The organism is Rhodococcus sp. NPDC060090, assembly GCF_042729855.1.
Taxonomy (GTDB): Bacteria; Actinomycetota; Actinomycetes; order Mycobacteriales; family Mycobacteriaceae; genus Rhodococcus.
This window is the reverse complement of record NZ_JBHWXB010000014.1, coordinates 57,672-113,598: the sequence shown is the minus strand read 5'-3', so window position 1 is coordinate 113,598 and position 55,927 is coordinate 57,672. Positions and strand designations below refer to the sequence as shown.

Sequence of the window (55,927 nt, the reverse complement as noted above, 5' to 3'; positions counted from 1 at the left end):
CCGAAAGTGCCGCGACCGCCGGGTACGGGCCGCGCGCGGCCGCGCGGCCGACCTCCCGGAGTAGCACGGCGACCTCAGCGAAAGTTCCATCGGCACCGTCGAATTCGCTCGCGACTTCGAGTCCGAGCCATCCGGACGTGCTGATCGACTCCCAGTCGACCGACCTGTCGTGTCCTGACCGGCCCAGGAGCCCCCTTGCGACGGTCCGCAATTCGTCGTGGAACTCGGACAGGTCTGTCAGTGGATCGGTCATCGCTGTCCTGTCGACTCGCGGGGCAGACCGAGGCCACGTTCCCCGATGATGGTGCGTTGGATTTCGCTGGTTCCGCCCGGAATCGTCCACTCCCACGAGCCGATGAAATCGAGCATCCATGCCCCTGATTCCCACCCGCTGGACTGAGGCTTCCGCAGATCTGTGTGTGCGGCGAGACCCGCGATCTCTGTGCCGAAATCGGTCATGCGCTGGAGCAGCTCGCTGTAGTAGAGCTTGACGATCGACGCGTCGGCCGGCCCCGGCCGGTCGGCGGCGACGAAATCCGTCACCAATGCGCGCAGCCCCGTGAGTTCGATCTCGAGTGTGGCGAGCCCGTCTGCGACACGAGTGTCGTCGAGTGGGGTCGTCCCGTCGGCGCCCGGCCGGGTGCACAGATCGACGAGCCAACGGAACCCGCCGTGACTCAGTCGCTCGGTGAGTTCGAGCATGGTCATGCCGCGCTCGGCGCCGAGTGTTTCCTGCGCGACCCGCCATCCTTCGTTCTCGGGTCCGACGAGGTTCGTCGCAGGTATGGCGACATCGTTGAGGAATATCTCGCAGAAGTGCGCTTCGCCGGTCGCTTGCTTGATCGGACGCACTTCGACTCCGGAGGTACGCATGTCCATCAGGAAGTACGAGATGCCCTTGCGCTTCGGGGCGTCGGGATCGGTGCGGGCCAGCAGCAGGCACCGATCGGCGTACAGCGCGCCGCTCGCCCACAATTTCTGGCCGTTGACGATGTAGACGTCACCGTCCTTACGAGCGCTCGTCGCGAGTGCCGCCATGTCGGAGCCGGCGCCTGGCTCGGAGAAGCCCTGACACCAGATCTCGCCGTCGAGGATCGCGGGGAGATGCCGGTTCCGCTGTTCCTCGGTGCCCGCGGCGAGAAGCGTCGATGCCGCGTGGTGGATGGAAACGAAGGGCAGGACCAGTCGGGGTGCGTCGTGTGCGGCCAGTTCCTGGTAGAGCACGACCTGTTCGGCGACGGACATCCCGCCGCCCCATTCTTGCGGCCAGTGCGGCACGGCGAACCCCGCGCCGCGCAATTTCTGGAACCAGCTCTTCTGGAAGCGGACGAATTCGTCGTCGGACACACCGGTTTGGGTCTCGCGCCACGCGGAAGGAATGTTCCCGCGGCACCACGTGCGGACCGCGGTACGGAAGTCCTCGAGTGCGGACGTTCCGGAACTCGTCGCCCCAACCTTCATCGAGCTGTTTCCTTCTTCCTCACCGCATTCTTCCGGCCCACCGCATGTTCCCGGAGAGCAAGCAATCGCTCTCGATGCTCAGCGGACTGCATGGTCGCGATCTCCGCCGCGAAGCCGGCCTGCATCGGGCCGCCCAGCGCCTGGGTCAAGTACATGTTGACCACACGTTTCGTGCTGCGCAATGCTTGTGCAGGTTGCGCAGCGAGACGTTCGGCGAGACGCCGTGCTTCCGGCATGAGGTCGTCGGGCGCTGTGATGCGTGAGGCCAGGCCGAGTTCGACCGCCGTTCTCGCTGGGATCTTGTCGCCGGTGTAGAGGTATTCGCGCGAGCGCAGGATCGGCGTGAGCAGTGGCCAGAAAGCCGCTCCCCCGTCGCCCGCGACGAGGCCCACTGCGACGTGCGGATCGGCAAGGTGCGCCTTCTCCGACATGAGGACCACATCGGAGAGCACCGCGACGCTGCAGCCGAGCCCCACCGCAGGTCCGTTCACCGCTGCGATCACCGGCAGGGGGAAGCGGAGCATCTCGTCGATGATCTCGGCGCCTTCCCGGACGCTTTCGTCGCGCGCGACCGGATCGTCGAGGAACGAGGTGATCCAGTCGAGGTCGCCTCCCGCGCTGAATGCGCGGCCCGCGCCGGTGAGGATCACCACGGCGGCATCGGTATCGGCAGCGAGTTGCCGCCATACGTGTGCGAGCGCCCAGTGCAGATCTTTGTCGACGGCGTTGAGCTCGTCGGGACGATTGATCGTCACGATGCGGACCGGGCCGTCGCACTCGACGGTGAGAGCATCCGGGAGTTCGTATTTCACAGCATCGCCTCCGCGGGAGCTTCGGAGAACAGCCCGGTGAGTCCGCGCCGATCGATCCGCTTGGTCAGGGCGTCCACGGTTCCGGACGGTCCCCACGGGATTCGTCGCAGTGGAATGCTGTATCGGGAGATCCAGGACACCGTGGTCTCGTCGCAGAATCCGCTGGCTCCGTGCAGTTGGTGCGCAACCCGGAACACGATCTGCGCCGCCTCGACGGCGGCCAGACGGAGCGCGAGTGCGTCGTCGACGGCCTCGTCGTTGCCGGCTTGGATGCTCCACAGCGTGTACTTGGCGAGGGCGTCCAGTCCGGTGCGTTCGACTTCCGCCTCGGTGAGCTGGAATTGGACTCCCTGCAGTTTCGCCAGGGGGGCACCGAACTGTTCACGCAGGAGCACGTGTGAGCGGGTGAGGTCCATTGCTCGATCGAGCATTCCGAGCAGGGTCCAGCACGGCAGCGTCAGGGCGAGGGCGAGATCCTTCGCTCCGTCGTCGTCGATCGGCCGGAGGTCGAGCTGGGAAGTGAATGCCGACATGCGCGGCGGAGTGCTCGGCGGTCGGGCATCCACGAAACTGCGCCGACCGTCGATGCCGACCGCGGCCCACCGCAGATCGAGGCATGCGATGGGCGCCTTCGGGTCGGCATCGTCGACGACGACCAAGCCGTCGACGTCGAGGTCGGTGGGCCGTGCGAGTCTTTCCGCAACGGGGTAGGGCACAGCCCAGTACCCCACGCTGCGGCACAGAGCCGCTGCGGCTTCGAGTTCGTCCTCATCTGCGCGTGGATCGAGTTCCCAGGCACCGAGCTCGCCGAGAGTGGGCTCGATGATGCTTCGGCGGCGCTCGGGGTCGCCTTCGATCAGAGGGGCGAGATCATCGCCCCCTGCGGCTTCCAATGCACGGAGTGCTTCGCGGCCGTACTCGGTCGCTTCCTTGCTCAGTTCAGTGTTCATGATGCCGCCAGAAGGGCTCGGGCCAAGAGGATCCGCTGCATCTCGATGCTCCCGGAGGCCACGGTCGCGGCCTGCGAATACCGCCAGTGGTCTTCGACCGCGCGGCGGAACCACTTGGCGGTGTCGGTGTCGAATTCATCGGTGTCGAATTCGTCGGTGTCGGCACTCGGTGGCGTCGCATACGTGGCGATCTCGGTGAGTACCTCGGCGCTGTCCTGATCGAGGGTGGTCACCGCGATCCGGTAGGCCGCGGCGTCGCCGGGTTGAACAGCGCCTCCGCTCTGCATCGATACCACCCGGTACGCGAGCAGCCGCGCGCGACGGCAGTGCGTGAGCATCCGCGCCCAGCGCGCTTTCAGCTCGCCCGGCATGTCGTCCCATCGTGCACCGAGGACCGACGGCGCAGCCTGCAACAGACGCTCGCAGCGGGCGTAGCGGGCGATACCGACGCGTTCGTACGCGAGAACCTCCTGCACGACCTTCCACCCCTCGTCGACGGTGCCGAGCACATCGGCATCGGTGACGCGAAGGTCGTTGAAGAAAACTTCGTTGAGGTGGTGCGGGCCCAGCATTGCGCGGATCGGGCGGACCTCGATGGCCGGATCGGACATCGGGACGAGAAAAACAGTGAGCCCCTGTTGCTTACGACCGTTGGTGGAGGTGCGGGCCAACAGGAAGCACCACTGTGCCATCGTGGCGTAGGACGTCCAGATCTTCTGTCCGGAGATGACCCAGCTGTCGCCGTCCCGGCGCGCTGTGGTGCGTAACGACGCGAGATCGGAGCCGGCTTCGGGTTCGCTGAATCCCTGACACCAGATGACTTCGCCACGTGCGATAGGCGGAAGGTGTGCGTCCTGTTGTTCGGCGGTTCCGTGACGCATGATCGTGGGACCGACCCAGTTGACGCCCATGTACTGCGCGCCGCGAGGCTCATGGTGCGCCCACATTTCCTCTCGCACCACGGTCTGTTCCCAGATCGATGCACCACGTCCGCCGAATTCCTCGGGCCAGGTCATGCACAGCAGTCCGCTCTCGGCGAGGAGGCGGCAGAATGCCTGCGCCGCGTCGAGATCACTCGGGTCGTCGGTGAAGGCTCCGAGGAAGTGTGCGGGGACGTGCTCGTGCACCAGCCGGCGCAGCTCGCTCCGGAGCTCCGGGGCGGCACCACCCATCGTGAAGTCCATGCCCGGACATTACGTCAATCCTCACAAGGATAGCAATGCTTGCCACTTTGAAACCTCACAATACTTGGAAGTAAAGACGCCCAGTCGCTAGACTGCGCTCATGCGTGAAAGGCGAGATTCTTGACAACCCCGCGGCGTGGCCGAGTTCCACAACGCCGTATCGCCGAAACCGTCGCCGACGAATTACGCGACCGCATTCTTTCCGATGACAACTACCGACTTCCGACCCAGGACCAATTGGTCAAGGACTTCGGCGTCAGCTACCCCTCCGTGCGAGAAGCCCTCCGCATTCTGGAAACCGAAGGACTGGTCACCGTACGCCGGGGCAATGTCGGCGGCGCCGACGTACATCGCCCCGACGAATTCTCTGCCGCATATCACCTCGGACTCTCCCTCCAGGCAGGCAGAGTCACACTCGAAGACCTCGCCGCCGGTCTACAACTACTCGAGCCGATGTGCGTTACCGAGTGCGCGAAGCGCCCGGACCGTGCCGAGATCGTCGTCCCAGCCCTCAACGCATCCATCGACGCCTCCGCCGAACTCGTCGGCGACGGAGTCGCATTCACCCAGGCTGCCCGCGAGTTCCACGATCTGATCGTCTCGTTCACACCGAACGCCACGATCCGCTATGCGGTGCGCAGTTACGTCGCCCTGTGGTCCGCCCAAGAAGAGGCATGGGCCGAAGCCCTCACCCGACGCGGCGAGTACCCGTCCGAAGGCAAGGCCGAAGACGCCGTCCACGCACACCGCCGCATCGTCAAAGAAATCGCCGACGGACGCGTCGCCGAGGCCGAACGCCTCGCGCGGTCCCACCTCGCAGCAACCCAGGCACTCGTCCTCGACCGATTCGGCGACACCATCGTCAATGCGTCAGCGGCGATGACACGCAACACGTTCCCCGCACGCCAACGCCCACGTAACTGACCCCGCGTAACCGACTCTGCGTAACAGACTCCGAGGTACCCCCGGATCACGAGCCCCAGAACGGCCGGGCTCGGTCTCCACGACCGAGCCCGGCCGTTCTGCTGTGCGCTGACCCTTGCACACCCCGATCCACAAGCACACACTCACGAGAACGTGATTCTCTTCACATCAGATCAGCCTAGCTCAATCCTTACAAGGATAACAATACTTGTAGCGGTGGCCGGTTCATGATTAACTGCCAAACACCACTCGGGAGTGGCTTGCATCACTAGATTTCCATGAGAACCGGACATAGACCCCGCAAGCCGGAGTCGCTCCCGCTCAAACACTGCGGAACAACGTTCTCGCTGAGTGCGGATCGGCGTTCTCACACAGGAGGAGACCTACCTTGACGCAAGGGTCGCGCTACACAGGTCCAACCACACACCTCGCCGAAGGGTGGAGTCTCACACGGCTCACTTCCCCGAGCCGCCTGTTCGGTGCAAACGGCATCCGGGCAGGCGCAGACGGTCGCATCTACGTCGCGCAGGTGGCCGGTAGCCAGATCAGCGCGTTCGATCCCGACAACGGCGCAGTTGAGACCATCAGCCCCAAGGGCAGCGCCATCGTCGCCCCCGACGACCTGGCCTTCCATCCCGACGGGGAGCTCTACATCACCGAGTACTACGACGGAAGAGTCAGCATCCGCTCCGAGGACGGAAGCACGCGCCTGCTGCGCGACGACCTCCCCGGCGTCAACGGCATCACCTTCCACCAGGGCCGGCTCTTCGTCGACGAGTGCCGCCCCGACGGACGCCTGATGGAAATCGACCTCAACGGCGGCGCACCGAAGGTGCTGGCCGAGGGCCTGCAGCTTCCCAATGCCCTGGAGGTCGGGCCGGACGGCAAGCTGTACTACCCCGCTCTCGGCACCAACGACATCTGGCGCATCGATCCCGACGGCGGCGAACCCGAGCGCGTGGCAGGCGATCTCGGGGTCCCCGTCGCATTGAAGTTCGACTCCGAGGGTTACATCATCTCCCCGCAGGTGGGCTCCGGACAGGTACTCCGAATAGACCCGCGCACCGGCGACAGCACCGTACTCGCCGATATCGGCTCGGGCCTCGACAACCTCACCTTCATCGGCGATCGACTGTTCGTCTCGAGCTTCACCGGCCAGATCACCGAAGTCCTCGGTGGCGGCGAGACGCGCACCGCACTGGCGGACGGCCTCACCTGGCCGCTCGACCTGACCGTGGGAACGGACGGCACACTCTACGTCGCCGACGGAACCTTCTTGCTCGCACTAGAGCCGAACGGTGAGCTCCGCACCGTCGCAATGCTTTTCCATCCGGGGTGGCCCGGCTACATCCGCGGCGTGACCTCCGTCGGCGACGGCGAGTTCATCGTCGCCGGCGACACCACGGTGTCGCGCTACCGCCCCGGGTCCGCAGAGAGCGAGCTGCTGTTCGGAGGGCTCGAGCAGGCGTACGGCGTAGCGGTGTCCGCCACCGGAACCGTCGCGGTGGCAGACGTCGGTACGGGCAAGATCCACTCCGTCGGATCCGGGCAATCGGAGGTGCTGGCATCCGGTTTGAACGACCCGACGGGGCTTGCATTCACCTCGGACGGCACTCTCCTCGCCTCCGAAGCCGGAGCAGGACGGATCATCTCGGTGACGAGTTCCGGAGTCGACACCCTCGTCGACGGCCTCGAGCGGCCGCAGGGAATTCTGGTGCGCGACGGGAAACTCTACATCGTCGATGTCGACGCCAAGACACTGATCAGCGTCGATCTCGAGACCAAGGCCCAGCAGGTCATCGCACGCCACCTGCCGGTAGGCGCACCCGAGGGAATCACTCCGAAGCCGCTGAAGGGCCTCATCCCGTTCGCCGGCCCGCAGGGCCCGTTCGCCGGAATCGCCGCCGGCCCCGACGGCACCCTCTACATCTCCGCAGACGCCGAAGGCAGCGTCCTCGCGATCCGCGAAGGGAAGTGAGCATCCGATGAGCAAAGATTTCCTCGACCTCACCGGTCGCATCGTCATCGTCTCGGGTGCCGCAGGCGGCGGCATCGGCACCTCGGTGACCCGCATGGTCGCGCAGGCCGGAGCCACCGTCATCGCTGTGAGTCGCTCCGAGGAGAACCTCGACAAACACATCGAACCACTTGCTGCCGAGGGTCTTTCGGTCATCCCGGTGGCTGCGGATGCCGCCACCGACGACGGTATCGCCACGGTTCTCGACACCGTCCGACGGACCGACGGCAACCTGTACGGGCTCGTGAACGTCGCCGGTGGTGCAGCACCTGCCACGTGGATGCCTGCCACCCGCGTAACGCGGGAGGACTGGCGGGCACTGATGACGCAGAACCTCGAAACGATGTTCTTCATGAGCCAGGCGGTTGCGGCGGAACTGAAGGACAAGTCACTGCCGGGCTCGATCGTCTCGATCTCGTCGATCAGCGGTATGAACACCGCGCCGTTCCACATCGCGTACGGAACTGCCAAAGCGGCACTCGTCGCCGCGACACGGACCATGGCCGTCGAACTCGCAACCGACAACATTCGGGTCAATGCCATCGCACCCGGCGTCACCGCGACGCCGTCCTCCGGCACATACGTCGACCCCGACCCCGAGCGCGACCGTCGAGCAATCGCCATGGGTCGGCGGGGTCGGCCCGAGGAGCAGGCGGGGGCCATCCTCTTCCTGCTGTCCGACCTGTCGGGCTACATCACGGGACAGACAGTGCTCGTCGACGGGGGCCTGAACCTCAAATGGACCCATATGGGGGCCGACCACACGTCTCTGTTCCTCAAGGACGACACCTTCCGCACCGCCATCACTCGCTGAATCAGCCCCAGTTTCACGAGGAGGATCTCTCATGACCGACACCGTCGACAACATCCAGGCAACCGACTCCGAGACAACCGAACCGTTCTCCGAACCCTTGACGATCGGCGTCGAGGCGTACCTCTCGCAGGACTACGCCCGCGCCGAAGGCGACAAGCTGTGGTCCAAAGTGTGGCAACAGGTCGGCCGTGTCGAGGAGATCCCCAAGGTCGGCGATTACCTCACGTACGAAATCATGGACGATTCGCTGATCATCACGCGGACGTCACCCGACACGATCCGTGCCTACCACAATGTCTGCTCGCATCGGGGTCGCCGACTCGTCGACACTCCCGACGGCCAGCGTCAGGCGCGCGGCTGTGCCAAACAGTTCGTATGCGGCTTCCACGGATGGCGATACGACCTCGAGGGCAACAACACGTTCGCGGCGGAAGAGCCTGATTGGAAGAACGGGCTCACTCCCGACAAGACAAAGCTCGAGCACGTCCAGGTCGACACCTGGGGTGGATGGATCTGGATCAACATGGATCCGGACTGCGAGCCCTTGCGGGACTACCTCGAGCCCGCGGCAACTCTCCTCGATCACTTCCAGCTCGAGAACATGCGCTACCGCTGGCGCAAGTGGCTCGTGTTCGACTGCAACTGGAAGGTCGCCCTCGAGGCGTTCATGGAGACCTACCACGTGCCCTACACGCATCCCGAGTTCATGAACTTCGGCAAGTTCCTCGGCTGGTCGAGGGCCCAGGGCAAACACAGCAACATCGGCTATGACGCGCCGAAGGGCATGGAGGAGAACCAGGCGAAGCTGCGGATCGGCAGCGGGCCCGACGCTCGCAAGGCGACAATCGAGATGCAGAACTTCACCTGGGAGAACGCGAACACCAACACCACACGGACTCTCGTCGACGCCGCGCAGCGACTCGTCGACGAACTTCCCGAAGGCACCCCTCCCGACCAAGTGTTGCGACACTGGCTGGATTCCGCGCGGCGCGACGACGCGGAGCGGGGCGTCGTCTGGCCGACCGTCCCACCGGAGGTCGTCGCCAAGAGCGGCACCGCGTGGCAGATCTTCCCGAACTTCCAGATCGGGCATGCCCTGAACAACATGCTCTGCTACAGCGCTCGCCCCTACGGCGACGACCCCGACAAGTGCATCTTCGAAGCCGCCGTGTACGAGCTCTTCCCCGCCGGCGAGGAGCCGGAGACCGAATGGGAGTTCGCGCCGCCGGAAGATCCGGGCTGGCGCACCGTGCTGCCACAGGACTTCCACAACATGGCGGCAGTTCAGAAGGGTATGAAGACCCGCGGATTCTCGGGTCCGAAGCCGAACCCGTACCGCGAGCGCAGCGTCGTCAATCTGCACCACAACCTGGCCACCTACATGGGCACCGGCGCTCCTCGCGATCTCGCCTGACTCCCGAAACCCCACTAACCGAGGACATTCACATGCAACCCTGCGCCCCATCGCAGACACCCGAGGTCGATCAGGAAGCCCTGCACCGGAAGTATCTCCTCGAGCGCGACAAGCGTCTTCGTACCGACGGCCAGCAGCAGTACCTCGAGGCCGACGACGAGTTCGAAGAGTTCTACACGGGCGATCCGCACCTGCCGGTGGAGCCACGTGAACCGGTCATCGGCGAGATCGAGGTGGTGATCCTCGGTGGCGGCTTCAGCGGCCTGATCACTGCGCATCGGCTCCAGCAGCAAGGTGTCGAGGACTACCGGATAATCGAACTCGGCGGCGACTTCGGCGGCGTCTGGTACTGGAACCGCTACCCGGGTATCCAGATCGACTCGGATGCGTATTGCTACCTTCCGTTGCTCGAGGAGACGGGCTACATGCCCAAGGAGAAGTTCTCCAAGGGTGACGAGTGCTTCGAGCATGCCCAGCGCATCGGACAGCACTTCGGGCTGTACGACAAGGCCGTCTTCCACACCCTGATCCAGTCTCTGGAGTGGGACGAAGAGATCAAGCGCTGGCGTATCAGCACCAACCGCGGCGACGAGATCCTCGCCCGCTTCGTCGTGATGTGCCAGGGCCCGTACAACCGGCCGAAGCTTCCGGGCATCCCTGGCATCAAGGACTTCAAGGGCCATACCTTCCACACTGCCCGGTGGGACTACGACTACACCGGCGGTGACCTGCACGGTGGGCTCGACAAGATCGGCGACAAGCGGATCGCTGTCATCGGCACGGGCTCGAGTGGAATCCAGGCGATCCCGCATCTCGCGCGCGGGGCGAAGCACCTGACCGTTTTCCAGCGGACACCGTCCTACGTCTTCGAACGCGCCAACTATCCGACCGACCCGGAATGGGTGGAGAGCCTGAAGCCGGGTTGGCGGGCGGAACGACAGCGCAACTTCCACAACGCCGCATTCGCGTTCTACAACCCGGGCGAGCCCGACCTCATCTGCGACGGCTGGACCGAGGTCGCGCGTAACCTGGCCGCGAAGCTCAACGAGACCAACGGCTGGGCCGCCCTCGCCGATCCGGTGAAGTTCCTCGAACTCAAGGAGATCGAGGACTACAAGGCGATGGAACGGCTTCGTCAGCGGGTCGAGGCGATCGTCGAAGACCCGGAGACCGCGGAGACGCTGAAGCCGTACTACCGCAACATGTGCAAACGCCCGGTCTTCAACGACGAGTACCTGCCCACCTTCAACCGCGACAACGTCACCCTCATCGACGTGTCCGACACGAAGGGCGTCGAACGCATCACGGAGAAGGGCATCATCGCGGACGGCGTCGAGCACGAATTCGATTGCATCGTCTTCGCCAGCGGGTTCGAGATCACCACGGCGCTCGAGCGTCAGTTCGATATCGCGCCGTTCACCGGCCGCGAAGGTACCTCGCTCTACGACCACTGGGGCAAAGGCTTCCGCACTCTGCATGGAATCATGGCGCACGGATTCCCGAACCACTTCGCGACCGGGTTCGTCCAGGGCGGCGTCACCGCGGCCACCACGCTGATGTTCGAGCAGCAGGCCGACCACATCGCGTACATCATCAAAGAAGCGCAGACCCGTGGCGTCACGCACGTCGAGCCGACGTCGGAAGCCGAAGAGGGCTGGGTCCAGACCGTTCGTCAGTATTCGGTCGACAACAGCACCTTCACGACGGAGTGCACGCCCGGCTACTACAACAGTGAGGGCGAACCGAACGGACGGTCCTTCCTCGGTGATCCGTTCTGGGGCGGATTCTACGAACTCACCGAGCTGTTCGAGAACTGGCGCAGCACCGGGAAGCTGGAAGGTCTGGTGCTCGAGAAATGACATTCCGATTCGACGGTCGCGTCGCCGTCATCACCGGTGCCGGACGGGGGCTGGGACGCGACTACGCCCTGTTGCTCGCCTCACTCGGAGCGAAGGTCGTGGTCAACGACCCCGGCGCCGCGATCAGCGGCGAGAATGTCGACGCCGGACCGGCGCACGAGGTGGTCCAGGAGATCCGGGTCGCCGGCGGTGAGGCTGTTGCGTGTGTCGAGTCCGTCGCGACCGCTGAGGGCGGTCAGGCGATCATCGCGGCTGCCCTCGACAACTACGGCCGTATCGACATCCTCATCCACAACGCGGGCAACAATCGCTACGCGTCGTTGTCGGAGATGTCGTACGACGATTTCGATGCGGTACTCGACGTGCACTTGAGGGGGGCGTTCCACGTTGTCCGCCCGGCATTCCCGCTGATGTGTGAAGCGGGATACGGACGGATCGTCCTGACCTCCTCGATCGGGGGCATCTACGGCAACGCGAACGTCGCCAATTACGCGGCATCGAAGGCCGGAATGATCGGGCTGTCCAACGTCGCGGCAATCGAAGGGGCCGATCACGGGGTCAGATCCAACGTGATCATTCCCGCTGCGCTGACCAGACTGGCCGAGGGACTCGACACGTCCGCTTACCCACCGATGGGCCCGGAACTCACTGCGCCGCTCGTCGGGTGGCTCGCACACGAATCATGCTCGGCCACCGGCGAAATGTATGCCGGCATCGCCGGAAGAATGGCGAAAGTGTTCATCGCCGAGACGCCCGGCGTGTACCGGCCGTCCTGGTCGATCGACGACGTCGCCGACAACATCGATGTCATCCGCGATACGAGCGACCCGTGGATTCTGCCCGCAGTGTCGGGCCACGTCGACCACATCACGAAAAGCTTTGCGATAGCCACGGAGGGAAATACGCATGTCGGTTAAGGTCTACGAACGAATTCTGGATCTCTTCGAGGCCGAAGGTATCAACACGATCTTCGGCATTCCGGACCCGAACTTCGTTCATTTGTTCCGCCTCGCGGAGGAACGCGGCTGGAATGTCGTTGCCCCCCACCACGAGGAGTCCGCCGGGTTCATGGCGGAGGCCGTCTCACGCATGACCGGCAAGGCCGCGGTGTGCATCGGCACACTCGGACCCGGCCTGGCGAATCTCGCCGGCGCCATCATGTGCGCCAAGGTCGAGAACTCACCCGTCATCTTCCTCGGTGGCCAGCGCGCCCGCATCACCGAGCAGCGCGTTCGGCGCGGCCGGATCCAGTTCGTTCAGCAGATGGCGCTCGTCGAGAATTCGGTGAAGTACCACGCGAGCATCGAGTACCCCGAACAGACCGACGAGATCATCCGTGAGGGACTCCGCAAGGCGCTCTCGGGAACCCCCGGCCCGGTCTACATCGAGTACCCGCAGAACGTCATCCTGGAAGAAATCGATGCGCCTCCGGTACTGCCGCCCGAGAGGTACCGCCTCGTGGGGCAGACGGCCGGAGCCGACCTCGTCGCCAAGGCAGTCGAATTGATCGGGGCCGCAAAGCAGCCCGTTCTGCTCGTCGGCCACGGAGTGCACACTTCCAGGGCCGGAGCCTCCGTGAAGGCCCTCGCCGACCTCATGGCATGTCCGGTCATCCAGACATCCGGTGGCACCTCCTTCATCGAGGGCCTCGAGGACCGCACGTTTCCGTACGGATTCTCGGCAGCATCGATCGATGCCGTCGTGAAATCCGACCTGTGCCTCGCGATCGGAACCGAACTCGGCGAGCCCGTCCACTTCGGACGCTGGCGGCACTGGGTCGCGAACGAAGCGAACCGCAACTGGATTCTCGTCGAACAGGATCCCACATCCATCGGCGTGAACCGCCCGATCGATGTTCCGCTGGTCGGCGATCTTCGGGCAATCGTTCCGCAGCTCGTCGAAGCGCTGAAGGACTCCCCACGCACACCTACTCCCGAGCTGGAGGGCTGGATCAAGCAGGAGGCCGAGCAGCTCGCCGAACTGGCCGAGACCGCACCGTCCGGGATGTCCCCCGTGCATCCGGCTCGCCTCATCGTCGAGGCCACGAAAGCGTTCCCCGCCGACGGGATCATGGTCCGCGACGGTGGCGCCACCACCATCTTCGGCTGGACGTACTCGCAGGCCAAGCCGCACGACGTGATGTGGAACCAGAACTTCGGGCACCTCGGCACGGGTCTCCCCTACGCTGTCGGCGCCGGTGTCGCCGCCGGCGGTAAGCGCCCGATGATGCTGATCACCGGCGACTCGTCGTTCCAGTTCCACATCGCCGAACTGGAAACGGCTGCGCGAGTGGGTCTGCCGCTCGTCTGCGTCGTGGGCGTCGACTACGCCTGGGGACTCGAAGTGGGCGTCTACAAGCGCACCTTCGGACACGACTCGCTCGAGACCGGCGTCCACTGGAGCAAGGAAACCCGCCTCGACAAGGTCGCGGAAGGCTTCGGATGCTACGGCGAGTACGTCGAGCGCGACGAGGACATCGCACCCGCGATCAAGCGGGCCTACGCCAGCGGTAGGCCGGGCGTCATCCACGTCGCCGTGGATCCCAAGGCCAACTCGGAGGAAATGCCGAGCTACGACGAGTTCCGCACGTGGTACGCCGAAGGCCAGCAGTGACTTTCGCAGGCCGAAGGCCAGCAGTGACTTTCGCAGGCCGAAGGCCAGCAGTGACATCCGTACAGGACCAGACGAGAGAACCGGGTAGCCATGCGTGAATATCTGAAGTTCTACATCGACGGACAGTGGATCGATCCTGCCCAGTCGGACACCTTCGAGGTCATCAACCCTGCGACCGAAGAGGTCGCCGGCACGGTGTCGCTCGGGTCGTCGGCAGACGTCGACAAGGCCGTGTCCGCTGCACGACGTGCTTTCCCCTCCTGGTCGGCGACAAGCCGCGAGGAACGACTCGCACTGCTCGAGAAGATCCTCGACGTGTACCAGCGGCGCATGGGCGACATCGGCGCCTCGTTGACCGAGGAGATGGGCGCCCCCACCGCGCTGGCGAACGGGTTCCAGGTGAACCTCGGCCTCGGACATCTCACCACGGCGATCGAGGTCCTCCGGAACTTCGTCTTCGAGGAGCAGCGCGGCGGCAGCCTCGTTGTCAAGGAGCCCATCGGGGTGTGCGGCCTGATCACCCCCTGGAACTGGCCGATCAACCAGATCGGCGTCAAGGTGTTCCCTGCTCTGGCCACCGGCTGCACCATGGTGCTCAAGCCGTCGGAGCAGTCACCGTTCAGCGGTCAGGTCTTCACCGAGATCCTCGAGGAGGCCGGTGTTCCCTCCGGTGTGTTCAACCTCGTTCAGGGCGACGGCCCCGGTGTCGGCCGCGCGCTCTCCGGCCACCCCGATGTCGACATGGTGTCGTTCACCGGGTCGACGCGCGCCGGCGTCGACATCGCCGTCAATGCGGCCCCCGGAGTCAAGCGGGTCACGCAGGAACTCGGCGGCAAGGGACCGAACATCATTCTCGACGACGCAGATCTCGCCGCGAATGTCGGTGCGGGCGTAGCCACGATGATGGTGAACTCGGGCCAGACCTGCAGTGCCGGCTCGCGCATGCTGGTCCCGGGTGAGCGCATGGAGGAAGTCATCTCCGTCGCACGTGAGGCTGCGTCGCAGGTAACCGTAGGTGACCCGACCGGGGATGCAGCGATGGGTCCTGTGGTATCGAAGGCCCAGTTCGACAAGGTTCAGAGCCTGATCCAGACGGGGATAGACGAGGGAGCCACCCTCGTCGCCGGCGGCGTCGGGCGACCCGACGGGCTGACGATCGGCTACTTCGTGCAGCCCACCGTCTTCGCCGACGTCAAGAACGACATGACGATCGCCCGCGAGGAAATCTTCGGCCCGGTCCTCACGATTTTGGGCTACGACAGCATCGACCACGCTATCGAGATCGCGAACGACACCGAGTACGGCCTCGCCGGATTCGTGGCCGGCGCCGATCTCGATCAGGCGCGCGCCGTGGCACGTCGTATCCGAGCGGGGTCGGTCGCGATCAACGGCGGTTTCGACTTCGGGGCGCCGTTCGGCGGTTACCGGAAGAGCGGAAACGGACGTGAGTGGGGCGAGTTCGGCTTCCACGACTACCTCGAAACCAAGGGTATTCTCGGGTATACGCCCGCGGACGGCAGCTAGCCATGGGTGACTCCGATCTGAAAGTCCTTCTCGCGCATCACGAGGTCCGCGCATGCATAGTCCGACTCGCGCGCGGTGAGGACCGCCGTGACGGCAAGGCGGTCAGCAGATCGTTCTGGCCCGACGCCACCGTGGATTTCGGAATCTTCGCCGGCTCGTTCGACGATTACCTCGCGTGGGTCGTTCCGGGCTCACCCGCCGTTCTTCTGACACAGCATCTGCTCGGGCAGACGCACATCGAACTGGACGGCAACACCGCACTGGCCGAAACCCATGTCACCGCGTACCACCGCGTCGATATGGGATCCGAAGAGCGCGACACGGTGCTCGGTGGCCGCTACCTCGACCGTCTGGAAGAGCGCGACGGTCAGTGGCGGATCGCGGAGCGCACCATGCTCTACGACTGGTCTCGCGACGACGGTGTGTCCGTGGATTGGTCGCAGGGCCTCATGGGCACCCCATTCAGCGGCGAACACTTCACAGGCAAGGCCACCGGTGATCACAGCGAAGTCTTCTTCGACGCCGGATCCCTCGCTGCGCAGCAATAGACGTCCACACAGAAGGAGTTCGGAAATGGGTGCGTTGTCGGGCAGAGTCGCTGTCGTCACGGGTGCCAGCCGCGGTATCGGCAAGGGCATCGCCCTGGCTCTCGCGGAGCAGGGCGCCACGGTGTACGTCACCGGACGCACGGTGACGCCCGGATCGCACCCACTTCCGGGCACCGTCGGCGACACCGCGGCGGAGTGCGATCGACGCGGAGGCACAGGTGTTGCAGTCCAGGTCGATCACGCGAACGACGAACAGGTTGCCGCGCTCTTCGACCGCGTCGAACGCGAACAAGGGCGCCTCGACATCCTGGTCAACAATGCGTTCGCCCTTCCCGACGATCTGACGGATCCCGAGCCGTTCTGGGAGAAGCCACTGTCGAATTGGGAGATGGTGGATGTCGGTGTGCGATCGAACTTCGTGGCGGCGCGGCACGCCGCCACGATCATGGCGCCCCAGAAGTCGGGACTCATCGTGGCCGTCTCCGGATACACCGGCGTCGCCTACACCTACGGTGTCCTCTTCGGGACGGCCAAGTCCGCAGTGGATCGAATGGCACGCGACATGGCCGTCGAGTTGCAGCCGCACGACGTCGCATCCCTGTCCATATGGCAGGGCCTGACCTTCACGGAGCGCGCCGAGCGGAACCTGGCGGCCATCCCCGGACTCACGGAAGGCGCTGCCACCCGCCCCGAGAACGGCTGCTCACCGGAGTTCGCCGGTCGTGTCATCGCCGCTCTCGCACAGGATCCCGCAATCATGAGCCGCTCGGGCGGCACCTTCATCACCGCCGAATTGGCGCAGGAGTACGGCGTCACAGATATCGACGGCCGCGAGATCCCCTCACTTCGATCGACCCGCGGCGAACCCATCTGGTCTCCGATCGCGGAAGCAGATAGTTCAGGACTCAGTGTCGGGCAGACCCCCTCCCCTTCCTCCTCACTGCAACGGAGCACATCATGAGCACGCCGGTGACATCTCTCTCGTCCGACAGGATCGCCAAACTCGAGGCCCTTCTCGATCGCCAGGAGATCCTCGATACGCTGACCCGCTTCAGCCGGGCAATGGACCGATTCGATCGAGATCTGTTCCTCTCTGCCTTCCACACCGATGCGACGATCGCCGCAGGTAGTTTCGTCGGTGGGCCTGTCGACCTCTACGACTGGTCTACCGCGATGCACGCGCAGGGACAGAAGGCCACTCACCACAATCTGTTGAACCACACCTGCGATCTCGACGGCGACACAGCCCACGCCGAGACGTACTACCTGTTCGCAGGCCGAAACATCGACGACAGCAATTGGATTGCCGGCGGACGCTACATCGACAGGTTGGAACGTCGCGACGGCGAGTGGCGGATCGCACTCCGCACCAACGTGATCGAGTGGTCGGGAATGGTTCCGTCGATGGACATTCCCTTCGCAGACGTCCCCGATGTCTACGCCAACGGCACTCCGGCCCGCGATACGAGCGACCCCTCCTATACCCGCCCGCTGACCAATATCCGACAGCCGAACATCCCGAGTTGACGCGGGCGCATCAAGGAGAGACCACATGCATACGCTTGTCACCAAGAAGCTCGGAGACCTCGTCGGCGTGGAGGTGACGGGAGTCGACGTCGATCGCCTCCTCAACGATGACGGGCTCCCCGCGGCGCTTCTCGATCTGCTAGAGGAGCACAGCGTCATTCTGTTCCGAGAACTACACATCGATGATCCGGCACAGGTCGAGTTCTGCCGAAGACTGGGTGAGCTCGCACTGTTCCCCAAATACCGGATCCCCGAAATCATGGAGATCAGTTTCGAGCCTGACAACCCGAACAAAGAATACTTCGCCAGCAACGATTACTGGCACATAGACGGAGCTCTGGATGCGATCCCGGCGAAGGCGTCGGTGTTGACCGCGCACGTCACGGCCGAACAGGGCGGCGAGACCGAGTTCGCAAGCACCTACGCCGCCTACGATGCACTGTCCGACGAGGAGAAGGAATACTTCGGCACGCTCCGGGTCGTGCACACCTTCGAGGCCATTCAGCGCCTCACGTATCCGGACCCGACCGAAGATCAGGTGAAGGAATGGGCGTCCCGCGCGGTGCGTGAGCTCCCACTCGTGTGGGAGCACGAATCCGGTAGGCGCTCAATGGTGTTCGGCGCGACGGCCTCCCACATCGTCGGAATGGACATCGACGAAGGGCGGGCGTTGCTGCGCGATCTCGAACGGCGTGCCACCGCACCGGATCTGGTGTACCGGCACAGCTGGTCGGTGGGCGACACCGTGATCTGGGACAACACCGGACTCGCGCACCGAGCCTGCCCGTTCGACCGCGAGAAGCCGCGCAGGATGCACCGTTCGACCCTCATCGGCACCGAGGCGATCCAGTGACCGGACACACCGCCTGATCTGTCTGTCGCTCCCGCTCGAATCGAAAGGAACCCACCCCAATGTCCCGGATACCACCTCTCCCCCAGGACGACTGGACCGAGGAGATCGCGACCTACATCGCCGGTTTCCGATCGGCGGTTGCAAGCAGTGCACCGGAAGAGAACCGGCAGCCGGGAACGAACCTGCTCGGCACACTGGCCCAGCACCCTTCGCTGGCGATGGCGTTCCTGAGCTTCAACCGCCACCTGCTGTCGCAGTCCACATTGTCGGTCCGGCAACGGGAGCTTCTCGTTCTCCGCGTTGCTTCGCTCCGCCGTTCGGACTACGAGTGGGCACAGCACGTCATCCTTGCCGATCGAGCAGGTATCACCGCCGACGAGATCGCCCGCATCGGCGAGGGGCCCGACGCTGAGGGCTGGTCACCCATCGAGCGGGCGCTGGTCACCGCCGCCGACGAGCTTGTCGTCGACGGCGCGATCAGTGACGGAACGTGGGCTGCGCTCTCAGGCGAGCTCGACGATCGACAACTCATGGACGTCGTGTTCACAGTGGGTTGCTACGCCATGATGGCGACCGCGCTGCGGTCTTTCGGCGTGGAACCCGAGGCCGGTCTCCTTCCGTATCTGCCCAACCATCCGGTCTCCTCCCGCGACTGAGTCGAGAAAGTGAGATCCACAGGTGAAGAAGCATCACATCGGCGTCATCGCTGCGGTTGCTGCACTTGCTCTTTCGTCATGCAGTTCGGACGGCGGGGACGACAGCACCGGAGCCACCCCGACCGGTGATCCGATCGTCATCGGCGCGTTGGCTCCGATCAAGGGCGCGTCTGCATATCCGCAGACCGCGTACGGCCTCGAAGCCGGCGCGCACTACGTCAACGAAGTGCTCGGCGGTATCGACGGGCGTCCCCTCGAAGTCGACGTGTGCGGTGGCGACGGCAGCCCCGAGACCGCGATCAGTTGCGCCAACGGCTTCGTCTCGAAGGGTCTTCCTCTCGTGATCGACGCGGTCGACCAGAGCATGGGGGCGGCGGTGCCGATTCTGGCGTCGGCGGAGATCCCCATCGTCGGTACGCTCGCAGGATCGTTCGTCGCGGATTCCGCCGAATACGGGCAGGCGTTCTACTTCACCGGCCCGGTCTCGTTCGCCGCGCTCTCGAGCATGTCGGTCCTCGACACCATGGGGAAGTCGAAGGCCTCGCTCGCCGTCAACGAGTCGCCCACCCCCCATGCGTACGTCGACGATCTGATCATGCCGATCGCCGACAAGATGGGGATCGATGTGAAGGTCCAGTATCCCCCCGCATCCGGCGCCAACTTGAATGTCGTGGCAGCGACCCAGCTTTCCGAGGAACCGGACATGGCGGGCGTTATCGCGCTCCCCGAAGACGGCTGCACCGGTCTCTTCCAAGCTTTGCGCAGGCAGGGCTACGACGACACGATCCTGGCCGGATCGTGCTCGCAGTTCATCGAAGACATGGGAACCGACGCCGCGGGTATCGTCACCCAGCCCCGGCTCTGGGTGCCCCTCGCGAAAGACTCCGCGCCCGCCGAGGTCCAGGAACAGTTGGACATCTTCGCGGACTCCATGGATGCAGTCGGATACGGCGACGAACTCTCGTCCCGGTCGATCTACACGTTCGCGGCGCTGGTCAACATCGCGGAGATCCTGACCGGATCGGAGGAGATCACCTCGACCACCGTGACCGACACGTTCAAGGGCCTGAAGGACTTCCCCACCTTCGCCGGTCCGACCGTGACGTGCGATGGGCAACAGTGGCCGGGTGTCGCTACCACGTGCAATGCACAGGCGATCTTCTTCGAAGTGCAGGAGGACGGAACGCTCCGGTCCGTGGACGAAGCCGGATACATCGATCTCGATCCTTCGCTTATGCCCTCCTCCTGACGGCACCGAGTCGACGACACACGCAGCGGAGTAGAGCATGAGCACCTATCTGCAATTCATCGTCCTCGGATTCGGCCTCGCGGCGGTGTATATCGGCCTCGCCAACGGACTGCTTCTCGTCTACCGCTCTACGGGGATCATCAACTTCGCGCAAGGCGCGACCGCGATGTGGGGCGCGTACGTCTACGCGCAGTTGCTCATCGACGGCACCTTGGTGCTACCGATCGGAAGTATCGAGTTCGACGAGGCGCCGTCGGTACCTGTTGCCTTGGCACTCGGCCTCGTGATGGCTGTCCTGCTCGGGGTCGTGACCCACTACCTGGTGTTCAGGCCGGTGCGTCGTGCACCGGCCCTGGCCCAGGTGGTGGTCTCAGTCGCACTGATGCTCACCGTCCAAGCGTTGGTGGTCATCAGGTTCGGGCCGAACAGCATCCCGATCGAGTCGATGATCCCCTCCGGGTCCATCTCGCTGTTCGGCACCTCCGTGTCGTCGGCGGAGGTCATGATGGTCGCGATCATGGTCGTGTTCTCGGTGCTGGTGTGGGCATACTTCCGCTTCACCAGAGCCGGCGCAGCGACTCGTGCGGCAGCCGAGAATGAACGGGGCGCCACGCTTCTGGGGTTCTCACCCGACCGGCTCGCAGCGATCGCGATGGTGATGGCCTCGGTGGTGAGCACGGTCGGTGTCCTGCTCGGGGCATCCCTGACGGGTCTCAATCCATTGAACTATTCGTTGCTCGTCGTTCCGGCGCTCGCGGTGCTCCTGGTCGCGCGGATGGAATCCGTCGCAACGATCGTGATCGCGTCGCTGGCGCTCGGGGCGTTCCAGTCGGTGCTCAACCTGCTCGCCGGTGAGAGTTGGTGGCCCACGTGGGCGCAGTCCGGCGTCGATCAGGTCGTGCCGTTCTTCGTGGTCATCGTCGTACTGTTCGTCTTCGGCGGACGCTTGCCCTCGCGTGGGTCGCTGCAGACGATCAAACTGCCGGACGTCACGATCCCTCGTTTCCGTCCTATCCCCGCCGCGCTCGTGATCGTGGTGACCGGTGTGCTCCTCGCGGTGTCGTCCGGCACCTACCGATTCGGTCTGACGTACTCGATCATCCTGATGCTGCTGGCGTTGTCGTATGTGGTCATCACCGGTTACCTCGGCCAGATCTCGCTGGCCCAGGCAGCGTTCGCGGGTGCAGCGGGATTCACGCTCTCGAAGGTGACGACGAACTGGAGCATGCCGTTCCCGATTGCGCTCGTCTTCTGCTCACTCGTGGCAGCCCTGCTCGGAATGCTGGTGGCATTGCCTGCCTTCCGGATTCGTGGTGCACAGCTGGCCATCGTGACCATCGCGGCAGCGCTGGCCATCGAGCGGTTCATCTTCAACAACTACAGTCTCACTCCGCCGTCGGGGAATCCCATCGCGAATCCCACGCTGTTCGGTCTGAATCTCGGGGTCCGCGAGGGCAGCGACATCGCACGCCTGTCGTTCTCCTTCACGGTCCTTGTGGTCGCGGCGATCGTGGTGTGGGCGTTCATCCGGATCGCCTCGGGCGACACCGGTCGCGCCTTTCTCGCAGTGCGGGCGAACGAGCGGGCCGCCGCGGCCGCGGGCATCGACGTCCGGTTGACCAAGCTCATCGGGTTCGGGCTGTCCGCGTTCATCGCCGGTGTCGCGGGCTGTCTCATCGGATACAGCGCCGGTCAGCTCTCGGCCGAGTCGTTCACCGTGTTCGTCGGCCTGCAGGTGCTGGCGGTTGCGTATCTCGGCGGCATTACCTCGTTCAGTGGCGCGGCGATCGCGGGCATCATCGGTCCGCTCGGAATCGTCTACGTGTTGGTGCACAACATCTTCGACCTGGGCGACTACTACGCTCTGATCTCCGGGATCGCGTTGATCGTCACCGCGATCATGAATCCGATCGGAATCGCCGGTGAAGCAAGCAGACTCACCGCACTTCTGCGCGTCAAACGGCGCAGGCCTGCGGCAGGCACGGATTCGTCCGCATCCGAGTCCGGCGATGCAGTCGACCAGGGAAAGGTGGCGGTGGCAGATGTCCGATGACACACAGGGCGGCTTGTCGGCCCAGGATGTCACCGTGCGCTATGGCGGTGTCGTGGCGAACGAGAACGTGTCGCTGGAGGTCCGTCCCGGCGAGATCGTTGGCCTGATCGGACCGAACGGTGCGGGTAAGACGACGTTTGTCGACGCGGTCACCGGATTCATCGACTACGACGGAACGATCGCGCTCGACGACACCCCGATGAACGGTCTCCCGCCGCATCAGCGTCGCCGCGCGGGTCTCTCGCGCACGTGGCAGTCGGGCGAGCTCTTTCCGAACCTGAGTGTGAACCAGAATGTGGTCGCGGCAATGCGGCCGGGCGGTCTTGCGACACTGTGGCGCGACGTGGTCGGGCGTCGGCGGGGCGGAAGCAACGAGGCCGTGGACGCGACCCTGCGGTCGGTGGGACTCGGCGATGTCGGCGACACTCTCGCACGGGATCTCACGCTCGGACAGCAGAAGCTCGTCGGTGTCGCACGGGCACTCGTCGGCAATTGTCGCGTTCTTCTGCTCGACGAGCCCGCTGCGGGACTCGACAGTCAGGAGAGTGTCGAGTTCGCAGAGCGCATCCGGGCGGTGGTACAGGATGGGCCCGGTGCACTGCTGATCGACCATGACATGTCGCTGGTTCTGGGTGTATGCGATCGCATCTACGTCCTCGAGTTCGGCAAGGTCATCTTCTCGGGAACTCCGGAGCAGGCCAGAAAGGATCCCGCCGTGATCGCTGCATATCTGGGCGCACCGATGGAGACCGCCCATGGCTGAGTCTGTCCCCGCCGAAGGCCCTGTGCTCACCACAGAGTCCCTGACCGCCGGCTACAACGGCGTCGTTGCAGTCGCCGACGTGAACCTCTCGGTCGCGGCCGGGGAAGTCCTCTCGATTCTGGGACCCAACGGCGCGGGAAAAACCACCACCCTGTTGTCGCTCGCCGGACTGCTCCCCACGATGAACGGGCAGGTGACGGTCCTGGGCGAGCCGGTCGACACCGGACGCCCCTATCGGATGGCGCGTCGCGGCATGCGGTTCGTGCCCGACGACCGCGGCCTCTTCCCTTCCATGACAGTGAATGAGCACCTCCGGTTGGCCCGACGTCGGCCCGACAAGACCCGCGAGAGCATGGTCTTCGACAGGTTCCCCGCCCTGGCGAACCTGCAGTCGAGGACGGTCGGGCTACTTTCCGGCGGGGAGCAGCAGATGCTCGCGATCGCGGTGGCGCTACTGGCCGAGCCTCGGTTGCTGATGGTCGACGAGATGAGCCTCGGGTTGGCGCCGATGATCGTCGAACAGATGTTGCCTGCCATCCGAGATCTGGCACACGACGAAGGCATCGCTGTCGTGCTCGTCGAGCAGCACGTCGGACTCGCGCTGGCGGTGTCGGACCGGGCGTTGGTGCTCAACCACGGTCGGGTCGTGCTCGAGGGGGAGGCAGGCGCGCTCCTTCGCGAACGCGATCGGGTCGAATCCGCCTACTTCGGTGCCGGCGAATTCGCCGACGATGAGTCCGACGGGTCCGAACGTCAGAGTGTGCTCTAGACCGTGTCTCGAAAACCCTACGACTTTCAGGCTTCGCCTGCGCGGACGGCGATCAATGCGGCCTCCACCCGGTTGCGGGCGCTGGTGCTGCGCAGGATCGAGGTGATGTGGGTCTTGACTGTGGTCGCGGCCATGTACAGCTCGCTGGCAATCTCGGTGTTCGACCGGCCTCGACCGATCAGACGGAGGACGTCCTTCTCCCGCGGGGTGAGTCGGTCGAACAGCGCCTGCGCCCCTTGCTGGTCAGAGAACTTCTTGGCCTGGTACCCGCCCAGTAGGCGACGAGCGACGCTCGGGGAGAAGAAGGCACCGCCGGCAGCTGCGGCATGTAGGCCCATCAGGAGCTCGCGGGGGTCACCGGCCTTCAGTACGAATCCGTCAGCACCCAGACCGATCGCTCGGGCTACATAGTCGTCCTCGCCGAACGTCGTCACGAACACACAACGCGTGGCGGAGTTTTCCCGCCGCATCTGTGCCAGGACCTCGAGCCCCGAGAGGCCGGGCATACGGATATCGAGTACGGCAACGTCCACCTGATGCGCCCGCAGGTATTCCAACGCCTCAGCGCCAGTGCCTGCCTGAGCAACAACATCGATGCCCGGGTCGGTGGACAGAATGCTGACAACCCCCGCGCGGACGAGCGGCTCATCGTCAGCGACCAGAACGCGTATCACTTCGGTGTCGGTGTTCATCTACCGATCTCGGTGAGAGTGCTCCATCGTTCACGGTGGAGGTGAATCACCGTCACTCAGGGCGACGTTGAGACCTCACGTACTCGGCAATCACCGACAACGGCGCGCCGCCCGCAGTCCCGCAGTAATACGAGCGGGACCATAAATGCCCACCCCACAGGTACCGGGAAAGGTGCTCCGCGTGATCGCGCCGCACGTGCCGCGATGACACGCCCTTGAGCGAATTCACCAACTTCGACAGCTGCACGGTGGCGGGGAAGCCGACGAGCAGGTGCACATGATCGTCCTCGCCGTTGAACTCCCGCAGCTCGCAGCCGAAGTCCGCGCACACTCTCCGCATGATCTGCTCGCAGTCCACCAAGATCGGTCCGGTGAACTCACCCCGGCGGAATTTCGTGACAAACACCAAATGCACATGACAATCCCACACTGCGTGTCTGCCACGTCGGACAAGGTCAATCTCATCCATGACACCAAAAGTTATCGTCGGGGTGTGTTGAAGCGATACCGCTACCGCGCCTACCCCACAGGGGAGCAGCAGCACGCGCTGTCTCAACTGTTCGGGTGCTGCCGGGTCGTGTTCAACGACGCCCTCGCCGCGAGGGAATCTGCCCGCAGGGCGGGCCGGTCGATCCCGAGTAAGGGTGAGTTGTCGGCGGCGCTGACTATCGCGAAAACGACTCCCGAACGGGCGTGGTTGGCTGAGGTGTCGTCGGTGCCGTTGCAGCAGTCCCTCGCAGACCTGCATCGCGCGTATGCCAATTTCTTCGATTCCCGCACCGGGAAACGCAAGGGACGCAAGGTCGGTGCGCCACGGTTCAAGAAGCGGACACATCGCCAGTCTGCTCGTTTCACCCGCAACGCCGGGTTCTCGGTTCTCGAGCCGGGCGGTGGTATCGGCCTGGTGCGGTTGCCGAAGATCGGGCGTGTGCGGTACGAGTCGTCGCGGCCGTTGCCGGCGGACCCGTCGAGTGTGACGGTGATCCGTGAGGCGGACGGCCGGCACTATGTGTCGTTCGTGGTCGACGAGCCCGTGCCCGTTGTGGTTGTCCCTGAGTCGGCGCCGGCCCGATGCGCGGGCATCGACGTCGGCCTCACTGACCTTGCGGTGATCGTCTACGACGACGGTACTCGCGAGAAGATCGACAACCCCCGCTGGTTGCGGTCGAAGGAACGGCGTCTGGGCCGCGCCCAACGGGCATACTCACGCACCATGAAGGGGTCGAAGAATCGGGACAAGGCTCGCCGGAAGGTCGCGGCGGCGCACCGGAAGGTGCGCGAGACCCGCCTGGATCACCACCACAAGCTGGCATTGAGGTTGGTCCGCGAGAACCAAGCGGTCGCCCTCGAGGGATTGTCGGTGGCGGGTTTGGCGCGCACGAGGGTGGCGAAGTCGGTACACGATGCCGGCTGGTCGACGCTGACCCGGTTGATCGAGGAGAAAGCCGCCCGGTATGGCGCGGTGGTGCACACGATCAGTCAGTGGGAACCGACGTCGCAGGTATGCGCGGGTTGCGGGGTGCGGGACGGGAAGAAGCCATTGGGTGTGCGGGTGTGGGTGTGCCCGTCGTGCGGGTTGGTGCTGGATCGGGATTACAACGCTGCTGTGAATGTGTTGCTCGCCGCTGGGCTGGTGGAGAGGGTAAACGCTTGTGGAGGGAGCGTAAGACGTGTGCTTGCATGCGCGGACCCGGTGAAGCAGGAACCCGCTGAACAGATCTTGCCGGATGGTGAGGCTGCGTAGGAATCCTCCGCGTTCACGCGGAGGAGGAAGTCAAGACGTAGGTCGTAGACGATTCGGGCCCCGGGGCGGATACCCGGGTGTCCCCCAGTTCCTAGTGTTTCGAGGCATGACTTCACGACCCTTCGCTTTCTCGACTCCAGTGATACGCCTGTCATTGACGACGGCGGCTGCCCTCGCTCTGATCGCGCTGGCTGCACTTCCTATGCGCGAGGATCTCTACCTCGGCATCGCCGGTACGGCATCCGACTCGAGCCTTCTGCACGGGCCGGCCGGCGCGGTCGCCGCCCGAGGATTGCTACTTCTCGTGGTCTTGGCCGCCATAGCTGCGGTGTGGTCCGGTCTGCGGGATCGGGCTGCATTCTGGCGGCTCGCCACCGGGGGGATCGGAGTAGTAGGCGCCTACTTGCTCAGCGAAGTGATCGAACTGATGGTGACCGAGGAGCGTCCCTGCCGCGTCCTGGATGTGGACACGATCATGTCCTGCCCCGAAGTCGGCGACTGGTCGTGGCCGTCCAACCATTCCGTCATTGCGGCCGCGTTCGCCACCGCGTGCATCATCGCGCTACCGCGGGCTGCCTGGTTCGCCGTCCCGATGGCTGTTCTCATCGCGTTCTCTCGGGTGGCTGCGGGCGTGCACTACGTCCATGATGTCGCCAGCGGGCTCGCATTGGGTACCGCTGTCGTGGCTCTGGTGGTTGTTGTCCTGCAACCGGTCGCACATCGGCTGCCTCGATCTCTGGCAACCACCCATCCCGTCGCCCACCTGCGTCCTTGACGTTCAGCGGACCAGCGGGCGCCGGCCGATGAGCACCCTGATCGAGTCGACATCGAGAGAGATGCCTTAGCCCTCAGCGGCAAGCTGCCCGCACGCTGCGGCGATTTCCTGCCCGCGGGTGTCGCGGACGGTGCAGGAGACGCCCTGCGCGATGACGCGGCGGACGAATTCCCGTTCGGCAGGTTTGGGACTTGCGTCCCATTCGCTGCCCGGGGTGGGATTGAGCGGGATCAGGTTGACGTGTACGAGAGGGCCGAGCGCCTTGCGCAGCTTCTTACCCAGCAGATCGGCGCGCCATGGCTGGTCGTTCACGTCGCGGATCAGCGCGTATTCGATCGAGACACGGCGACCGGTCTTGTCGGCGTAGTACCGGGCGGCGCTGAGAACCTCGGATATGGGCCAGCGGTTGTTGACCGGTACGAGGGTGTCGCGGAGTTCGTCGTCGGGGGTGTGCAAGGAGACGGCGAGGGTGACGTGCAGGCCCTCGTCGGCGAGCTTGCGGATGGCGGGCGCGAGTCCCACCGTCGAGACGGTGACCGAACGCTGCGACAGCCCGAAGCCTTCGGGTGCGGGCGAGGTGATCCGGCGAACCGCCGCGACGACCCGCTTGTAGTTCGCGAGCGGCTCCCCCATGCCCATGAACACGATGTTCGAGAGTCGGCCCGGACCACCGGCGACGTCGCCGTCGCGCAGCGCCGCCGCGGCCGCCCGAACCTGATCGACGATCTCTGCGGTGGTCAGGTTCCGGTCGAGGCCACCCTGCCCGGTCGCGCAGAACGGACAGGCCATTCCACACCCTGCCTGACTCGAGATGCACAGGGTCGCGCGCTCCGGGTACCGCATGAGCACGCTCTCGAGGAGCGTTCCGTCGCCCGCGCGCCACAGCGTCTTACGAGTCTCGCCGCCGTCGCAGGCGATGTGCTTGACCGGTGTCAACAGGGACGGGAACAGTGCCTCGCCGATCTTGTCACGCACGGCAGCGGGCAGGTCGGTCATCTTCTCCGGGTCGGCTTCGAGCCGGCCGTAGTACTGCCGGGCGATCTGGTCGGCGCGAAATGCCGGAAGACCCAGTTCCTTCACGGCCTCACGTCGTTGCTCGGCATCGAGGTCGGCGAGGTGCCGCGGGGGCATACCGCGCTTGGGGGCGTCGAAAACCAGGGGCAGTGAGGAAGCCATAATGATCCATTCTCCCATGCTTTGGGACCTGGCTGTCCGGTCTGCGATGTGATGCTCACCCCCAACTCGCCCTCGAATTCACACGTTCGTGAAATTCCCACCTCGATGAGGGGAGGATCGGATCATGACCACCCGTATTGCTTCCGAGTTCGCCCGATCCTGGCTTCTTGTTCCCGGCAATGACCCCGAACGGTTCGAGCCTGCTGCCACCTCACCTGCCGATGCCGTCGTGCTCGATCTCGAGGATGCGGTCCCTTCCGAGGGTAAGGCAGCAGCACGGGCGGGAGTCGTCGAGTGGCTGCGCGGCGGTGGCAGGGCGTGGGTCCGCATCAACGACACCACCACATCGCACTGGTGCGACGACGTCGACGCCTTGGCGGGCGTGCCAGGCCTCGAGGGCGTCATGCTCGCGAAAGCCGAAAGTGGGCAACAGGTGGATGCCACCGCCGACGCCCTACCGGACGGCACCAGGATCCTCGTGTTGATCGAATCAGCGATGGGGCTCGAGGCAGCGCCCGAGATCGCCCGTGCCGAGGGCGTGTTCCGGTTGGTCTTCGGCAGTGGCGACTTCCGCCGCGACACCGGAATGAGCGCGACACCCCTCGCCATGGCGTATCCGCGTTCCCGGCTGGTCGTCACGAGCCGGGCCGCGCGACTCCCCGGACCTATCGACGGCCCCTCCCTGACCGACGACCCCACGATCCTCGAAGAGGAGTCGCAGCTGACCCAGTCGATGGGCATGACGGGGAAACTGTGTATGACACCGGATCGGGCGCGGTTCCCGAATGCAGCGCTCAGTCCGAGTACCGACGACATCGGGTGGGCTCACGCCGTCATCGATCGTCTCGGCGAGGACGGACACGGTGTTCGGGACGGGAGCGACCTGCCGAAGCTGGCGCGAGCGAAGAAGATCAAGGAGCTCGCTCGGGTCTTCCATCTCCAGAGTGCGAGCCGAACCGCCGACGAGTAGCCGAAGTGACGTTCGGCTCAACTGCGGAGACTGCCCACTTCGATGCTGCGCGGCTTGCGCCGGATGTGCAGCCGGTAGCGCACGGCCAAGGTTGTTCCCGGCGTCTCCCGAACCGCGCGGGCCGCGACCTTCGGTCCGAACTCGATTCCGAGGACCCGTTCGAGACTGTCTCGATCCGGGAAGTTCCATTCGGTGTCGATCCGACGTGAGGAGAATCCCTGGGCGTCGAAGAATGCTTCGACGACACGGGGCTGATAGTGCGGGAGGTCGGCGAGCATCCATTCCCCGTACAGGTACGCCGTCGCATCGAGGTCGATGACGGCGAGTGCTCCGCCTGGACGGAGGACCCTCATCGACTCGGTGATGCCTGCACCGCAGCCCGGACCGAAGAAGTACGCGGTCCGCGCATGGACGAGATCCACCGACCCGTTCGGGATCGGCATGTGCGCCGCCGATCCTGTGAGAACCCGGACCGTATCGAGGTGACCTACTCGTCGTCGCGCCGCTTCGACGAGCGGCGGATGAGGCTCGATTCCGATCACCGACCGGGCTGTCTCCGCAAACATCCCGAGGTGGAAACCGGTGCCGCAGCCCACATCGACGATGTCGAGTCCGGCCCAGTCTGCGTCCTCCCGCAGCGCCGCATACACGGCGCCGCGGGGGTCCTGGGCGCGGTTCTCCTCTTCGTAGACCGCCGGCCAGTGCCAGATGTTGGGGCTGGCGATCACGCCCCTGTCGTCGCCGCGATGATCGCCCATCTTCCGGACCTGTACCCCGCCCTACACGAAGACCGTAAGGATCAGCCAGGTCACGAACGCCGACGGGAGGATCGAGTCGAGTCGGTCCATGATGCCGCCGTGACCGGGAAGCAACGTGCCCATGTCCTTGATGCCGAGATCGCGCTTGACCTGCGACTCGATGAGGTCACCGGCTGTGGCCGTCAGCACGAGCACGGCGCCGAGGAGCGCGCCGATCCACCACTGTCCGTCGAGCAGGAACACGACGGTGAGAATTCCGACGGCCACGCACGCAACAAGGGATCCGCCGAAACCTTCCCACGACTTCTTGGGACTGATCGCGGGCGCCATGGTGTGCTTGCCGAACAACACGCCGGCGGCATAGCCGCCGATATCCGATGCCACACAGACCAACATCAGGCAGAAGACGCGTGCAGCGCCTTGGTCCTCGAGGACCATCAGCGTTGCAAAGGATGCGAGCAGTGGCAGCCATGCCACGGTGAACACTGCCACCGCTGTGTCGCGCAGATAGTTGTGCGGCTGTGCGGCCAGACCGTGGTCGAACAGTCGCCACAGCATCGTCACCACCACGGTCCCCGCGAACGCTCCGAGGACGCCGGTGGTGCCGTAGGGCCAGCCCAGCCAGATGATCGCCTGGCCGCCGAGCAGCAGTGGGAGGCGCGGCACGAGGACGCTTGCTTCCCGCAGTCGCTTGGTGACCTCCCACGTGGCGATCGCGATCGCAGCCGCGACCACACCGAGCCAGGCGGTGGGAGCGAACAGCAGGATCACGATCACGAGCGCGCCCAGACCGGCCCCGACCGCTATGGCGGCGGGAAGGTTCCGACCTGCGCGGGACGTCTTGACGAGCGGTGTTGCGTCGTCGGGTGGTGATGCTGCGTCAGCAGCAGGGACGTCGGAGGTATCTCCGGCGTCGAGTGGAAGCTGCGGGTCGGGAGACCCGTCGGCTCTGCCCACCGTCAGACCTCCATCAGCTCGGCTTCCTTGTGCTTGACCAGCTCATCGACCTGCGCCACGTACTTGGCCGTGGTCTTGTCGAGTTCCTTCTCCGCGCGAGCGACCTCGTCCTCACCCGCCTCGCCGTCCTTCTGGATGCGGCCGAGCTCTTCCATCGCCTTACGACGGACGTTCCGCAAGGTGACCTTGGAGTCTTCGCCTTTGCTCTTCGCCTGCTTGACGAGTTCGCGACGGCGGTCTTCGGTGAGCTGCGGCACCGAGATACGGATGATGTTGCCGTCGTTGGAAGGGTTGACCCCGAGATCGGAGTTGCGAATCGCAGTTTCGATTGCGCCGAGCAGCGAAGCCTCGTAGGGCTTGATGATGACCATCCGCGCCTCGGGCACGTTGATGCTGGCGACCTGCGTCACCGGGGTGGGAGATCCGTAGTAGTCGATGACGATCCGGTTGAACATTCCCGCGTTCGCGCGGCCGGTGCGGATGCCGCCGAGATCGTCCTTGGCCACTGTGATGGACTTCTCCATCTTCTCTTCGGCTTCGAAGAGAGCTTCATCGATCACGGCAGTTCCTCCATGTTCCGTTGTCCAATCATGACCGTACGAGCGTTCCGATCTTCTCACCGGCGACCGCGCGAGCGATATTGCCCTTGGTCAGCAGATTGAAGACCATGATCGGCATGGCGTTGTCCATGCACAGGCTGAACGCGGTCGCGTCGGCGACCTTGAGGCCGTTCTCGATGACCTCGCGATGGGTGACCTCCTCGTACATCTCGGCATCGGGATCGATGCGAGGGTCCGCGGAGTAGATTCCGTCGACGGCCTTGGCCATCAGAACCACGTCGGCGCCGATCTCGAGGGCACGTTGCGCGGCGGTGGTGTCGGTGGAGAAGTACGGCATGCCCATGCCCGCACCGAAGATGACGACCCGGCCCTTCTCGAGGTGGCGCCGCGCACGAAGCGGCAGGTACGGCTCGGCGACCTGACCCATCGTGATCGCCGTCTGCACTCTGGTGTCGATGCCCTGCTTCTCGAGGAAATCCTGGAGCGCGAGGGAGTTCATGACGGTGCCCAGCATGCCCATGTAGTCCGAGCGCGCACGCTCGAGTCCGCGCTGCTGCAGTTCGGCGCCGCGGAAGAAGTTGCCGCCGCCGATGACCACGGCGACCTCGACGCCACTACGCACGACCTCCGCGATCTGCTGCGCGACAGTTGTCACGACGTCGGGGTCGAGCCCGACCTTGCCGCCACCGAACATCTCGCCGCCGAGTTTGAGAAGCACCCGGCGGAAACCGGGCCGATCGTGGGCATGCTCGGTCATGACTCTCCTCTGGTTGCGCATGAATCGGCCCTTTCATCCTGCCTCATTCACCCGGTGGAACCGAGACCGGGAGCGAGGCGACACGCCACGGTGACCACCTGATGATGATCACCTCGCGGCGCCGGACACACCACGACCCCGCCGGCAACAGCCGACGGGGTCGATCGATCGGTGGACTAGCTGGCGCCGACCTCGAACCGCACGAAGCGGGTCACGGTGGCTCCGGCATCGTCGAGGATCGCCTTGACGGTCTTCTTCGAATCCGTCACCGACGACTGCTCGAGGAGCACGACGTCCTTGAAGAAGCCGTTGACGCGGCCTTCGATGATCTTCGGCAGAGCCTGCTCGGGCTTGCCTTCCGCCTTGGCGGTCTCCTCGGCGATACGACGCTCGCCTGCGACGACCTCCTCGGGAACCTCGTCGCGGGTGGTGTACTTCGCCTTGAGAGCGGCAACCTGCATGGCAGCACCCTTCGCAGCCTCGGCTGCGGCGTCGCCCTCGCCGGTGTACTCGACGAGCACGCCCACGCTCGGGGGCAGGTCCGATGCACGCTTGTGCAGGTAGACCGCAACGTTGCCGTCGAATGCAGCGACGCGACGGATCTCGAGCTTCTCGCCGATCTTGGCGGACAGCTCCTGCACCAGGGTGCCGACGGCCTTGCCGTCGACCTCGAGGGCCTGGAGTGCCTCGACGTCGGCCGGACGGCCCTCCGCAGCTGCGGCGACGATCGTGTTGGCGAGCGCCTGGAACTCGGCGTTCTTCGCGACGAAGTCGGTCTCGGAGTTCAGCTCGACCAGAACGCCGTCCTTGGCGACGACGAGGCCTTCGGCGGTGGAGCGCTCTGCGCGCTTGCCCACATCCTTGGCACCCTTGATGCGCAGCTGCTCGACGGCCTTGTCGAAGTCGCCGTCGTTGTCGGCGAGAGCATTCTTGCAGTCCAGCATTCCGGAGCCGGTGAGCTCGCGGAGACGCTTGACATCAGCGGCGGTGTAGTTCGCCATCTTGAGCGGGCCTCCTGTGTCTGTGATGAAAAGTCTCGGGTGCGGATGGCGCCGCGTGTGTGCGGGCCGGGCCGCGATGCAACGGCCCCGACCATGATCTCGCGATCGTGCGGTCGGGGCCGTGCAAACGGATCAGGCCTCGGGGGCTGCGTCCGCGGCGGGTGCTTCCGCAGCAGACGCTTCCGCAGCGGGTGCTTCCGCTTCGCCGGTCGAAGCCGCCTGCGAGAGCAGTTCCTGCTCCCACTCGGGAAGCGGCTCAGCGGCTGTTGCCTCGGGCTTGGCGTCGGCGTCGCTGTTCTTGCCGGCGCGGGCCTGCAGACCCTCTGCCACTGCGGACGCGACGACCTTGGTCAGCAGCGCCGCGGAACGGATCGCGTCGTCGTTACCCGGGATCGGGAAGTCGACGAGGTCCGGATCGCAGTTGGTGTCGAGGATCGCGACCACCGGGATGTTCAGCTTGCGAGCCTCACCGACGGCGATGTGCTCCTTGTTGGTGTCGACGACCCACACGGCCGACGGAACCTTGGCCATGTCGCGGATACCGCCGAGGGTGCGGTCGAGCTTGTTCATCTCACGCGTGAGCATGAGGATTTCCTTCTTGGTGCGCCCCTCGAAGCCACCGGTCTGCTCCATCGCCTCCAGTTCCTTCAGGCGCTGCAGGCGCTTGTGGACGGTGGAGAAGTTGGTGAGCATGCCGCCGAGCCAACGCTGGTTCACGTACGGCATGCCGACGCGGGTGGCTTCTTCGGCGATGGATTCCTGTGCCTGCTTCTTGGTGCCGACGAACAGAATCGTTCCACCGTGAGCGACGGTCTCCTTGACGAACTCGTACGCCTTGTCGATGTACGTCAGGGTCTGCTGCAAGTCGATGATGTAGATGCCGTTGCGGTCGGTGAAGATGAACCGCTTCATCTTCGGGTTCCAGCGACGAGTCTGGTGTCCGAAGTGGGCGCCGCTGTCGAGCAGCTGCCTCATAGTTACAACAGGCATGCCTGTTTCTCTCTTTCATGTCGGTTGCCGCGGGTGATCTTGCGATCCCCGCCCTGGCGTCCGCATGCCCGTCGACCCTTGCGGGACCGGCGACGGCCATCTACGGTGCATCCGTATAGACGGAGTTGCACCGACGCGCGGACGCGCGAAGTCGATCTGCGAACACAGACCGCTCGACAATCATACGGCCCTGACTCCTCGAACTGCCAACCGCCTCGTCAGAGCGGTCAATGCTCCCGCTCCTGTGGACAACCGGAAAGTTGTCCACATTCTCCGGTTCGGGGTATCGCGACAGCCTCCCGGCAGCAAGTCTGGGACGTATGCGAATCCCCGCGCTCGCGCTACTGACAGCCCTGCCGTTTCTGGTCGACCCGGCCCCCGCGGCTGCCACCGACCCGTTCGTCTGGCCTCTCGAACCACGTCCGACGGTGGCCCGGTCGTTCGACCCACCCGAGCACAACTGGTTGCCCGGCCATCGCGGCGCCGATCTGACGTCATATCCCGGCCAGACGGTGCTTTCGTCCGGCGACGGGATCGTCGTGTTCGCCGGAACTGTCGCGGGTAAGCCGGTGGTGTCGGTCGACCACTCGGGAGGACTACGCACCACCTACGAGCCCGTAACCGCGACGGTCGTATCGGGTCGCCGGGTCTCTGCCGGCGACCCGCTGGGCACAGTGGAGGCCGGACACGAAGGCTGTCCGGTCGATGCATGTCTGCACTGGGGCCTGCGCCGCGACCGCGACACCTACCTCGACCCGCTCCCCCTCGTCGAACGGGCGGTGATCCGACTCGAACCGGCGTGACCTGGCCGGTGACGCAGCACCGTCACCAATGCGCGGAATGCCGTCCCGTCAGGACAGGGAAATCATCGGCGACCATGGCCGCAAGCTCGGCGAACGCCCGGCGGGTCGCGGGCTGCAGCAAATTCAGGTCGATCTCGGCGCCCTCCGCCAGGTGCTCGTCGAAAGGCACGAACTGCACGGCCCGGCAGCGAGCGAGAAAATGCTCGGTCAACGCGTCGAGGTCGATATTGGAGGTCCCCGGCCTCGGCGAACTGATCACCACGACCGTGCGATCGACGAGGTCGCTGTAACCGTGGTGCTGTAGCCAGTCCAGTGTCGCAGCGGCACTGCGAGCACCGTCGACGGCGGGCGACCCGACGAGGACGAGTGCGTTGGCGAGATCGAGCACCCCTTTCATCGCCGAGTGCATGATCCCGGTTCCGCAGTCGGTGAGGATGATGTTGTAGTACACCTGCAGAATGTCGATGACCCGGCGATAGTCGTCCTCGCTGAATGCCTCCGATACCGCCGGATCACGTTCGCTGGCAAGCACTTCGAGCCGACTCGGAGCCTGGGACGTGTGGGCACGTACATCGGAATAACGTTCGATGCGGTCCGCCACCGCGATCAGATCTCGTACCGTCGACTGTGTCTGTTCGGGGATCCGCTGCGCGAGAGTTCCGAAATCAGGGTTGGCGTCGACAGCGATCACGCAGTCGCCGCGCATCGACGAGAAAGTCGAGCCGAGCCCGATCGTCGTCGTGGTCTTGCCTACACCGCCTTTGAGCGAGAGCACTGCGATGCGGTAGTCGCCGCCGATCGGCTGGCGGATGCGCGCGACGAGGTCGTCGTGGTGAGCATCATCGGAAGATTCGCCGGGATTGAACAACCCTCCGGTGATCCGATGCACACCGCGCCGCCACCCACCACTCGGCGCACGCCGGGAGCGACGGACCAGCACCCCCGACGCGAGGTCGAGATTCGACGGTTGATGGTCCGGCACACCCGCGGGACCCGGAACTGCGGGACCCGGAATCGGATCGATCACGACGCCCGGATCATGGTTCACGGCAGGGACCGGGTCGGGTACATGGAGCGGCTCAGGTTCGACAGCGCGTTCCGGTTCCGGTTCCGGTTCCGGTTCCGGTTCCGGTTCCGTCCGAGACTCCCCTTCTTCTACGAGTTCAGGCTCGGGCACAGTAACCAGCACGGGCACAGGCACAGTGTCCGGCACCGACTCAGGCACCGGATCGGGAAGAACGACCACTTCTTGCACGACCGCGACAGGCTCCGGCTCCGGGTCCGGCTCCGCAGACATCCTCGGCTCCGGATCACGCTGAATCGGAATGATCGAAAACGGCACCGACGCCGGCGGCGCGACCGAGGCAGGCGGCGGTGAGATCGGAGCTTCGCTCGGTGAGATCGGAGCTGCGCTCGGTGAGATCGGAGCTGCTGAGGACGGAACCGGTCTTGCAGCGGAGGGCACCGGCGCTGAAATCAGGATTGGGCTCGCTACCGAGCCGGTCTGCGATTCCGGCGGCGCGATGTGCTGTTCCGACGCGCGCCCAGCAGTACGACGTAGTCCACGTCGCGGTGTGGGAGGCTCCGGTTGAGGATCGGGTTCGTCCTGCAACCACGCTGGAAGTGCATGGTTCGACTCGTCACGTGCCATCAATCCCCCCGAGATCCCCCGCTGTCGATCGGCTGCGACGCTACCAAAGGGGACCGAACTGCGTACACCTCAGGCGCGGGGATGCGCCTGCTCATGGACTGCACGCAGCCGCGCAACCGACACATGGGTATACAGCTGAGTGGTTGCCAAGCTCGAATGACCGAGGACTTCCTGGACGACGCGCAGATCGGCACCGCCCTCGAGAAGATGGGTCGCTGCAGTGTGTCGTAGCCCGTGCGGAGCGAGATCGGGGGCGCCGGGAACGGCACCGACCGCCTCGTGCACGACCGTGCGTACCTGCCGCTGCCCGATCCGCCCACCACGCTTCCCGAGGAGCAGCGCCGGCCCCGACAACGCGGTCGCCAACGACGGTCTGCCGATTGTCAGCCACCGTTCGAGCGCATCTGCGGCGGGAACCCCGTACGGCACCGTTCGTTCCTTGTCGCCTTTACCCAGCACCCGCACGACCCGCCGCTCCGCATCCGCGTCGTCGAGGTCGAGCCCACACAGTTCACCGACCCGGATGCCTGTCGCATACAGCAGTTCGACGATCACACGGTCGCGTAGCGCAACCGGGTCTTCCTCCCGAGCGCCCGACTCCGCCGCCGCCATGAGCTCCGAAGCCTGGTCGGCATGCAGCACCGCGGGCAATGTCCGGTGCGCGCGTGCTGATGCGAGCCTTGTCCCGGGGTCGTGTCGGGTGCGGCCGGAGCGGACCAGCCAGGCGGTGAAGGTCCGCACCGACGACGTGCGCCGCGCGATCGTGCTGCGCGCTGCTCCTGACGCGACCTGCCGCGCGAGCCACGCCCGCAGAGTCCCGAGGTCGATATCGGACACGCGTGCGTCCGGTTTCCCTTCGGCGAGGTGAGCAAGCAGCGAACGCACGTCCGTGGTGTACGCGCGGACGGTGTGCGCCGAACGATTCGACTGCAATGCCAGATGCTCGGCGAAATCCTCGACATGGACGGCGAGCACGGGAGGCAGCGCTGCCGATGCCGGATCATGGTCCATGGGAACTACCGTGCGCGGTGTTCCGGGTCCGTGCAAGCCAACGCGCCTCGATAGGGTTCGTTCGTGAGTAAAACGATCTCTTTGCCGATGCTGTGCGCACTTGCGCTCCTGTCGGCCACAGCGCCGCTGGCGACGGATATGTATCTGCCGGGTCTACCGATCATGTCCGAGAGTCTCGGCACCTCGACCGTCGGGATTCAGCTCACGCTGACCACGTTCATGGCAGGCCTGGGCATCGGTCAGTTGATCACCGGCCCCCTCTCCGACGGTTGGGGCCGCCGCCGCCTCCTCGTGATCGGCACCATCGTGCTCGCAGTGAGTAGCGCGATGTGCGCGCTTGCCCCGACGGTCGAGGTGCTCATCGCGGCACGAGCAATCCAGGGCTTCAGCGGGGGCATCGGAATCGTGCTTGCGCGAGCGGTCATCGCAGATCGGACGAGCGGCCACGAATCTGCGCGCTTGTTCAGCGTCATGATGATCATCGGTGGCATTGCCCCTATAGCCGCGCCGGTCATCGGTGGTGCACTCCTCGATCCCATCGGCTGGCGCGGGATCTTCTGGGTCCTGACCGGCGCCTCCATCGCGATGCTCGTCGGAGTACTCGCGTTCATCCCCGAAACCCTGCCACCCGAGAAACGTCACGGTGGCGGGTTCGCAGCACTCGCGAGCAACTTCGGTTACGTGCTCGGCAATCGCCGTTTCATCGGATACGCCGCGGCGTTCGCTCTCGGCTTCGGCGCGCTGTTCGCCTACATCTCTGCATCACCGTTCGTCGTGCAGAACGTGCTGGGGATGTCCGCGACACAGTTCTCGCTGGTCTTCGCAGCCAACTCGGTGGGATTGGTGACCGCGAACATCATCAACACTCGCCTGATCGGCCGGTTCGAGGTGCGCTCGCTACTGCTGTTCGGCGTCACTCTCATGCTGACCGCAGGAACACTGCTGCTGGTCACCACAGTGATTTTCGGCGCTCACCGCTGGCTGCTGCTTCCACTGCTGTTTGCAGTCGTGCTCAGCCTCGGATTCACGATGGGCAATTCCACAGCCCTCGGCCAGGGCGAAGTGCCGTCGGCCGCAGGTACCGGATCCGCGATCATGGGCGCCTCCCAGTTCGGCCTCGCCGCGATCGTCTCACCGCTGGTCGGGTTGGGCGGGGAGGACACCGCCATCCCCATGACGATCGCAATCGTCGTCTCCGCGGGCCTCGCGATGACCGCCCTGCTCACGCTCACCCGTGAGGCCCGCACCTGACCGTCCTACGAGCGCCGCTCTAGCTGACCTCGACCTCGGTGAGCTCCTTCTTCCAGGTGCGGAAGCCCTCCTCGGTCCGTCCGCGACGCCAGTACCCGGAGACCGACGCGCGAGCAGGCTTCACCCCGCGTTCCTTGCGCAGGTAGGGACGGATGTGTTTCATGACGGTTTCCGCTTCACCGTGCACGAACACCTGGACGTCTCCTTCGGGCCACGGCAGCTCCCGCACCGCTGCTACCAGGGGCGCGTTGCCGTCGATCAGGTCCGAGCCTGCATCGCCTGCCGCCGCCCCACGATGGAGCCACGTCACGGTGACGCCGGACGGTGCGACCAGATCGAGTTCGTCGGATTCTCCGGCAACCTCGAGGAACACAGCTCCGGCAGCGTCGGCCGGAAGCGACTCGAGGGCCGCTGCGATCGCAGGAACCGCAGTCTCGTCACCTGCCAGCAGGTGGAAGTCCGCGGCCGGATCGGGCAGGTAACCCGCTCCGGGGCCTCGGAGCACCACCTCGGTGCCGGGTTTCACGGAGCGCGCCCACGGGCCCGCGATTCCCTCATCGCCGTGGACGACGAAGTCGATCCAAATCTCCTCGGCATCCGGATCCACGCGCCGCACCGTGTAGGTGCGCACCACGGTCTCGTCCCCCGCCGGAAGTTCGATCTTGACGTAGCTGTCGGTTTCGGGGCGCGGAGTGAAGTCGGCGAACCCGTCGCCACCGAACACCACTCGAACGAAATGCTCGGACACGATGTCCGTGCGCAGCACGGTCAGAGTCGTCGCTTGCGGAGCCTTGGGCGCCACAGTACCTCCTTATTAGGGTTACCTATCTCCAGAGACACTACCCTGTCCTCGGCGCCAGACGCAGGAGCCGAATGCCGTCCGACTAGGCTCGAAGCCATGAGTACCACCGCGTCCGACATCGCCACCTGGATGATCGACATCATCAACACCGAACGCAAGGTCGGCCAGGCCGACATGGTCGACGCGATCGAATCGAAGTTCGGGTCCGAATGGATCTACGTGGGCGACAGCGGTCACCCCTCGGTCGACCGGGCTGTCCTCAAGGAATTCCGCAAGGCTCACCGCGGCGCCGTGAAGTGGCACCGCGACGACCTCGCCTGGTACGTCGACGACAGACCCGAAGCCGAATCGGCCGAACCCCCGGCGACGGAGTAGTCCATCTAGATGTAGAGATCGTGTTCTCCTCGGAGAACACGATCTCTACATTATTCAGCGCTCACTCGGCCGAGCCGGTCCCTGTCGACGACATCGATGACAACGTTTGCGCGAGCGCGGCCAGGATGCACTGCGGATGGATCGGATTGTAAACGCACGTCAAGTCAGGCATGGCCAGAGGACCATCCACCGAGGTGGCCTGTGCACCGGCAAGGCCCGCTGAACCCAGCCCCATCATGGTGGTGACGGCAGCAATCACCGTGAGTTTTCGAAGCATCGAGCGTCCTTCCACGAGGCATGGTTGCCGTCCGTTCTATCGGCGGGCGACCAGCACCGTTACCTGCCCGCTGTACGCGACCATCCCCCGTCGTCGCGATGGACGAGCCCTTCCATTTCGAGTAAGGGCAACGCTCCCCGCACGCGGTCGACGGAGAGCCCTGCGGCCTCCGCGAGCGCTGTCGGCTCGCACGTGCCCGCCGCCGGCAACGCCTCGTAGACGAGCACCAGATCTCCCGAGAGTCCGTCGAGCGCTCGAACGAACTGGGCATCGCGGTCGTCGTCGACTTCGAGGAGTGGACCGCATTCCTCGACGATGTCCCGCGCAGCGCCGACCAACCGCGCTTCGCCCTCGCGGATCATGCGGTGGCACCCCTGCGACGCCGCCGAGGTGACCGGCCCGGGCACCGCGACCACCGGTCGGCCCAGCCGGCGTGCCCACGCTGCCGTGTTGCGGGCGCCGCTACGCCACCCCGCTTCGGCGACAACGGTTCCCACGGACAATGCCGCGATCAACCGATTGCGCGCCAGGAAGCGATATCGCGCGGGGACCGTGCCGGGTGGGTATTCGCTGACCACCAGGCCTGATTCGGAGATACTCCGCAGCAGTTTCGCGTGTGCGGCGGGATAGGCCCGATCCACACCGCACGCGAGGATCGCAACGGTGGTTCCTCCGACCCCGAGAGCAGCTCGATGTGCCGCAGCATCGATCCCGAATGCGGCACCGGACACCACGGTCCACCCGTCGACTGCGAGGTCGCCGGCGATCTCTGCCGTCACGTGTTCGCCGTATCCGCTGGCCGCCCGGGTGCCGACGATCCCGATCGCCCGTTCGACGAGTTCGTCGAGCCGCCGTTGTCCCCACACCCACAGCGCCAGCGGCGGGCCTTCCGCGTCGGTGGCCGTGTCCAGCTGGTCGAACCCGAGCATCTGCCACGCGGGCCACTCGTCGTCGTCCGGGGTGACAAGGCGCCCACCCGCCCGGCTCAGGCGTTCCAGATCAGCGGCAGCCGTGTCGAGGTGGGCACGAGCCTTGACCTTCGCGGTGAGTTCGGTGCCCGCCGAACCTTCCCGCACAGCATCCGCGACCTCGACGACTCCGTGCTCAGCAATGGCCGCGGACACCGCCCGCGATGCGCCTCGGGTGACCGTCGAGAGATATGCCCAGGCACACCGTCTCTCGTCTGCATCCTGCTTCTCGCCCACGGATGATCCGCGTGTCATGCGGCACCTCGATCTCGGAAGTCGAGCGCTGCGGCCACGTGAAGTTCGGTCGGTTGGGACAGACCCTCCAAGTCGCACAATGTCCACGCAACTCTGAGTGCTCTGTCCGCCCCTCGCGCCGTGATCGCACCCTTGCGCAACGCCCACTCCACAGGTTTGACGGCCGTAGCCGGCAGCCGGAACTTCTGTCGCAGCGCCGGACCCGGAACTTCCGCATTGGTCGCCCACCCGAAATCCTTCCACCGGTCCGCTGCAGCGGCACGTGCAGCCGCGACACGAGCCCGTACGTCGTCGGTGCTCTCCCCCGCGTCGCCCATCAATGCGCTCGTTGCGACGGACTGCATCCGCACCCGAAGATCGACGCGGTCGAGCAGCGGCCCCGACAGCCTTCCGAGGTACCTTCGTCGCGCAGTCGGCACGCACACGCAGTCGGCGTCACGAGCAGGCGCACACGGACACGGATTCGCTGCAAGGATGAGTTGGAATCGGGCGGGATACCGGGCCACGCCGTCTCTGCGGGCAATGCGCACTTCTCCGTCCTCGAGGGGCGTCCGTAACGCCTCGAGGGTCTTCGTTCCCATCTCGGCGACTTCGTCGAGGAACAACACCCCGCGGTGTGCCCGGCTCACGGCACCCGGTGTGGCCATGCCCGTCCCACCGCCGATGAGCGAGGCCACCGTCGCGGTGTGATGTGGCGCGATGAACGGCGGTTCCATCACGAGTGGGCGATCCGCCGTGAGGGTTCCCGCTACCGAGTGGACCGCCGTGACCTCGAGCGCATGGGTTGCGCTCAGTTCGGGAAGTATTCCCGGAAGACGTTGGGCCAGCATCGTCTTCCCGATTCCGGGCGGACCGGTGAGCATGAGGTGATGCGCGCCCGCGGCGGCGACTTCGATCGCGCGGCGCGCCTCGTGCTGTCCGACGACCTCACTGAGGTCCGCACGAAGAGTTCGCGGTGGCACAGCACGAGGATCGGGGCGCTCGAGCGGGCCGTCGCCCTGCAGCCACAGCACCACGTCGCGCAGGGTGTCGGCGCCGTACACGTCGATTCCCTCCACCAGCGATGCCTCGGTCATCATCACGGTAGGAACCACGACTCGCGACCATCCGTGGTTCTTCGCCGTGACGACGGCGGGGAGCACTCCACGGATCGGTCGCAGCCTGCCGTCGAGCGCGAGTTCGCCCAGCAGGATCGTCTTCGTCATCGCTTCGAGCGGTACGACATCCGCGGCATTGAGCACCGCGCACGCGAGAGCAAGATCGTAGACACTCCCCATTTTGGGAAGTGTCGCAGGCGACAATGCCAGAACGACCTTCGAATCCGGCCATTTCCCACCGGAGTTGGATACCGCCGCGCGGACGCGGTCACGCGATTCCTGCAGTGCGGTGTCGGGAAGGCCGACCATCTTCACGCCCGGCAATCCGCCGCCGATGTCGGCTTCGATCTCGACGACGTGACCATCGATACCGGACACGGCCACCGACCATGCTTTCCCCAGCGCCATCAGAGCACCTGCTTGCGGTGGACGATCTCGGGAGCATTCCCTCGAACCAGCACGACCGTCACCACGTCGATGCGGATCCGGTCCCATCTGCGGTTCTGGGCCGCAAGCCACAGTCCGGCCAGGCGCCGCAGCCGTTCTGCTTTGGCGCGGGTGACGGCTTCGGCGGGTGTGCCGTAACCGAGCCCCGTCCTGGTCTTGACCTCCACGAACACGAGAACGGCACCGTCCTGCGCGATCAGGTCCAGCTCGCCGTACCGGCACCGCCAGTTGCGTTCGACGACCACCATTCCGCCGGCCTCGAGATATTCGGCGGCGAGGTCCTCACCGCGGATCCCCACATCTTGATTTCGTCCCATCCCTCTTGCTCCTCCCTGCGTGCACACACTGTGCAGCAGGGAAGGCGGGCACATGGGGAGTCGGATGCCCGAAACGGGAAATCTGTGGATGAAACGACCGGCTGTGTACAACAGCCCGCTCCTCGGCCGGCACACTGCAGGCGTGTCGGAGCTCTCCGCTAGGGTGCGCGCTTATCCGAGCTTGTCGGGCAGACGCAGTTCGGGCTTGTCGAGTTCTTCGATGTTGACGTCCTTGAACGTGATCACCCGGACATGCTTGACGAACCGTGCCGGGCGGTACATGTCCCACACCCAGGCATCCGACATCCGCACCTCGAAGTACACCTCGCCGTTCGCGTTGTGTGGAAGCAGTTCGACGGCGTTGGCCAGATAGAACCGCCGCTCGGTTTCGACGACATAGGCGAACTGACCGACGATGTCCCGGTACTCCCGGTAAAGCGAGAGTTCCATCTCGGTTTCGTACTTCTCGAGATCCTCGGCACTCATCGGTCTCGGTGTCCTCCCATTCTGGTGTGTTCTGTCATCATCCCGCATCCGCCCCGGCACCGACGAGTCGGCGTCGAAACGGTGCTTCGCCGCTCGCTGCGGCAACGTTCGCCCATGATCTCCGATGCTCGGCGGACGGGCCGAGCTCGCGCAGCGCCGCCATGTGCACAGCTGTGCTGTAACCCTTGTGTATCGCGAAACCGTACCCCGGATACGTTCGATCGAGCCCCACCATGATCCGGTCGCGAGTGACCTTCGCGAGCACGCTCGCCGCGGCGATGCACGACGCGGCGCCGTCCCCTCCGATCACCGGCAACGACGGAGCCGGCAGACCCGGGACGCGGAATCCGTCGGTCAGCACGTATCCGGGTGCGAGCGACAGACCAGCGACGGCGCGCCTCATCCCCTCGATGTTGGCGACGTGGATGCCGATGGTGTCGACTTCTGCGGCCGGTACCTCGACCACGCTCCACGCCAGTGCACGTCGGACGATGGCGTCGTAGAGCTCCTCGCGGGTCTTCTCCGTCAGCTTCTTCGAATCGTCCAGTCGATCCAGCGACGAGTGCGGTTTGGGCCCCAGGATGCATGCGGCGATGACCAGCGGACCGGCACACGGCCCGCGACCGGCTTCGTCGACACCGGCGACCGGGCCGAGCCCGCATCGAAGCAGTGCCGATTCCATCGTTCGTAGACCCGATGATCTGCGGATCACCGGTCGCGGTGGCCAGGTACTCACGACGTCATGATCTCCGGGGAGTCGATGAGGCCCCATCGGCCGGGGGGCAGCACGATGAAGCGCGCCTTTCCGATGACATTCTCCAACGGAATGGACCCTTGATGCTCGTCGCCGACGTGATAGCGCGAATCTGCGGAGTTGCTGCGGTTGTCACCCATCACCCACACATGGCCCTCGGGCACCGTCACAGGACCGAAGCAGCGTCCGGACGGCACCTCGGTCTCGCAGGTGACGACACCGGGGGTGAACGGGTAGTCCATCTCCACGTACGGCTCGTCGATCGGTTGACCGTCGACGAGAATGCGCCCCTGGTCGTCGCAGCACTCGACTGTCTGGCCGCCCACCGCGATGACACGCTTGACGAGGTCGTTCTCGTCGGGCGGGACCAACCCGACGAGCGAGCCGACTTCCTGGATTCCTCGGAGGACGGCGTTGTCGGAGCGCGTCGAGGTGTATCCCTCGGACCACGAATCCGGTCCCTTGAACACGATGACGTCTCCGGGCCGCGGATCGCCGAATCGGTATCCGATCTTCTCGACAACGATGCGGTCGCCGGTGCAGCCCGGACATCCGTGCAGTGTCGGTTCCATCGATTCGGAAGGAATCAGATAGACGCGGGCCACGAACGTCTGGAGGAGGAAACTCAAGGCCAGCGCAACCACGATGAGGATAGGAAGTTCACGCCAGAACGACTTCTGCTTCTTCGTCTTCTTCTCGGTGCCGCTGTCGTCGGTCAGGTCGTCCGGTTCCTCTCTCCTGTGGTGAGCACCGTGCGTCCGGTTGTGTGCCGAGAGTCGGTCGTCGCCGTATCGGTTCGCGCCCGGCCCGGCCGGTTCGTGCGGTGAATCTGCCACCGGAACAGACTAGCCCGGCCGGGATGCAAATCCGGGCCGGGCTTGTCAGTATGCCGTCAGAATGCGGTGATCAGCGCTTTTCCTTGATCTTCGCAGCCTTGCCGCGCAGCTCGCGCAGGTAGTAGAGCTTCGCGCGACGGACGTCACCGCGGGTGAGGACGTCGATCTTCGCGAGGTTCGGGCTGTGCACCGGGAAGGTGCGCTCGACGCCGACGCCGAACGAGACCTTGCGGACGGTGAAGGTCTCGCGGATGCCGCCGCCCTGGCGACGGATCACGACGCCCTTGAAGACCTGCACACGCTCCTTCGAGCCCTCGATAACCTTGACGTGCACGTCGAGCGTGTCGCCGGGGCGGAAGTTCGGAATGTCGTCGCGCAGCGACTTGGCGTCCAAAAAGTCCAGGGTGTTCATCGGTGTTCTATCCTCTTGTTCGCTCGAGCAGAGGAACCTGGCGGCGACCGCCGTGAGGCGGGCTCGACCGGTTCATGCCCAGGTCAGGTAGGCGTGCCCGAACGGGGCAACCTGTCTATAGTGCCAGACTCCACCGTGTTGGGTGAAATTCCGGGTGCCGGAGCCGCGTGGACGGTCCTGTCGAGGACGGCTTCCGCAGCGATTCGTGAGTGCTCGACGCTACCGAGCACCGCTTCGAGCGTCGGGGCACCTGCCACGAGGTCCTGCACGAAGATCTTCGCTCGGATCACCGGTCGGCGGAACCGCCGTTCACGCGCGATCGCCCTGGTCATCTTCCGTGTCTTCCCCTGGTATCGCCAGCGCGCCCACGGCGCTCCCGGCCGCGACAGACGCAGGGCGCCGACCCACAGCAACGGCACGACGAACAGCCCGACCAGACCGGTCCAGATCTTGCCCTTGGCGAGGACCACCCCTGCGAGCAGCAGATTCACCAGCACAGACACCACCAGAACGAAACGGTTCACCCAGTCGCCGCCGTCGTCGAAATTGGTGAGGTCGACGAGATCGAGGGGCTGCAGACCGAGCAGAAGCATCCCGGTCACGGCGATGGCGACGAACACAGCGTCAACCGAGACTCGTCCCTCTTCCTCCCAGTAGACGTCGTGGAGATAGAAGATGAGCGCGAACTCGTCGAGCGTCAGGGCAGCCCCCACCCCGAACAGTGCAGCGAAGACGGCAACGACGGCCCTGGAACCCACCTCGTACATCGAGATGAGACCACCACCGGCGATGACCATCGTGACCACCCCGAACACCATGTGGTGCACGTGCAGCCCACCGGGTGTGATGTTTCCGGGCCACCACCGCACCTTCGCCCGGATCAACCGGACACTGACGCGGATGAACACGAAAGCCACCACGAAGCCCAGCAGGAAGCACACCAACGGTAGTCGGCCCTGGTCGATGATCTCGGTCCGAACCCAGTTCATCGTCGCGGCATCGTTGTCGTCATCGGGGCGCTGCCCCTGCTCTCGACCGTCTCGACCCCACGTGTTTCAGCATCCCAGGCGCCGGTCGCTCGCGGTGCGATACGCCCGGCGCCCGGGCCGCTCACTTGCCGAATCCGGCTCTCCGCAGTGCGTCGGCCATCGATCCGGTGGTAGATGCAGCTTCGGAGCGCGAGCCCTGCTTCCCTCCGCCCTGCCCTCGGGCACGATTGCCGTCGTGCCCACGACCGCCGCCCTGCCCACGACCGCCGCCCTGCCCACGACCGCCGCTGCCCTGGCCTCGAGGGGCAGGCCTGGATCCGCCCTGACGTCCTCCGCGCGCGGGACCGCCGCTTTCACTGTCCGATGCGGACGGGAGTTCGTCGTCGAGGCGCAAGGTGAGGCTGATGCGCTGGCGCGGAATATCGACTTCGAGAACCTTGACCTTGACCACTTCACCCGACTTCACGACATCGTGAGGATCCTGGACGAAGTTGCGCGACATCGCCGAGACGTGCACGAGTCCGTCCTGATGAACCCCGACGTCGACGAACGCACCGAAGGCGGCGACGTTGGTGACGACACCCTCCAGCACCATGCCGGGCTCCAGGTGGGCCACCTTCTCGATTCCCGCGGCGAACGTCGCGGTCTTGAACTCGGGGCGCGGATCACGCCCCGGCTTCTCGAGTTCGCTGATGATGTCGGTGACAGTGGGGAGGCCGAACTTGTCGTCGACGAACTCTTCCGGACGAAGCGTGGAGAGGACGGCGGACCTGCCGATGAGTTCGAGGACCCCGGTACCACTTCGGTCGACGATTCGTCGGACCACGGGATAGGCCTCGGGGTGGACCGCGGATGCGTCGAGTGGGTCATCGCCGCCCAGGATGCGGAGGAAGCCCGCGCACTGTTCGAAAGCCTTCGGACCGAGCCGCGCAACATCCTTGAGTGCCTTGCGGGTACGGAACGGGCCGTTCTGGTCTCGATGCGTGACGATGCTCTCGGCGAGCGACCCGGTGATGCCCGAAACGCGGGACAACAATGGCACCGAGGCGGTGTTGACGTCGACACCGACGGCGTTCACCGCATCTTCGACGACCGCTCCGAGCGACCGCGCCAGCATCGTCTCGGACACATCGTGCTGGTACTGGCCCACACCGATCGACTTGGGGTCGATCTTGACCAGCTCGGCGAGCGGATCCTGCAGACGACGTGCGATCGAGACCGCACCGCGAATGGACACGTCCAGGTCGGGAAGTTCCTGGGTTGCATAGGCGGACGCCGAGTACACCGAGGCACCGGCCTCCGACACCACGATCTTCGTCACGTTGGTGACACCCGACTTCGCGATCAGCTCGGCGGCAAGCGCGTCGGTCTCGCGGGAGGCTGTGCCGTTGCCGATGGCGATGAGTTCGACACCGTGCTTCGCCACCAGGGCGGCGAGGGTCGCGAGCGACTGATCGTGCTTGTTGTGCGGCTGGTGCGGATAGATCGTCGTGTGGTCGACGACCTTGCCCGTCGCATCGACAACGGCGACCTTGGTGCCGGTGCGGAACCCCGGGTCGAGGCCCATCGTGGGGCGGGTTCCGGCCGGCGCCGCCAGCAGCAGGTCGCGCAGGTTCGCGGCGAACACGTCGACGGCGTCGCTCTCCGCGGACTGCTTGAGCCGCATCCGCACGTCGACGGCCATCGAGACCTGCAGCCGGGTGCGCCACGCCCACCGGACGGTGTCGAGCAGCCAACGGTCGGCGGCACGCCCCTGATCGGCGATCCCGAAGCGGCCGGCGATCCGGCCTTCGTAGTACGACGGTGTTCCAGGTTCCTGCTCTTCGAGGTCCGGCTCCAGCGACAGGCTGAGGACTTCTTCTTTCTCGCCGCGTAGGACGGCGAGGATGCGGTGCGACGGCAGGCTGGTGAACGGCTCCGAGAATTCGAAGTAGTCGGCGAACTTCGCGCCGTCGGTTTCCTTCCCGGGCCGCACCCCGGACTTCAGACCGCCACGACTCCACATGGCCTCGCGCAGCTCACCGACGAGGTCGGCGTCCTCGGAGAAACGTTCGACGAGGATCGCGCGGGCACCATCGAGCTGCTCGGCGTCGTATTGCGCGGGGTCGGTGGTCGGATCACCGATGAGTGCATCGGCGACCGGCTCGTGCCCGGCCTCGCGGGCGATCTGGGCCTTCGTGCGGCGCTTGGGCTTGTACGGCAGGTAGATGTCTTCCAGCCGGGCCTTCGTCTCGGCGAGCATGATCTGTCCGCGGAGTTCGTCGTCGAGTTTGCCCTGTTCGTCGATCGATTCGAGGATCGCTGTGCGGCGTTCGTCGAGTTCGCGTAGATACCTCAGGCGCTCTTCGAGGGTGCGGAGTTGGGCGTCATCGAGCCCGCCGGTGACCTCCTTGCGGTAGCGCGCGATGAACGGCACGGTCGAGCCGCCGTCGAGCAGCTCCACCGCCGCAGCCACCTGGTTCTCACGTACATCGAGTTCGTCGGCGATGCGCCGGTTCACGGTGTCGAGTTGGGTCGTCACGACGATCGACCCTACCTCTATCCTTTCGTGTGTTCCCCGTGGCGCCTCGAGCCCATGTCCGGCGGGACACCGAACTTCGGCCGACAGCGCGCTGCGCGCTGCACAATGGAATACAGGAGCTTTGATGACCAGGGATCGGTTCCGGTCGTGCCTTGCGTTGCTGGTCGTGACAGCAACGATTTCGGCATGCGGAGCACCCCTCGGCGAGACCACCGATTTCGCGTCGGATGTGTCCGCTGCCGGCCTTCAGGTCGAGATGAGCACCGGCATCGACACCGGTGTGCCGATCAGGATGGACGCGCTCGCGCAGCGTATCGATGCGGCGACCGAACTCGCCGCCGAGCGCGGTGCGGAGGTGACTGTCGCTGTCCTCGACCGCGCGACCGGCGCGAGGACGGTCGGCGGTGTGAACGAACCTCTCGCGACGGCGTCGGTGGTCAAATTGTTCATCGCCGACGATCTGTTGTTCCGGGAATCGATCGGCGAGATCCTGCTCGCCGATGAGGACTATGACCTGATCCGGGAGATGCTCACGCATTCGGACGATTCGGCGGCGAACCTGTTGTGGGAGGCGTTCGACGGGCACGAGATCGTCGAACGTGTCGCCGAGCGACACAGCCTCGACGGGACGGTGGCATCGGTCGATTCCTGGTGGAATACCGTCACAACCGCATCCGACATCCTCACCTGGTACGACGACCTACTCAGCGGCAGAGGAGGGCTCGACGAATCCTCTGCCGCCCGAATCATCGGGTCTCTACTCGAGTTCGATCCCACCGGATCCGACGGCTACGATCAGAGGTTCGGTCTTCCCGACGGTCTCCCGTCCGCTGTCGACCTCGGAGTGAAGGCGGGGTGGATGTGTTGCCTCGACTCGCAGTGGATTCATCTGTCGACCGGGTTCTTCGGCAATTACCACCGATACGTGGTCGCCGTGTTGTCGCGGGAGACGGTGAACTACGAGGATTCCGAGTACGACGGTCTGTTCGTTCCGGACACTTCGGTGTATGACGCGTCCGACGACGCCAGCGCCCAGCACGCACGAGATACCGTGACGATGATGGTGAAGACCGTGTTCGGCTGATCCCGCTCAGTCGTCGGCGAGCAGATCCGGGCGCCGCTCGCGCGTCCGGATCAACGACTGTTCGCGACGCCACTGCGCGACCTTTCCGTGGTCGCCGGACAGCAGTACCGGGGGCACGTCGAGTCCCCGCCAACTGGCGGGTCGCGTGTAACTCGGGCCTTCGAGTAAACCGTCGGAGAACGAATCCTCTTGGTGCGACTGCTGATTGCCGAGGACACCCGGAAGCAAGCGCACCACCGCCTCCGCCATGACCAGCACCGCAACCTCGCCGCCGATCAGAACGTAGTCGCCGATACTGACTTCTTCGACACGCACGCGCTTCTCTGCGTCGTCGAAGACTCTCTGATCGATTCCCTCGTATCGACCGCACGCGAAGACGATGCGCTTTTCGGTCGACCACCGTTGCGCCGTGGCCTGATCGAAGGGTTTCCCTGCGGGAGTCGGGACGACGAGCAGGACATCCCCGTCGGTTGCGTCGTCGGCAACGCCGAGGACATCGTCGAGAGCCGGTCCCCAGACGGTCGGTTTCATGACCATGCCGGGACCGCCCCCGTAGGGCGAATCGTCGACGGCCTTGTGGACGTCATGCGTCCAGTCGCGCAGGTTGTGCACTCCGACCGAGATCAGACCCTTGTCGATCGCCTTGCCGAGCAGGGCGGCGCGCAGCGGTTCGAGATACTCGGGGAAGATAGTGACGACGTCGAGCCGCACGGACTACTCGTCCTCCTCGGTTGCCCGACGCCGCTTCATGTCCTGCTGCTTCTTCGCTTTGGCGGGCGGCTCTCCGAAATCGGGATCGAGCAGGCCCTCCGGTGGATCGATCTCGATCACGCCGTCCGCGACCGACACTGTCGGCACGATCTCGGTGACGAACGGGATGAGGATCTCCCGGCGCGCATCATCGGCCGCTCGGATCGACAGAAGCTCGCCCGCAGCGGTGTGCAGGACCTCCCGCACGGTTCCGATCTCGGTACCACCGTCGGGACGGCCCGCCACGATCCGGACCGGCAATCCTTCGAGTTCGTGATCGTAGAACTCGTCGGGATCGTCGGACGGCGACAGGTCGGCGCTGTCGACGACGAACAGGACACCGCGTATCGCATCGGATCCGGTGCGATCTGCCACACCGTTCAGACGCAGCAGAAGCCGCCCGGAATGCTCCCGGGCGGCTTCCACCGTGTAGTTGTGCAGCTCCTGCTCGCGGGGCTTGCGGCCACGCAGGACCGCGCCCACGGCGAAGCGCTCCTCGGGTTCGTCGGTGCGAACGTCGACGACCACTTCACCTTTGATGCCGTGCGACTTCACCACACGGCCCACTACGAGCTCCACCGACGCGCGCCTAGCGGTCGGTGTCGACGACGTCGACGCGGATTCCTCGGCCACCGATACCGGTGACGAGGGTCCGCAGTGCCGTCGCAGTGCGGCCACCGCGACCGATCACCTTGCCGAGGTCGTCAGGATTGACGTGAACCTCGACGGTGCGGCCACGGCGACCGGTGATGAGATCGACGCGCACATCATCAGGGTGCGCAACGATGCCACGGACGAGATGCTCGACCGCATCGGCCACCACGGCGCTCATTACTCGGCGGCCTCGGTGGACTCAGCAGCCTCTTCCTTGGCTGCCTTCTTCTTCTTGGGCGTGATGGCCTCGGCGGCCGGTGCGTTCTCGGCCTGCGCGAGTGCAGCCTGGAACAGCTCGAGCTTGGACGGCTTGGGCTCTGCCTTGCGCAGGGTGCCCTCGGTGCCCGGCAGGCCCTTGAACTTCTGCCAGTCGCCGGTGATCTTGAGGAGGTTGAGAACCGGCTCGGTGGGCTGCGCACCGACGCTCAGCCAGTACTGTGCGCGCTCCGAATCGATCTCGATGATCGACGGATCTTCCTTCGGCTGGTACCGGCCGATGGTCTCGATCGCACGGCCGTTGCGGCGGGTGCGTGAGTCGGAGACGACGACGCGGTACTGCGGGTTGCGGATCTTACCGAGGCGGGTGAGCTTGATCTTGACAGACACTGCTGTGTTCTCCTTCGCGCGCGGGGCGCGCATGTCACGTGCAATTCGGACGACGCGCCCGATTGGCACGCCCGGTTTTGCCTCTAACCTGTGACCGCCGCGCGGTACGGAACCGGATGCGACGACAGCGGTCCATTCTGCCAGACGTGGGAACCGGACGGGAAATCGGCGGTCACGCGGAGCCCGCGACGACAGCGCCGCGGAGAACCACCAGGTCGGGGCGAGCGGCGGCCGGATCGATGCGCGGGTCGTTCGCGTAGACGATCAGATCGGCGGAGGTGCCCGGCTCGAGACTCGGATGACCGAGCCAGGTGCGTGCCGCCCAGCTCGCTGCGCCGAAGGCCTCGTTCGCGTCGAGTCCGGCCTTGGCGAGCGCTGCGATCTCGTCGGCGATCCGCCCGTGTTGCACCTGCCCGCCTGCATCGGTGCCCGCTTGACTTCCTCCCCCGCGTGAACACGGAGGATTCCTACGCAGCCTCACCAGATGGTGCGGTCTGTTCAGCGGGTTCCTGCTTCACCGGGTCCGCGCATGCAAGCACACGTCTTACGCTCCCTCCACAAGCGTTTACCCTCTCCACCAGCCCAGCGGCGAGCAACACATTTACAGCAGCGTTATAGTCCCGATCCAGCACCAACCCACACGACGGGCACACCCACACCCGCACACCCAATGGCTTCTTCCCGTCCCGCACCCCACAGCCCGCGCACACCTGCGACGTCGGCTCCCACCGGCCGATCGTGTGGACCACCGCGCCATACCGGGCGGCTTTCTCCTCGATCAACCGGGTCAGCGTCGACCAGCCGGCATCGTGTACCGACTTCGCCACCCTCGTGCGCGCCACACCCGCCACCGACAATCCCTCGAGGGCGACCGCTTGGTTCTCGCGGACCAACCTCAATGCCAGCTTGTGGTGGTGATCCAGGCGGGTCTCGCGCACCTTCCGGTGCGCCGCCGCGACCTTCCGGCGAGCCTTGTCCCGATTCTTCGACCCCTTCATGGTGCGTGAGTATGCCCGTTGGGCGCGGCCCAGACGCCGTTCCTTCGACCGCAACCAGCGAGGATTGTCAACCTTCTCACGGGCCCCGTCGTCATAGACGATCGTCGCCAGATCCGTCAACCCCACATCCACACCGGCAGCCCGAGCCGGCAGGGTCGACACCACCACCGGCTCCGGCTCGTCGACCACGAACGACACATAGTGCCGACCGTCCGCCTCCCGGATCACCGTCACACTCGACGGGTCCGCCGGCAACGGCCGCGACGACTCGTACCGGATCCGCCCGATCTTCGGCAACCGCACCAGGCCGATACCACCGCCCGGCTCGAGCACACCGAAACCCGCGTTGCGGGTGAAACGGGCAGACTGGCGATGTGTCCGCTTCTTGAACCGTGGCGCACCGACCTTGCGTCCCTTGCGTTTCCCGGTGCGGGAATCGAAGAAATTGGCATACGCGCGATGCAGGTCCGCCAGCGACTGCTGCAACGGCACCGACGACACCTCAGCCAACCACGCCCGTTCGGGAGTCGTTTTCGCGATAGTCAGCGCCGCCGACAACTCGCCTTTACTCGGGATCGACCGGCCCGCCCTGCGGGCAGATTCCCTCGCGGCGAGTGCGTCGTTGAACACGACCCGGCAGCACCCGAACAGTTGAGACAGCGCCCTGTGCTGCTCCCCTGTGGGGTAGGCGCGGTAGCGGTATCGCTTCAACACACCAGCACGATAGCATTTGGTGTCATGACTGATATTGACCTTGTTAGACGTGGCAGACATGCTCTCTGGGATTGTCATGCGCATTTGGTGTTCGTCACACAATTCCGCCGTGGCGCGTTCACCGGACCGATCTTGGCGGACTGCGAGCAGATCATGCGGAAAGTCTGCGCGGACTTCGGCTGCGAGCTGCGGGAGTTCAACGGCGAGGACGATCATGTGCACCTGCTCGTCGGCTTCCCCGCCACCGTGCAGCTGTCGAAGCTGGTGAATTCACTCAAAGGTGTGTCATCGCGGCACGTGCGGCGCGATCACGCGGAGCACCTTTCCCGGTACCTGTGGGGTGGGCATTTATGGTCCCGTTCCTACTACTGCGGGACTGCGGGCGGCGCGCCGTTGTCGGTGATTGCCGAGTACGTGAGGTCTCAACGGCGCCCTGAGTGACGGTGATTCACCTCCACCGTGAACGATGGAGCACTCTCACTGAGATCGGTAGATCGGGATGCCTGCGTCGTGGGCGGCGCCGATGGTGTCGGCGACCCGAACATGCAAGTCGCGCATGTGCGCGGCATACGTGGGGAAGCGGGTGGCCGAGTCGGCGATATCGGGAAAGTTCTCGATGTTGACCAGGGTCGGGACCAATGCGGTGCCGTTCGCCGCCATCGTCGCGATCGTGTCGTCGGTCAGGCCCGTACCGTGTTCGATGCAGTCGATATCGGCGGCGAGCAGGCCCGGCAGCGCATCCTCACCGAATACGTGCGCGGTGACCCGCGCACCCTCCCGGTCGATCCAGTCTCCGATGAGTTTGACCCAGCCGTCGCCGGATGTAGCGCTTCGGACGCGCAATGTGTCGTCCCGCCCGGATGATCCGAGGCAGTTCCGGCCGGGCGTCGAAAGCGCGGGTGTCGGCCGGGGACCCGGCGTCGCGCAGAAGCAGGACGCCCGCATCGCGCTCGATGACGGCCTGCGCGAGGGCACCCGCTTCGTCCTCGACTCCCCCACCGAACCTGATCCCGACGTGGCAGTGCGCGTCGACCAGACCGGGCAGTACCCAGCCGTCGGTCGAGAGCACCTCGGCTCCGGGGAGCGGCTCATGGGAGAACTCGCCGTCGGCGCCGATCCACAATTCGACGGGTTCACCGTCCGGCAGGGTCCTGCCGCGCACGACGAACGGACCTGCAGCAGCGCCCCCGACCACGACCGGCCCTCCTGTTTCTCGCGAATGCGTCCCTAGTTCTTGGGGAACTTCAGCTTCGACAGATCGAATCCGTCGAGACCCGGGGGCAGTTCGTCGAGGCCCTTCGGCATGTTCGACAGATCGGGCATGCCGGCGCCGAGACCCGGGAACCCGGCGGGCATGCCGCCGGGAAGACCGCCCCGCACCTTCGGCGGAGTCGGGCCGCGACCACCCTTCTTCCCCTTCTTGCCCTTCTTCGAGCGCTGGTTACGCCGGGCTCCGGGCATGCCCATCTGACCGGCCATCGCGGACATCATCTTCCGCG

At 65.2% G+C, this 55,927-nt stretch carries 59 protein-coding genes and 2 pseudogenes (2 of these 61 only partly in view); 26 read left to right on the top strand and 35 right to left on the bottom strand.

Translation table 11 applies throughout. The annotated features are described in order from the left end of the window. The 5 genes in view from ACFWCF_RS19610 to ACFWCF_RS19590 are tightly spaced (each overlapping or abutting the next) and all read right to left on the bottom strand, a layout consistent with a single transcriptional unit that may run on beyond the window. Positions 1-253, bottom strand: partial view of an acyl-CoA dehydrogenase family protein gene (locus tag ACFWCF_RS19610; RefSeq protein WP_378564791.1) — the start only. It extends 836 nt beyond the left edge of the window; the window shows 253 of its 1,089 coding nt (coding positions 1-253); its start codon is at positions 251-253; its stop codon lies beyond the left edge, outside the window. Beyond that, positions 250-1,461, bottom strand: a complete 1,212-nt coding sequence (locus ACFWCF_RS19605; RefSeq protein ID WP_378564788.1) for an acyl-CoA dehydrogenase family protein — start codon at positions 1,459-1,461, stop codon at positions 250-252. Before ACFWCF_RS19605 ends, ACFWCF_RS19610 begins: the two co-directional genes overlap by 4 nt. Beyond that, the gene (locus tag ACFWCF_RS19600; protein ID WP_378564785.1) at positions 1,458-2,273 is read right to left on the bottom strand and encodes an enoyl-CoA hydratase/isomerase family protein; all 816 of its coding nucleotides are present in this window, start codon (positions 2,271-2,273) and stop codon (positions 1,458-1,460) included. Before ACFWCF_RS19600 ends, ACFWCF_RS19605 begins: the two co-directional genes overlap by 4 nt. Continuing rightward, positions 2,270-3,223, bottom strand: coding sequence for an acyl-CoA dehydrogenase family protein (locus tag ACFWCF_RS19595; protein WP_378564782.1), 954 nt, complete (start codon positions 3,221-3,223; stop codon positions 2,270-2,272). Before ACFWCF_RS19595 ends, ACFWCF_RS19600 begins: the two co-directional genes overlap by 4 nt. Further along, complete coding sequence (locus ACFWCF_RS19590) at positions 3,220-4,407, bottom strand: acyl-CoA dehydrogenase family protein (RefSeq protein WP_378564779.1); 1,188 nt, start codon at positions 4,405-4,407, stop codon at positions 3,220-3,222. The genes ACFWCF_RS19595 and ACFWCF_RS19590 overlap by 4 nt, the downstream gene beginning before the upstream one ends. Positions 4,408-4,527: 120 nt before the next feature. Between ACFWCF_RS19590 and ACFWCF_RS19585 the strand changes: the two genes are divergently transcribed. The 17 genes from ACFWCF_RS19585 to ACFWCF_RS19505 all read left to right on the top strand — a co-directional run bounded on the left by ACFWCF_RS19585 (position 4,528) and on the right by ACFWCF_RS19505 (position 23,990). Next, complete coding sequence (locus ACFWCF_RS19585; RefSeq protein ID WP_378564776.1) at positions 4,528-5,331, top strand: FadR/GntR family transcriptional regulator; 804 nt, start codon at positions 4,528-4,530, stop codon at positions 5,329-5,331. 388 nt (positions 5,332-5,719) lie between these two features. Beyond that, positions 5,720-7,309, top strand: coding sequence for an SMP-30/gluconolactonase/LRE family protein (locus ACFWCF_RS19580; RefSeq protein ID WP_378564773.1), 1,590 nt, complete (start codon positions 5,720-5,722; stop codon positions 7,307-7,309). Between the two features lie 7 nt (positions 7,310-7,316). After that, positions 7,317-8,162 carry an SDR family NAD(P)-dependent oxidoreductase gene (locus ACFWCF_RS19575; protein ID WP_378564770.1) on the top strand — a complete coding sequence of 282 codons (846 nt, stop codon included), beginning with the start codon at positions 7,317-7,319 and terminating at the stop codon, positions 8,160-8,162. 31 nt (positions 8,163-8,193) lie between these two features. After that, positions 8,194-9,576 carry an SRPBCC family protein gene (locus ACFWCF_RS19570; RefSeq protein WP_378564767.1) on the top strand — a complete coding sequence of 461 codons (1,383 nt, stop codon included), beginning with the start codon at positions 8,194-8,196 and terminating at the stop codon, positions 9,574-9,576. Between the two features lie 32 nt (positions 9,577-9,608). Further along, a complete protein-coding gene (locus ACFWCF_RS19565; RefSeq protein ID WP_378564764.1) occupies positions 9,609-11,435 on the top strand; it encodes a flavin-containing monooxygenase in 1,827 nt (608 codons plus the stop codon). Beyond that, a complete protein-coding gene (locus tag ACFWCF_RS19560) occupies positions 11,432-12,352 on the top strand; it encodes an SDR family NAD(P)-dependent oxidoreductase (protein ID WP_378564761.1) in 921 nt (306 codons plus the stop codon). Before ACFWCF_RS19565 ends, ACFWCF_RS19560 begins: the two co-directional genes overlap by 4 nt. Beyond that, complete coding sequence (locus tag ACFWCF_RS19555; protein ID WP_378564758.1) at positions 12,342-14,048, top strand: thiamine pyrophosphate-binding protein; 1,707 nt, start codon at positions 12,342-12,344, stop codon at positions 14,046-14,048. Before ACFWCF_RS19560 ends, ACFWCF_RS19555 begins: the two co-directional genes overlap by 11 nt. A 90-nt stretch (positions 14,049-14,138) precedes the next feature. Further along, positions 14,139-15,572, top strand: coding sequence for an aldehyde dehydrogenase family protein (locus ACFWCF_RS19550; protein WP_378564755.1), 1,434 nt, complete (start codon positions 14,139-14,141; stop codon positions 15,570-15,572). 2 nt (positions 15,573-15,574) lie between these two features. Next, positions 15,575-16,120, top strand: coding sequence for a nuclear transport factor 2 family protein (locus tag ACFWCF_RS19545; protein WP_378564752.1), 546 nt, complete (start codon positions 15,575-15,577; stop codon positions 16,118-16,120). A 25-nt stretch (positions 16,121-16,145) separates the two neighbouring features. Beyond that, a complete protein-coding gene (locus ACFWCF_RS19540) occupies positions 16,146-17,081 on the top strand; it encodes an SDR family NAD(P)-dependent oxidoreductase (protein ID WP_378564749.1) in 936 nt (311 codons plus the stop codon). Beyond that, positions 17,078-17,647, top strand: coding sequence for a nuclear transport factor 2 family protein (locus ACFWCF_RS19535; RefSeq protein WP_378564746.1), 570 nt, complete (start codon positions 17,078-17,080; stop codon positions 17,645-17,647). The genes ACFWCF_RS19540 and ACFWCF_RS19535 overlap by 4 nt, the downstream gene beginning before the upstream one ends. 25 nt (positions 17,648-17,672) lie before the next feature. Then, positions 17,673-18,500 carry a TauD/TfdA dioxygenase family protein gene (locus ACFWCF_RS19530; protein WP_378564743.1) on the top strand — a complete coding sequence of 276 codons (828 nt, stop codon included), beginning with the start codon at positions 17,673-17,675 and terminating at the stop codon, positions 18,498-18,500. 59 nt (positions 18,501-18,559) lie between these two features. Beyond that, positions 18,560-19,156 carry a carboxymuconolactone decarboxylase family protein gene (locus ACFWCF_RS19525; protein ID WP_378564740.1) on the top strand — a complete coding sequence of 199 codons (597 nt, stop codon included), beginning with the start codon at positions 18,560-18,562 and terminating at the stop codon, positions 19,154-19,156. Positions 19,157-19,178: 22 nt separating this feature from the next. Further along, positions 19,179-20,405, top strand: a complete 1,227-nt coding sequence (locus ACFWCF_RS19520) for an ABC transporter substrate-binding protein (RefSeq protein WP_378564737.1) — start codon at positions 19,179-19,181, stop codon at positions 20,403-20,405. Positions 20,406-20,442: 37 nt separating this feature from the next. Continuing rightward, positions 20,443-22,458: an ABC transporter permease gene (locus ACFWCF_RS19515; RefSeq protein WP_378564734.1), complete on the top strand. Its 2,016-nt coding sequence runs from the start codon at positions 20,443-20,445 to the stop codon at positions 22,456-22,458. Beyond that, positions 22,448-23,221, top strand: a complete 774-nt coding sequence (locus tag ACFWCF_RS19510; protein WP_378564731.1) for an ABC transporter ATP-binding protein — start codon at positions 22,448-22,450, stop codon at positions 23,219-23,221. The genes ACFWCF_RS19515 and ACFWCF_RS19510 overlap by 11 nt, the downstream gene beginning before the upstream one ends. Then, a complete protein-coding gene (locus ACFWCF_RS19505; RefSeq protein WP_378564728.1) occupies positions 23,214-23,990 on the top strand; it encodes an ABC transporter ATP-binding protein in 777 nt (258 codons plus the stop codon). Before ACFWCF_RS19510 ends, ACFWCF_RS19505 begins: the two co-directional genes overlap by 8 nt. A 26-nt stretch (positions 23,991-24,016) precedes the next feature. Here ACFWCF_RS19505 and ACFWCF_RS19500 read toward each other — a convergent pair whose 3' ends face one another. Then, entirely contained in the window at positions 24,017-24,682 is a 666-nt protein-coding gene (locus tag ACFWCF_RS19500; protein WP_378564725.1) for a response regulator, read from the bottom strand. A 52-nt stretch (positions 24,683-24,734) separates the two neighbouring features. Continuing rightward, entirely contained in the window at positions 24,735-25,151 is a 417-nt protein-coding gene (gene tnpA / locus ACFWCF_RS19495) for an IS200/IS605 family transposase (RefSeq protein ID WP_378564722.1), read from the bottom strand. A gap of 24 nt (positions 25,152-25,175) precedes the next feature. On the opposite strand from tnpA (ACFWCF_RS19495), the gene ACFWCF_RS19490 reads away from it, so the two are divergent. Continuing rightward, positions 25,176-26,426 (top strand): RNA-guided endonuclease InsQ/TnpB family protein, encoded by a 1,251-nt coding sequence (locus ACFWCF_RS19490; RefSeq protein ID WP_378564719.1) that lies wholly within the window; start codon positions 25,176-25,178, stop codon positions 26,424-26,426. A 106-nt stretch (positions 26,427-26,532) separates the two neighbouring features. After that, positions 26,533-27,201, top strand: coding sequence for a phosphatase PAP2 family protein (locus ACFWCF_RS19485; protein WP_378564716.1), 669 nt, complete (start codon positions 26,533-26,535; stop codon positions 27,199-27,201). Between the two features lie 66 nt (positions 27,202-27,267). Here ACFWCF_RS19485 and rlmN read toward each other — a convergent pair whose 3' ends face one another. Then, positions 27,268-28,377 carry a 23S rRNA (adenine(2503)-C(2))-methyltransferase RlmN gene (gene rlmN, locus ACFWCF_RS19480; protein WP_378564713.1) on the bottom strand — a complete coding sequence of 370 codons (1,110 nt, stop codon included), beginning with the start codon at positions 28,375-28,377 and terminating at the stop codon, positions 27,268-27,270. Between the two features lie 124 nt (positions 28,378-28,501). On the opposite strand from rlmN, the gene ACFWCF_RS19475 reads away from it, so the two are divergent. Next, a complete protein-coding gene (locus ACFWCF_RS19475) occupies positions 28,502-29,347 on the top strand; it encodes an HpcH/HpaI aldolase/citrate lyase family protein (RefSeq protein WP_378564710.1) in 846 nt (281 codons plus the stop codon). Between the two features lie 17 nt (positions 29,348-29,364). Here ACFWCF_RS19475 and ACFWCF_RS19470 read toward each other — a convergent pair whose 3' ends face one another. The 6 genes from ACFWCF_RS19470 to rpsB form a co-directional block, all read right to left on the bottom strand. Beyond that, a complete protein-coding gene (locus tag ACFWCF_RS19470) occupies positions 29,365-30,105 on the bottom strand; it encodes a class I SAM-dependent methyltransferase (protein ID WP_378564707.1) in 741 nt (246 codons plus the stop codon). A 21-nt stretch (positions 30,106-30,126) separates the two neighbouring features. Further along, a complete protein-coding gene (locus ACFWCF_RS19465; protein ID WP_378564704.1) occupies positions 30,127-31,062 on the bottom strand; it encodes a phosphatidate cytidylyltransferase in 936 nt (311 codons plus the stop codon). A 2-nt stretch (positions 31,063-31,064) separates the two neighbouring features. Continuing rightward, positions 31,065-31,622 carry a ribosome recycling factor gene (gene frr, locus ACFWCF_RS19460; protein WP_378489875.1) on the bottom strand — a complete coding sequence of 186 codons (558 nt, stop codon included), beginning with the start codon at positions 31,620-31,622 and terminating at the stop codon, positions 31,065-31,067. A 28-nt stretch (positions 31,623-31,650) separates the two neighbouring features. Further along, positions 31,651-32,379: a UMP kinase gene (gene pyrH / locus ACFWCF_RS19455; protein WP_378489876.1), complete on the bottom strand. Its 729-nt coding sequence runs from the start codon at positions 32,377-32,379 to the stop codon at positions 31,651-31,653. A 176-nt stretch (positions 32,380-32,555) separates the two neighbouring features. Then, positions 32,556-33,380, bottom strand: coding sequence for a translation elongation factor Ts (gene tsf, locus ACFWCF_RS19450; protein WP_378489877.1), 825 nt, complete (start codon positions 33,378-33,380; stop codon positions 32,556-32,558). 132 nt (positions 33,381-33,512) lie between these two features. Then, the gene (gene rpsB, locus ACFWCF_RS19445; protein WP_378564701.1) at positions 33,513-34,370 is read right to left on the bottom strand and encodes a 30S ribosomal protein S2; all 858 of its coding nucleotides are present in this window, start codon (positions 34,368-34,370) and stop codon (positions 33,513-33,515) included. Positions 34,371-34,690: 320 nt separating this feature from the next. On the opposite strand from rpsB, the gene ACFWCF_RS19440 reads away from it, so the two are divergent. Then, positions 34,691-35,173 (top strand): M23 family metallopeptidase, encoded by a 483-nt coding sequence (locus ACFWCF_RS19440; RefSeq protein WP_378564698.1) that lies wholly within the window; start codon positions 34,691-34,693, stop codon positions 35,171-35,173. A 22-nt stretch (positions 35,174-35,195) separates the two neighbouring features. Here the strand turns inward: ACFWCF_RS19440 and ACFWCF_RS19435 are convergent, their stop codons facing one another. After that, a complete protein-coding gene (locus ACFWCF_RS19435; RefSeq protein WP_378564695.1) occupies positions 35,196-36,470 on the bottom strand; it encodes a MinD/ParA family protein in 1,275 nt (424 codons plus the stop codon). 28 nt (positions 36,471-36,498) lie between these two features. On the opposite strand from ACFWCF_RS19435, the gene ACFWCF_RS19430 reads away from it, so the two are divergent. Beyond that, positions 36,499-36,765: a hypothetical protein gene (locus ACFWCF_RS19430; RefSeq protein WP_378564692.1), complete on the top strand. Its 267-nt coding sequence runs from the start codon at positions 36,499-36,501 to the stop codon at positions 36,763-36,765. A gap of 128 nt (positions 36,766-36,893) precedes the next feature. Here the strand turns inward: ACFWCF_RS19430 and ACFWCF_RS19425 are convergent, their stop codons facing one another. Beyond that, positions 36,894-37,835 (bottom strand): tyrosine recombinase XerC, encoded by a 942-nt coding sequence (locus ACFWCF_RS19425; protein ID WP_378564689.1) that lies wholly within the window; start codon positions 37,833-37,835, stop codon positions 36,894-36,896. Positions 37,836-37,922: 87 nt separating this feature from the next. On the opposite strand from ACFWCF_RS19425, the gene ACFWCF_RS19420 reads away from it, so the two are divergent. Continuing rightward, positions 37,923-39,086 carry a multidrug effflux MFS transporter gene (locus ACFWCF_RS19420; protein WP_378564988.1) on the top strand — a complete coding sequence of 388 codons (1,164 nt, stop codon included), beginning with the start codon at positions 37,923-37,925 and terminating at the stop codon, positions 39,084-39,086. 19 nt (positions 39,087-39,105) lie between these two features. Here ACFWCF_RS19420 and ACFWCF_RS19415 read toward each other — a convergent pair whose 3' ends face one another. Next, on the bottom strand, positions 39,106-39,888 hold the full coding sequence (locus tag ACFWCF_RS19415) for a siderophore-interacting protein (RefSeq protein WP_378564686.1): 783 nt from the start codon (positions 39,886-39,888) through the stop codon (positions 39,106-39,108). Between the two features lie 96 nt (positions 39,889-39,984). Here ACFWCF_RS19415 and ACFWCF_RS19410 point away from each other — a divergent pair, with 96 nt between their 5' ends. Then, positions 39,985-40,263 (top strand): DUF6953 family protein, encoded by a 279-nt coding sequence (locus ACFWCF_RS19410; protein ID WP_378564683.1) that lies wholly within the window; start codon positions 39,985-39,987, stop codon positions 40,261-40,263. A gap of 61 nt (positions 40,264-40,324) precedes the next feature. On the opposite strand, the gene ACFWCF_RS19405 is transcribed toward ACFWCF_RS19410, so the two are convergent. The 10 genes from ACFWCF_RS19405 to ACFWCF_RS19360 all read right to left on the bottom strand — a co-directional run bounded on the left by ACFWCF_RS19405 (position 40,325) and on the right by ACFWCF_RS19360 (position 49,622). Next, positions 40,325-40,540, bottom strand: coding sequence for a hypothetical protein (locus ACFWCF_RS19405; RefSeq protein WP_378564680.1), 216 nt, complete (start codon positions 40,538-40,540; stop codon positions 40,325-40,327). 59 nt (positions 40,541-40,599) lie between these two features. Beyond that, positions 40,600-41,763 (bottom strand): DNA-processing protein DprA, encoded by a 1,164-nt coding sequence (dprA, locus tag ACFWCF_RS19400; protein ID WP_378564677.1) that lies wholly within the window; start codon positions 41,761-41,763, stop codon positions 40,600-40,602. Then, positions 41,760-43,268, bottom strand: coding sequence for a YifB family Mg chelatase-like AAA ATPase (locus ACFWCF_RS19395; RefSeq protein ID WP_378489887.1), 1,509 nt, complete (start codon positions 43,266-43,268; stop codon positions 41,760-41,762). Before ACFWCF_RS19395 ends, dprA begins: the two co-directional genes overlap by 4 nt. After that, positions 43,268-43,624: a YraN family protein gene (locus ACFWCF_RS19390; protein WP_378489888.1), complete on the bottom strand. Its 357-nt coding sequence runs from the start codon at positions 43,622-43,624 to the stop codon at positions 43,268-43,270. The genes ACFWCF_RS19395 and ACFWCF_RS19390 overlap by 1 nt, the downstream gene beginning before the upstream one ends. Positions 43,625-43,795: 171 nt before the next feature. Then, positions 43,796-44,110: a DUF2469 domain-containing protein gene (locus ACFWCF_RS19385; RefSeq protein WP_006550963.1), complete on the bottom strand. Its 315-nt coding sequence runs from the start codon at positions 44,108-44,110 to the stop codon at positions 43,796-43,798. A 37-nt stretch (positions 44,111-44,147) separates the two neighbouring features. Next, a complete protein-coding gene (locus ACFWCF_RS19380) occupies positions 44,148-44,846 on the bottom strand; it encodes a ribonuclease HII (RefSeq protein WP_378489889.1) in 699 nt (232 codons plus the stop codon). Then, complete coding sequence (lepB, locus tag ACFWCF_RS19375) at positions 44,843-45,583, bottom strand: signal peptidase I (protein WP_378489991.1); 741 nt, start codon at positions 45,581-45,583, stop codon at positions 44,843-44,845. Before lepB ends, ACFWCF_RS19380 begins: the two co-directional genes overlap by 4 nt. 187 nt (positions 45,584-45,770) lie before the next feature. Further along, positions 45,771-46,112 (bottom strand): 50S ribosomal protein L19, encoded by a 342-nt coding sequence (gene rplS, locus ACFWCF_RS19370; RefSeq protein WP_378564674.1) that lies wholly within the window; start codon positions 46,110-46,112, stop codon positions 45,771-45,773. 83 nt (positions 46,113-46,195) lie between these two features. Then, positions 46,196-47,101: a hypothetical protein gene (locus ACFWCF_RS19365; protein ID WP_378564671.1), complete on the bottom strand. Its 906-nt coding sequence runs from the start codon at positions 47,099-47,101 to the stop codon at positions 46,196-46,198. Positions 47,102-47,222: 121 nt separating this feature from the next. Next, on the bottom strand, positions 47,223-49,622 hold the full coding sequence (locus tag ACFWCF_RS19360) for a Tex family protein (protein ID WP_378564668.1): 2,400 nt from the start codon (positions 49,620-49,622) through the stop codon (positions 47,223-47,225). A 124-nt stretch (positions 49,623-49,746) separates the two neighbouring features. On the opposite strand from ACFWCF_RS19360, the gene ACFWCF_RS19355 reads away from it, so the two are divergent. After that, on the top strand, positions 49,747-50,706 hold the full coding sequence (locus ACFWCF_RS19355) for a serine hydrolase (RefSeq protein ID WP_378564665.1): 960 nt from the start codon (positions 49,747-49,749) through the stop codon (positions 50,704-50,706). A gap of 6 nt (positions 50,707-50,712) precedes the next feature. Here ACFWCF_RS19355 and trmD read toward each other — a convergent pair whose 3' ends face one another. From trmD to ACFWCF_RS19325, 6 genes and pseudogenes are all read right to left on the bottom strand, one after another. Further along, positions 50,713-51,417 carry a tRNA (guanosine(37)-N1)-methyltransferase TrmD gene (gene trmD / locus ACFWCF_RS19350; protein ID WP_378489894.1) on the bottom strand — a complete coding sequence of 235 codons (705 nt, stop codon included), beginning with the start codon at positions 51,415-51,417 and terminating at the stop codon, positions 50,713-50,715. Between the two features lie 3 nt (positions 51,418-51,420). Beyond that, on the bottom strand, positions 51,421-52,035 hold the full coding sequence (gene rimM, locus ACFWCF_RS19345; RefSeq protein ID WP_378564662.1) for a ribosome maturation factor RimM: 615 nt from the start codon (positions 52,033-52,035) through the stop codon (positions 51,421-51,423). 10 nt (positions 52,036-52,045) lie between these two features. After that, on the bottom strand, positions 52,046-52,288 hold the full coding sequence (locus ACFWCF_RS19340) for an RNA-binding protein (protein WP_054718064.1): 243 nt from the start codon (positions 52,286-52,288) through the stop codon (positions 52,046-52,048). Further along, on the bottom strand, positions 52,288-52,716 hold the full coding sequence (gene rpsP, locus ACFWCF_RS19335) for a 30S ribosomal protein S16 (RefSeq protein WP_378489897.1): 429 nt from the start codon (positions 52,714-52,716) through the stop codon (positions 52,288-52,290). The genes ACFWCF_RS19340 and rpsP overlap by 1 nt, the downstream gene beginning before the upstream one ends. 172 nt (positions 52,717-52,888) lie before the next feature. Next, positions 52,889-53,149 (bottom strand): annotated as a pseudogene (locus ACFWCF_RS19330) (amidohydrolase family protein); the annotation flags it as partial. Positions 53,150-53,183: 34 nt separating this feature from the next. Further along, positions 53,184-54,428 carry an RNA-guided endonuclease InsQ/TnpB family protein gene (locus ACFWCF_RS19325; RefSeq protein ID WP_378564658.1) on the bottom strand — a complete coding sequence of 415 codons (1,245 nt, stop codon included), beginning with the start codon at positions 54,426-54,428 and terminating at the stop codon, positions 53,184-53,186. A 24-nt stretch (positions 54,429-54,452) separates the two neighbouring features. On the opposite strand from ACFWCF_RS19325, the gene tnpA (ACFWCF_RS19320) reads away from it, so the two are divergent. Continuing rightward, the gene (tnpA, locus tag ACFWCF_RS19320; protein ID WP_378564655.1) at positions 54,453-54,869 is read left to right on the top strand and encodes an IS200/IS605 family transposase; all 417 of its coding nucleotides are present in this window, start codon (positions 54,453-54,455) and stop codon (positions 54,867-54,869) included. 48 nt (positions 54,870-54,917) lie between these two features. Here tnpA (ACFWCF_RS19320) and ACFWCF_RS19315 read toward each other — a convergent pair. Together ACFWCF_RS19315 and ffh are read right to left on the bottom strand one after the other, a co-directional pair. After that, a pseudogene (locus ACFWCF_RS19315) lies at positions 54,918-55,623 on the bottom strand (amidohydrolase family protein); the annotation flags it as partial. A gap of 32 nt (positions 55,624-55,655) precedes the next feature. Beyond that, on the bottom strand, positions 55,656-55,927 hold the end of the coding sequence (gene ffh / locus ACFWCF_RS19310) for a signal recognition particle protein (RefSeq protein WP_378489898.1). The gene runs 1,300 nt beyond the window's last position; 272 of the gene's 1,572 nt are visible here — the last part of the coding sequence; its start codon lies off the right edge, out of view — the gene reads right to left on this strand; it ends in the stop codon at positions 55,656-55,658.

Excerpts from the sequence above, each read along its gene's own strand:
- ACFWCF_RS19560 (WP_378564761.1), top strand. The coding sequence starts at position 11,432 with ATGACATTCCGATTCGACGGTCGCGTCGCCGTCATCACCGGTGCCGGA.
- ACFWCF_RS19485 (WP_378564716.1), top strand. The coding sequence starts at position 26,533 with ATGACTTCACGACCCTTCGCTTTCTCGACTCCAGTGATACGCCTGTCA.
- ACFWCF_RS19425 (WP_378564689.1), bottom strand. The coding sequence starts at position 37,835 with ATGGACCATGATCCGGCATCGGCAGCGCTGCCTCCCGTGCTCGCCGTC.
- tsf (WP_378489877.1), bottom strand. The coding sequence starts at position 33,380 with ATGGCGAACTACACCGCCGCTGATGTCAAGCGTCTCCGCGAGCTCACC.
- ACFWCF_RS19505 (WP_378564728.1), top strand. The coding sequence starts at position 23,214 with ATGGCTGAGTCTGTCCCCGCCGAAGGCCCTGTGCTCACCACAGAGTCC.
- ACFWCF_RS19390 (WP_378489888.1), bottom strand. The coding sequence starts at position 43,624 with ATGGGACGAAATCAAGATGTGGGGATCCGCGGTGAGGACCTCGCCGCC.
- ACFWCF_RS19420 (WP_378564988.1), top strand. The coding sequence starts at position 37,923 with ATGCTGTGCGCACTTGCGCTCCTGTCGGCCACAGCGCCGCTGGCGACG.
- ACFWCF_RS19545 (WP_378564752.1), top strand. The coding sequence starts at position 15,575 with ATGGGTGACTCCGATCTGAAAGTCCTTCTCGCGCATCACGAGGTCCGC.
- ACFWCF_RS19410 (WP_378564683.1), top strand. The coding sequence starts at position 39,985 with ATGAGTACCACCGCGTCCGACATCGCCACCTGGATGATCGACATCATC.
- ACFWCF_RS19550 (WP_378564755.1), top strand. The coding sequence starts at position 14,139 with ATGCGTGAATATCTGAAGTTCTACATCGACGGACAGTGGATCGATCCT.
- ACFWCF_RS19405 (WP_378564680.1), bottom strand. The coding sequence starts at position 40,540 with ATGCTTCGAAAACTCACGGTGATTGCTGCCGTCACCACCATGATGGGG.
- ACFWCF_RS19540 (WP_378564749.1), top strand. The coding sequence starts at position 16,146 with ATGGGTGCGTTGTCGGGCAGAGTCGCTGTCGTCACGGGTGCCAGCCGC.
- ACFWCF_RS19535 (WP_378564746.1), top strand. The coding sequence starts at position 17,078 with ATGAGCACGCCGGTGACATCTCTCTCGTCCGACAGGATCGCCAAACTC.
- ACFWCF_RS19395 (WP_378489887.1), bottom strand. The coding sequence starts at position 43,268 with ATGGCGCTGGGGAAAGCATGGTCGGTGGCCGTGTCCGGTATCGATGGT.
- ACFWCF_RS19430 (WP_378564692.1), top strand. The coding sequence starts at position 36,499 with ATGATCGAAAACGGCACCGACGCCGGCGGCGCGACCGAGGCAGGCGGC.
- ACFWCF_RS19500 (WP_378564725.1), bottom strand. The coding sequence starts at position 24,682 with ATGAACACCGACACCGAAGTGATACGCGTTCTGGTCGCTGACGATGAG.
- rpsB (WP_378564701.1), bottom strand. The coding sequence starts at position 34,370 with ATGCCTGTTGTAACTATGAGGCAGCTGCTCGACAGCGGCGCCCACTTC.
- ACFWCF_RS19570 (WP_378564767.1), top strand. The coding sequence starts at position 8,194 with ATGACCGACACCGTCGACAACATCCAGGCAACCGACTCCGAGACAACC.
- pyrH (WP_378489876.1), bottom strand. The coding sequence starts at position 32,379 with ATGACCGAGCATGCCCACGATCGGCCCGGTTTCCGCCGGGTGCTTCTC.
- ACFWCF_RS19510 (WP_378564731.1), top strand. The coding sequence starts at position 22,448 with ATGTCCGATGACACACAGGGCGGCTTGTCGGCCCAGGATGTCACCGTG.
- ACFWCF_RS19595 (WP_378564782.1), bottom strand. The coding sequence starts at position 3,223 with ATGAACACTGAACTGAGCAAGGAAGCGACCGAGTACGGCCGCGAAGCA.
- ACFWCF_RS19355 (WP_378564665.1), top strand. The coding sequence starts at position 49,747 with ATGACCAGGGATCGGTTCCGGTCGTGCCTTGCGTTGCTGGTCGTGACA.
- ACFWCF_RS19575 (WP_378564770.1), top strand. The coding sequence starts at position 7,317 with ATGAGCAAAGATTTCCTCGACCTCACCGGTCGCATCGTCATCGTCTCG.
- ACFWCF_RS19435 (WP_378564695.1), bottom strand. The coding sequence starts at position 36,470 with ATGTCTGCGGAGCCGGACCCGGAGCCGGAGCCTGTCGCGGTCGTGCAA.
- ACFWCF_RS19385 (WP_006550963.1), bottom strand. The coding sequence starts at position 44,110 with ATGAGTGCCGAGGATCTCGAGAAGTACGAAACCGAGATGGAACTCTCG.
- ACFWCF_RS19475 (WP_378564710.1), top strand. The coding sequence starts at position 28,502 with ATGACCACCCGTATTGCTTCCGAGTTCGCCCGATCCTGGCTTCTTGTT.
- ACFWCF_RS19590 (WP_378564779.1), bottom strand. The coding sequence starts at position 4,407 with ATGGACTTCACGATGGGTGGTGCCGCCCCGGAGCTCCGGAGCGAGCTG.
- tnpA (WP_378564655.1), top strand. The coding sequence starts at position 54,453 with ATGACTGATATTGACCTTGTTAGACGTGGCAGACATGCTCTCTGGGAT.
- rlmN (WP_378564713.1), bottom strand. The coding sequence starts at position 28,377 with ATGGCTTCCTCACTGCCCCTGGTTTTCGACGCCCCCAAGCGCGGTATG.
- dprA (WP_378564677.1), bottom strand. The coding sequence starts at position 41,763 with ATGACACGCGGATCATCCGTGGGCGAGAAGCAGGATGCAGACGAGAGA.
- ACFWCF_RS19530 (WP_378564743.1), top strand. The coding sequence starts at position 17,673 with ATGCATACGCTTGTCACCAAGAAGCTCGGAGACCTCGTCGGCGTGGAG.
- ACFWCF_RS19440 (WP_378564698.1), top strand. The coding sequence starts at position 34,691 with ATGCGAATCCCCGCGCTCGCGCTACTGACAGCCCTGCCGTTTCTGGTC.
- ACFWCF_RS19565 (WP_378564764.1), top strand. The coding sequence starts at position 9,609 with ATGCAACCCTGCGCCCCATCGCAGACACCCGAGGTCGATCAGGAAGCC.
- ACFWCF_RS19515 (WP_378564734.1), top strand. The coding sequence starts at position 20,443 with ATGAGCACCTATCTGCAATTCATCGTCCTCGGATTCGGCCTCGCGGCG.
- ACFWCF_RS19365 (WP_378564671.1), bottom strand. The coding sequence starts at position 47,101 with ATGAACTGGGTTCGGACCGAGATCATCGACCAGGGCCGACTACCGTTG.
- tnpA (WP_378564722.1), bottom strand. The coding sequence starts at position 25,151 with ATGGATGAGATTGACCTTGTCCGACGTGGCAGACACGCAGTGTGGGAT.
- ACFWCF_RS19525 (WP_378564740.1), top strand. The coding sequence starts at position 18,560 with ATGTCCCGGATACCACCTCTCCCCCAGGACGACTGGACCGAGGAGATC.
- ACFWCF_RS19555 (WP_378564758.1), top strand. The coding sequence starts at position 12,342 with ATGTCGGTTAAGGTCTACGAACGAATTCTGGATCTCTTCGAGGCCGAA.
- rplS (WP_378564674.1), bottom strand. The coding sequence starts at position 46,112 with ATGAACACCCTGGACTTTTTGGACGCCAAGTCGCTGCGCGACGACATT.
- ACFWCF_RS19340 (WP_054718064.1), bottom strand. The coding sequence starts at position 52,288 with ATGAGCGCCGTGGTGGCCGATGCGGTCGAGCATCTCGTCCGTGGCATC.
- ACFWCF_RS19470 (WP_378564707.1), bottom strand. The coding sequence starts at position 30,105 with ATGGGCGATCATCGCGGCGACGACAGGGGCGTGATCGCCAGCCCCAAC.
- ACFWCF_RS19605 (WP_378564788.1), bottom strand. The coding sequence starts at position 1,461 with ATGAAGGTTGGGGCGACGAGTTCCGGAACGTCCGCACTCGAGGACTTC.